Source organism: Rhodocyclus tenuis, from assembly GCF_014197755.1.
Classification (GTDB): Bacteria; Pseudomonadota; Gammaproteobacteria; order Burkholderiales; family Rhodocyclaceae; genus Rhodocyclus; species Rhodocyclus tenuis.
On record NZ_JACIGE010000014.1, the window covers coordinates 57,672 to 112,647 of the forward strand.

At 65.7% G+C, this 54,976-nt stretch carries 60 protein-coding genes and 1 other RNA gene (2 of these 61 only partly in view); 47 read left to right on the forward strand and 14 right to left on the reverse strand.

Annotation, left to right across the window (positions count from 1 at the left end; genetic code table 11):
• Together GGD90_RS15950 and GGD90_RS15955 are read right to left on the reverse strand one after the other, a co-directional pair.
• Positions 1–480, reverse strand: partial view of an adenylyltransferase/cytidyltransferase family protein gene (locus GGD90_RS15950; protein ID WP_153117695.1) — the 5' portion only. Its footprint begins 9 nt before the window's first position; the window shows 480 of its 489 coding nt (coding positions 1–480); its start codon is at positions 478–480; its stop codon lies off the left edge, out of view.
• Between the two features lie 129 nt (positions 481–609).
• Positions 610–1,608, reverse strand: a complete 999-nt coding sequence (locus GGD90_RS15955; RefSeq protein ID WP_153117696.1) for a MerR family transcriptional regulator — start codon at positions 1,606–1,608, stop codon at positions 610–612.
• A gap of 543 nt (positions 1,609–2,151) precedes the next feature.
• Between GGD90_RS15955 and folE2 the strand changes: the two genes are divergently transcribed.
• The 9 genes from folE2 to GGD90_RS16000 all read left to right on the forward strand — a co-directional run bounded on the left by folE2 (position 2,152) and on the right by GGD90_RS16000 (position 10,310).
• On the forward strand, positions 2,152–2,952 hold the full coding sequence (folE2, locus tag GGD90_RS15960) for a GTP cyclohydrolase FolE2 (RefSeq protein ID WP_153117697.1): 801 nt from the start codon (positions 2,152–2,154) through the stop codon (positions 2,950–2,952).
• 66 nt (positions 2,953–3,018) lie between these two features.
• Positions 3,019–4,356, forward strand: a complete 1,338-nt coding sequence (locus GGD90_RS15965) for an NAD(P)/FAD-dependent oxidoreductase (protein ID WP_153117698.1) — start codon at positions 3,019–3,021, stop codon at positions 4,354–4,356.
• Entirely contained in the window at positions 4,353–5,159 is an 807-nt protein-coding gene (locus tag GGD90_RS15970; protein WP_153117699.1) for a DUF1365 domain-containing protein, read from the forward strand. The genes GGD90_RS15965 and GGD90_RS15970 overlap by 4 nt, the downstream gene beginning before the upstream one ends.
• Positions 5,156–6,421, forward strand: a complete 1,266-nt coding sequence (locus GGD90_RS15975; RefSeq protein WP_153117700.1) for an SAM-dependent methyltransferase — start codon at positions 5,156–5,158, stop codon at positions 6,419–6,421. Before GGD90_RS15970 ends, GGD90_RS15975 begins: the two co-directional genes overlap by 4 nt.
• Positions 6,418–6,960 carry a chalcone isomerase family protein gene (locus tag GGD90_RS15980; RefSeq protein ID WP_153117701.1) on the forward strand — a complete coding sequence of 181 codons (543 nt, stop codon included), beginning with the start codon at positions 6,418–6,420 and terminating at the stop codon, positions 6,958–6,960. The genes GGD90_RS15975 and GGD90_RS15980 overlap by 4 nt, the downstream gene beginning before the upstream one ends.
• A 38-nt stretch (positions 6,961–6,998) precedes the next feature.
• Entirely contained in the window at positions 6,999–8,489 is a 1,491-nt protein-coding gene (locus GGD90_RS15985; RefSeq protein WP_228273791.1) for an MFS transporter, read from the forward strand.
• A complete protein-coding gene (locus tag GGD90_RS15990) occupies positions 8,489–9,046 on the forward strand; it encodes a DUF3833 domain-containing protein (RefSeq protein WP_184415257.1) in 558 nt (185 codons plus the stop codon). Before GGD90_RS15985 ends, GGD90_RS15990 begins: the two co-directional genes overlap by 1 nt.
• A 16-nt stretch (positions 9,047–9,062) precedes the next feature.
• Entirely contained in the window at positions 9,063–9,863 is an 801-nt protein-coding gene (locus tag GGD90_RS15995) for an SDR family NAD(P)-dependent oxidoreductase (RefSeq protein WP_153117703.1), read from the forward strand.
• A 9-nt stretch (positions 9,864–9,872) separates the two neighbouring features.
• Entirely contained in the window at positions 9,873–10,310 is a 438-nt protein-coding gene (locus tag GGD90_RS16000) for a nuclear transport factor 2 family protein (RefSeq protein WP_153117704.1), read from the forward strand.
• A gap of 57 nt (positions 10,311–10,367) precedes the next feature.
• Here GGD90_RS16000 and GGD90_RS16005 read toward each other — a convergent pair whose 3' ends face one another.
• Genes GGD90_RS16005 through GGD90_RS16020 form a run of 4 tightly spaced genes read right to left on the reverse strand, consistent with a single transcriptional unit; the run spans position 10,368 to position 12,491 of the window.
• Entirely contained in the window at positions 10,368–11,054 is a 687-nt protein-coding gene (locus GGD90_RS16005; protein ID WP_153117705.1) for a BON domain-containing protein, read from the reverse strand.
• Positions 11,051–11,644 carry a phosphoheptose isomerase gene (locus GGD90_RS16010; protein WP_153117706.1) on the reverse strand — a complete coding sequence of 198 codons (594 nt, stop codon included), beginning with the start codon at positions 11,642–11,644 and terminating at the stop codon, positions 11,051–11,053. The genes GGD90_RS16005 and GGD90_RS16010 overlap by 4 nt, the downstream gene beginning before the upstream one ends.
• Before the next feature lie 42 nt (positions 11,645–11,686).
• Positions 11,687–12,097 (reverse strand): HIRAN domain-containing protein, encoded by a 411-nt coding sequence (locus GGD90_RS16015; protein ID WP_153117707.1) that lies wholly within the window; start codon positions 12,095–12,097, stop codon positions 11,687–11,689.
• The gene (locus GGD90_RS16020; RefSeq protein ID WP_228273792.1) at positions 12,078–12,491 is read right to left on the reverse strand and encodes a YraN family protein; all 414 of its coding nucleotides are present in this window, start codon (positions 12,489–12,491) and stop codon (positions 12,078–12,080) included. Before GGD90_RS16020 ends, GGD90_RS16015 begins: the two co-directional genes overlap by 20 nt.
• 16 nt (positions 12,492–12,507) lie before the next feature.
• Here GGD90_RS16020 and rsmI point away from each other — a divergent pair, with 16 nt between their 5' ends.
• The 21 genes from rsmI to GGD90_RS16125 all read left to right on the forward strand — a co-directional run bounded on the left by rsmI (position 12,508) and on the right by GGD90_RS16125 (position 34,334).
• Positions 12,508–13,365 (forward strand): 16S rRNA (cytidine(1402)-2'-O)-methyltransferase, encoded by an 858-nt coding sequence (gene rsmI, locus GGD90_RS16025; protein WP_153117709.1) that lies wholly within the window; start codon positions 12,508–12,510, stop codon positions 13,363–13,365.
• A gap of 604 nt (positions 13,366–13,969) precedes the next feature.
• Positions 13,970–15,004 carry a dihydroorotase gene (gene pyrC, locus GGD90_RS16030; RefSeq protein WP_153117710.1) on the forward strand — a complete coding sequence of 345 codons (1,035 nt, stop codon included), beginning with the start codon at positions 13,970–13,972 and terminating at the stop codon, positions 15,002–15,004.
• 56 nt (positions 15,005–15,060) lie between these two features.
• Positions 15,061–15,489, forward strand: coding sequence for a hypothetical protein (locus GGD90_RS16035; protein ID WP_153117711.1), 429 nt, complete (start codon positions 15,061–15,063; stop codon positions 15,487–15,489).
• 127 nt (positions 15,490–15,616) lie between these two features.
• Positions 15,617–15,991: RNase P RNA component class A (rnpB, locus tag GGD90_RS16040), an RNA gene on the forward strand.
• A 503-nt stretch (positions 15,992–16,494) separates the two neighbouring features.
• The gene (mraZ, locus tag GGD90_RS16045; protein ID WP_153117712.1) at positions 16,495–16,941 is read left to right on the forward strand and encodes a division/cell wall cluster transcriptional repressor MraZ; all 447 of its coding nucleotides are present in this window, start codon (positions 16,495–16,497) and stop codon (positions 16,939–16,941) included.
• Positions 16,938–17,891 carry a 16S rRNA (cytosine(1402)-N(4))-methyltransferase RsmH gene (gene rsmH / locus GGD90_RS16050; protein WP_153117713.1) on the forward strand — a complete coding sequence of 318 codons (954 nt, stop codon included), beginning with the start codon at positions 16,938–16,940 and terminating at the stop codon, positions 17,889–17,891. The genes mraZ and rsmH overlap by 4 nt, the downstream gene beginning before the upstream one ends.
• 1 nt (position 17,892) lies before the next feature.
• Positions 17,893–18,162 (forward strand): cell division protein FtsL, encoded by a 270-nt coding sequence (ftsL, locus tag GGD90_RS16055; protein ID WP_153117714.1) that lies wholly within the window; start codon positions 17,893–17,895, stop codon positions 18,160–18,162.
• Positions 18,159–19,904 (forward strand): peptidoglycan D,D-transpeptidase FtsI family protein, encoded by a 1,746-nt coding sequence (locus GGD90_RS16060; RefSeq protein WP_153117715.1) that lies wholly within the window; start codon positions 18,159–18,161, stop codon positions 19,902–19,904. The genes ftsL and GGD90_RS16060 overlap by 4 nt, the downstream gene beginning before the upstream one ends.
• Positions 19,901–21,418: a UDP-N-acetylmuramoyl-L-alanyl-D-glutamate--2,6-diaminopimelate ligase gene (locus GGD90_RS16065; RefSeq protein WP_228273793.1), complete on the forward strand. Its 1,518-nt coding sequence runs from the start codon at positions 19,901–19,903 to the stop codon at positions 21,416–21,418. The genes GGD90_RS16060 and GGD90_RS16065 overlap by 4 nt, the downstream gene beginning before the upstream one ends.
• Complete coding sequence (locus GGD90_RS16070) at positions 21,415–22,827, forward strand: UDP-N-acetylmuramoyl-tripeptide--D-alanyl-D-alanine ligase (protein WP_153117716.1); 1,413 nt, start codon at positions 21,415–21,417, stop codon at positions 22,825–22,827. Before GGD90_RS16065 ends, GGD90_RS16070 begins: the two co-directional genes overlap by 4 nt.
• Complete coding sequence (gene mraY / locus GGD90_RS16075; RefSeq protein ID WP_153117717.1) at positions 22,827–23,915, forward strand: phospho-N-acetylmuramoyl-pentapeptide-transferase; 1,089 nt, start codon at positions 22,827–22,829, stop codon at positions 23,913–23,915. The genes GGD90_RS16070 and mraY overlap by 1 nt, the downstream gene beginning before the upstream one ends.
• Before the next feature lies 1 nt (position 23,916).
• A complete protein-coding gene (gene murD / locus GGD90_RS16080; protein WP_153117718.1) occupies positions 23,917–25,320 on the forward strand; it encodes a UDP-N-acetylmuramoyl-L-alanine--D-glutamate ligase in 1,404 nt (467 codons plus the stop codon).
• Entirely contained in the window at positions 25,320–26,480 is a 1,161-nt protein-coding gene (gene ftsW / locus GGD90_RS16085) for a putative lipid II flippase FtsW (protein ID WP_153117719.1), read from the forward strand. Before murD ends, ftsW begins: the two co-directional genes overlap by 1 nt.
• A complete protein-coding gene (gene murG, locus GGD90_RS16090; RefSeq protein WP_153117720.1) occupies positions 26,477–27,535 on the forward strand; it encodes an undecaprenyldiphospho-muramoylpentapeptide beta-N-acetylglucosaminyltransferase in 1,059 nt (352 codons plus the stop codon). The genes ftsW and murG overlap by 4 nt, the downstream gene beginning before the upstream one ends.
• Positions 27,532–28,923, forward strand: a complete 1,392-nt coding sequence (gene murC / locus GGD90_RS16095) for a UDP-N-acetylmuramate--L-alanine ligase (protein ID WP_153117721.1) — start codon at positions 27,532–27,534, stop codon at positions 28,921–28,923. Before murG ends, murC begins: the two co-directional genes overlap by 4 nt.
• Positions 28,924–28,931: 8 nt before the next feature.
• Positions 28,932–29,873, forward strand: coding sequence for a D-alanine--D-alanine ligase (locus GGD90_RS16100; protein ID WP_184415259.1), 942 nt, complete (start codon positions 28,932–28,934; stop codon positions 29,871–29,873).
• A 3-nt stretch (positions 29,874–29,876) separates the two neighbouring features.
• Positions 29,877–30,626: a cell division protein FtsQ/DivIB gene (locus GGD90_RS16105; protein ID WP_153117723.1), complete on the forward strand. Its 750-nt coding sequence runs from the start codon at positions 29,877–29,879 to the stop codon at positions 30,624–30,626.
• Positions 30,623–31,852: a cell division protein FtsA gene (gene ftsA / locus GGD90_RS16110; protein ID WP_153117724.1), complete on the forward strand. Its 1,230-nt coding sequence runs from the start codon at positions 30,623–30,625 to the stop codon at positions 31,850–31,852. The genes GGD90_RS16105 and ftsA overlap by 4 nt, the downstream gene beginning before the upstream one ends.
• Positions 31,853–31,894: 42 nt before the next feature.
• A complete protein-coding gene (ftsZ, locus tag GGD90_RS16115) occupies positions 31,895–33,079 on the forward strand; it encodes a cell division protein FtsZ (RefSeq protein WP_153117725.1) in 1,185 nt (394 codons plus the stop codon).
• Positions 33,080–33,209: 130 nt separating this feature from the next.
• Positions 33,210–34,136 carry a UDP-3-O-acyl-N-acetylglucosamine deacetylase gene (gene lpxC / locus GGD90_RS16120; protein WP_153117726.1) on the forward strand — a complete coding sequence of 309 codons (927 nt, stop codon included), beginning with the start codon at positions 33,210–33,212 and terminating at the stop codon, positions 34,134–34,136.
• Positions 34,137–34,145: 9 nt separating this feature from the next.
• Positions 34,146–34,334, forward strand: coding sequence for a hypothetical protein (locus tag GGD90_RS16125; RefSeq protein WP_153117727.1), 189 nt, complete (start codon positions 34,146–34,148; stop codon positions 34,332–34,334).
• On the opposite strand, the gene GGD90_RS16130 is transcribed toward GGD90_RS16125, so the two are convergent.
• Positions 34,321–34,755: a DciA family protein gene (locus tag GGD90_RS16130; protein ID WP_153117728.1), complete on the reverse strand. Its 435-nt coding sequence runs from the start codon at positions 34,753–34,755 to the stop codon at positions 34,321–34,323. The genes GGD90_RS16125 and GGD90_RS16130 overlap by 14 nt on opposite strands.
• A gap of 23 nt (positions 34,756–34,778) precedes the next feature.
• Here GGD90_RS16130 and GGD90_RS16135 point away from each other — a divergent pair, with 23 nt between their 5' ends.
• The 3 genes from GGD90_RS16135 to argJ all read left to right on the forward strand — a co-directional run bounded on the left by GGD90_RS16135 (position 34,779) and on the right by argJ (position 39,911).
• Entirely contained in the window at positions 34,779–35,774 is a 996-nt protein-coding gene (locus GGD90_RS16135; RefSeq protein WP_153117729.1) for a M23 family metallopeptidase, read from the forward strand.
• 87 nt (positions 35,775–35,861) lie between these two features.
• Positions 35,862–38,597 (forward strand): preprotein translocase subunit SecA, encoded by a 2,736-nt coding sequence (secA, locus tag GGD90_RS16140; protein WP_153117730.1) that lies wholly within the window; start codon positions 35,862–35,864, stop codon positions 38,595–38,597.
• A 75-nt stretch (positions 38,598–38,672) separates the two neighbouring features.
• Entirely contained in the window at positions 38,673–39,911 is a 1,239-nt protein-coding gene (gene argJ, locus GGD90_RS16145) for a bifunctional glutamate N-acetyltransferase/amino-acid acetyltransferase ArgJ (RefSeq protein WP_153117731.1), read from the forward strand.
• Positions 39,912–40,008: 97 nt separating this feature from the next.
• Here the strand turns inward: argJ and GGD90_RS16150 are convergent, their stop codons facing one another.
• Entirely contained in the window at positions 40,009–40,605 is a 597-nt protein-coding gene (locus GGD90_RS16150) for a class I SAM-dependent methyltransferase (protein ID WP_153117732.1), read from the reverse strand.
• The gene (gene apaG, locus GGD90_RS16155; RefSeq protein ID WP_153117733.1) at positions 40,602–40,985 is read right to left on the reverse strand and encodes a Co2+/Mg2+ efflux protein ApaG; all 384 of its coding nucleotides are present in this window, start codon (positions 40,983–40,985) and stop codon (positions 40,602–40,604) included. Before apaG ends, GGD90_RS16150 begins: the two co-directional genes overlap by 4 nt.
• A gap of 188 nt (positions 40,986–41,173) precedes the next feature.
• On the opposite strand from apaG, the gene rpe reads away from it, so the two are divergent.
• The 3 genes from rpe to trpE all read left to right on the forward strand — a co-directional run bounded on the left by rpe (position 41,174) and on the right by trpE (position 44,213).
• Positions 41,174–41,854, forward strand: a complete 681-nt coding sequence (rpe, locus tag GGD90_RS16160; RefSeq protein WP_153117734.1) for a ribulose-phosphate 3-epimerase — start codon at positions 41,174–41,176, stop codon at positions 41,852–41,854.
• Between the two features lie 7 nt (positions 41,855–41,861).
• On the forward strand, positions 41,862–42,569 hold the full coding sequence (locus GGD90_RS16165; RefSeq protein WP_153117735.1) for a phosphoglycolate phosphatase: 708 nt from the start codon (positions 41,862–41,864) through the stop codon (positions 42,567–42,569).
• A gap of 168 nt (positions 42,570–42,737) precedes the next feature.
• Positions 42,738–44,213, forward strand: coding sequence for an anthranilate synthase component I (gene trpE, locus GGD90_RS16170; RefSeq protein ID WP_153117736.1), 1,476 nt, complete (start codon positions 42,738–42,740; stop codon positions 44,211–44,213).
• Positions 44,214–44,272: 59 nt separating this feature from the next.
• Here the strand turns inward: trpE and GGD90_RS16175 are convergent, their stop codons facing one another.
• Complete coding sequence (locus GGD90_RS16175; RefSeq protein ID WP_407690641.1) at positions 44,273–44,896, reverse strand: lytic transglycosylase domain-containing protein; 624 nt, start codon at positions 44,894–44,896, stop codon at positions 44,273–44,275.
• On the reverse strand, positions 44,884–46,611 hold the full coding sequence (locus tag GGD90_RS16180) for a proline--tRNA ligase (protein WP_153117737.1): 1,728 nt from the start codon (positions 46,609–46,611) through the stop codon (positions 44,884–44,886). The genes GGD90_RS16175 and GGD90_RS16180 overlap by 13 nt, the downstream gene beginning before the upstream one ends.
• A 57-nt stretch (positions 46,612–46,668) precedes the next feature.
• On the opposite strand from GGD90_RS16180, the gene GGD90_RS16185 reads away from it, so the two are divergent.
• The 4 genes from GGD90_RS16185 (at position 46,669) to coq7 (ending at position 48,695) form a co-directional block, all read left to right on the forward strand.
• Positions 46,669–46,857: a hypothetical protein gene (locus tag GGD90_RS16185; protein ID WP_153117738.1), complete on the forward strand. Its 189-nt coding sequence runs from the start codon at positions 46,669–46,671 to the stop codon at positions 46,855–46,857.
• 37 nt (positions 46,858–46,894) lie between these two features.
• Positions 46,895–47,440 carry an RNA pyrophosphohydrolase gene (locus tag GGD90_RS16190; protein ID WP_153117739.1) on the forward strand — a complete coding sequence of 182 codons (546 nt, stop codon included), beginning with the start codon at positions 46,895–46,897 and terminating at the stop codon, positions 47,438–47,440.
• Entirely contained in the window at positions 47,433–47,966 is a 534-nt protein-coding gene (locus tag GGD90_RS16195) for a CNP1-like family protein (protein ID WP_153117740.1), read from the forward strand. The genes GGD90_RS16190 and GGD90_RS16195 overlap by 8 nt, the downstream gene beginning before the upstream one ends.
• 105 nt (positions 47,967–48,071) lie before the next feature.
• A complete protein-coding gene (gene coq7, locus GGD90_RS16200) occupies positions 48,072–48,695 on the forward strand; it encodes a 2-polyprenyl-3-methyl-6-methoxy-1,4-benzoquinone monooxygenase (protein WP_153117741.1) in 624 nt (207 codons plus the stop codon).
• A 59-nt stretch (positions 48,696–48,754) separates the two neighbouring features.
• Here the strand turns inward: coq7 and GGD90_RS16205 are convergent, their stop codons facing one another.
• A complete protein-coding gene (locus GGD90_RS16205; protein WP_153117742.1) occupies positions 48,755–49,174 on the reverse strand; it encodes an OsmC family protein in 420 nt (139 codons plus the stop codon).
• A complete protein-coding gene (locus GGD90_RS16210; protein ID WP_153117743.1) occupies positions 49,102–49,533 on the reverse strand; it encodes a hypothetical protein in 432 nt (143 codons plus the stop codon). Before GGD90_RS16210 ends, GGD90_RS16205 begins: the two co-directional genes overlap by 73 nt.
• 198 nt (positions 49,534–49,731) lie before the next feature.
• Here GGD90_RS16210 and rplM point away from each other — a divergent pair, with 198 nt between their 5' ends.
• The 6 genes from rplM (at position 49,732) to erpA (ending at position 53,247) form a co-directional block, all read left to right on the forward strand.
• Positions 49,732–50,160: a 50S ribosomal protein L13 gene (gene rplM, locus GGD90_RS16215; protein ID WP_153117744.1), complete on the forward strand. Its 429-nt coding sequence runs from the start codon at positions 49,732–49,734 to the stop codon at positions 50,158–50,160.
• A gap of 9 nt (positions 50,161–50,169) precedes the next feature.
• On the forward strand, positions 50,170–50,562 hold the full coding sequence (rpsI, locus tag GGD90_RS16220; RefSeq protein ID WP_153117745.1) for a 30S ribosomal protein S9: 393 nt from the start codon (positions 50,170–50,172) through the stop codon (positions 50,560–50,562).
• Between the two features lie 92 nt (positions 50,563–50,654).
• Positions 50,655–51,683: an N-acetyl-gamma-glutamyl-phosphate reductase gene (gene argC, locus GGD90_RS16225; RefSeq protein ID WP_153117746.1), complete on the forward strand. Its 1,029-nt coding sequence runs from the start codon at positions 50,655–50,657 to the stop codon at positions 51,681–51,683.
• The gene (locus tag GGD90_RS16230; protein ID WP_153117747.1) at positions 51,659–52,420 is read left to right on the forward strand and encodes a DUF6776 family protein; all 762 of its coding nucleotides are present in this window, start codon (positions 51,659–51,661) and stop codon (positions 52,418–52,420) included. Before argC ends, GGD90_RS16230 begins: the two co-directional genes overlap by 25 nt.
• A gap of 13 nt (positions 52,421–52,433) precedes the next feature.
• On the forward strand, positions 52,434–52,835 hold the full coding sequence (locus GGD90_RS16235) for a bactofilin family protein (protein WP_153117748.1): 402 nt from the start codon (positions 52,434–52,436) through the stop codon (positions 52,833–52,835).
• Between the two features lie 61 nt (positions 52,836–52,896).
• The gene (erpA, locus tag GGD90_RS16240; protein WP_153117749.1) at positions 52,897–53,247 is read left to right on the forward strand and encodes an iron-sulfur cluster insertion protein ErpA; all 351 of its coding nucleotides are present in this window, start codon (positions 52,897–52,899) and stop codon (positions 53,245–53,247) included.
• A 122-nt stretch (positions 53,248–53,369) separates the two neighbouring features.
• Here erpA and GGD90_RS16245 read toward each other — a convergent pair whose 3' ends face one another.
• Positions 53,370–54,731: a M23 family metallopeptidase gene (locus GGD90_RS16245; RefSeq protein WP_153117750.1), complete on the reverse strand. Its 1,362-nt coding sequence runs from the start codon at positions 54,729–54,731 to the stop codon at positions 53,370–53,372.
• 90 nt (positions 54,732–54,821) lie between these two features.
• Between GGD90_RS16245 and tyrS the strand changes: the two genes are divergently transcribed.
• A protein-coding gene (gene tyrS / locus GGD90_RS16250; RefSeq protein WP_153117751.1) for a tyrosine--tRNA ligase crosses the window boundary here: on the forward strand, positions 54,822–54,976 show its 5' portion. 1,048 nt of this gene lie beyond the right edge of the window; only the first 155 of its 1,203 coding nucleotides appear in the window; its start codon is at positions 54,822–54,824; its stop codon lies beyond the right edge, outside the window.

The window sequence follows — 54,976 nt, forward strand, 5'->3', positions numbered from 1 at the left end:
GCGCACCTTCTCCAGCAGCGCCGTCGTCGAGGTCTGGTGCCGGAAAGGGATCGAGACGACGCGGCCGCCGCCGGCGCTGACTTCGGCAGCACCGACGATCTTGTCCACCGGCCAGTCGCCGCCCTTGACCAGCACGTCCGGCCGGCAGTCGAGGATGCGCGCCAATGGCGTGTCTTCCTCGAACCAGGTCACCAGCGCGACGCTGCCCAGCGCCGCCATCACTGCCAGGCGATCGGCAAGCGCATTGACCGGTCGATCCTCGCCCTTGCCCAGGCGGCGAACCGAGGCGTCACTGTTCAGCGCAACGACCATTGCGGCGCCAAGTGCGGCCGCCTGCGCCAGATAGGTGACGTGGCCGCGGTGCAGGATGTCGAAGCAGCCGTTGGTGAAGACGAGCGGCCGCGGCAGCGTTGCAACGCGTTGCGCGAGTTCAGCGGGGGCAACGATCTTGTTCTCGAAAGCGGGCGGTGGCAGATTCATGGCGGACGGGATCGGCAGGGTTGGCCGAGTCAGGTGAGCGGCTTGGCGTTGCCGCCTTTGCCGCTGCTGCACCTTGCTCGGAAGATTTGGTTCCGGCGGCAGCCCGCAGAGTGGCTGTGCCGACGGCTGCTAGGCCGCGAGTGTCGCCGATTCTAGCACTGCGTTCCTGCGCCAGTCGTCGAGCGCGACCAGCGCGGCGTCGAGCGAGGAGAGGACGCGGACACCGCTGACGGCACGGGCGCGTTCGCTGCCGCCGCCGCCAATCCACAGTTCGGTTTGCGCCGGCAGCATGTCGCGCAGTTGCGCGACCAGCGGCGCCACTTGGCGCGTCGGGAAAGACGCCGAGAAGGAGAGGGCGACGATGTGCGCCTGATGCGCCTTCGCTGCCATGGCAATGTCGAACAGCGGCGTTTGCGTGCCGAGCGGGATACAACTGGCGCCGTCGAGCGCGAGCAGTGCCTGCGCCATCAGCAGGCCAAGCGTATGCAGTTCGTCGGGTACGGTGGTGAGAACGATGCGTGGTGCGCTGGCCGCTGGCGGCAGGCTGGCCATCGCCTGGCGCAGCAGCGTCGTGATCTGTTCGGTGTACAGGTGTTCCTCGAAGACCTCGATCTCGCCGCGCATCCACGCTTCGCCGATGGCGACATTGAGCGGTCCGACCGTTTCGACGACAAAACGGTGCAGCCCCTGGCGCAGCATCGCCTGATTGAGCGTCTGCCGCAGCAGCGGCAGATCGTGCCCGCGCACCTGCGCCAGTACGCGGTCGATCAGCGGCGATACCGCCGCGCTTGCCGTCGATGGTGCTGAAGCCGGAGTGTCGTCCGTCGTCACGGCGATGTCGCCAGGAGGTGTCGGCATTGCCGTCGTTGTTGCGCTTTGCGCGCTCAGCAGCGTCAGTTCCTCGCTGCCGGCACCGATCAGCCGTCCCGGACGGTGTCCCTGATCGATCAGGCGCTTGATCAGGCGCAGTCGTTCGACTTGTTCGGCTGAATAGAGACGCTCGCCGTGAGCGTCGCGCGCAGGCGTCGGGAAGCCGTAGCGGCGCTCCCAGACGCGCAGCGTGTCCTTGCCAAGACCGGTATCGCGCTCGACGGCGCCGATATTCATGGGCGGGCGGGATATGCTCATTTTGTCCTGGACAAAGTGTCGATAAGACGTTGACGAAGGGTTTCTTGGGCGTTATTGTAGCGCCAAGTGCATTTTTGTCCAGGACAAAATACGTTGAAAACCAAGGTTCCTGCTCCTGCTTCTGTCCGTTCAGGCGCTTCCGCCAGCGCCTTTCCGCCAGTGTCGCCGAATTCTGTTCTCTTGTCCTGGACAAAGTGGCCGCTATTTCCCTCGTTGCTGGTCGCCGCCGGCTGTCTGGCGCTGCCGGTCCTCAACGCTGCCCCAGCGCTTGGCACCAAAGCTCCGCTTGTGCAGGCCAAGCCACATGCGGTGACGGCCAATGTGTCACGTGGCGAACTCTCGGCGGCGCGCTCTGTCGAACTTGCGACAGGCGCTTCTGGCGGGATGGGATCGACAAGTCCTCGACAGAATCAGGCGCTCTGACACCCAGACCTGACTCCCGCTCAACCCGTCACGCCCGGATCGACGCGCCAGCACCCCCTCCGGCAGACACTTTCCGACCCAAGGCGCCTATTTGCGGCCGACTCAACAGGAGACTGCTCCATGAATGCTCCCGACAATTTCTTCCTCCCCGATGTGCAGGCCACCATCGACACGCGCCAGCTCGCCATCCACAAGGTCGGCGTCAAGGGCCTGCGCTACCCGCTGGCCTTGGCCGGTGCCGATGGCCGCGTGCAGAACACCATTGCGCAGGTGGCCATGTCGGTCGGCCTGCCGCCCGAGGTCAAGGGCACGCACATGTCGCGCTTTGTCGAGATTCTCGAGCGTCCGCGCGCGCCGCTCGACAGCGCCGGCCTGCTTGCCATGCTCGAAGAGATGTTGCTGCGCCTTGATGCGCAGAGCGGTTGCATCGAACTCGACTTCCCTTACTTCATCACCAAGACCGCACCGGTTTCTGGTGTCGAGAGTCTGCTCGACTACGACGTCCGTCTCGTCGCCGAGCGCCGCGAAGGCCAGCGTGCCGAACTGTCGATCGAGATCGTCGCGCCGGTGACCAGCCTGTGCCCGTGCTCGAAGGAGATCAGCGAATACGGCGCGCACAACCAGCGTTCGCACATCACCATCGCCGCCCGCCTGCGTGCGCCGATGACGCCCGAAGCGCTGGTCCGTCTGGCCGAGGAAGAAGCGTCGTGCGAGGTTTTCGGTCTGTTGAAGCGCCCGGACGAGAAGTGGGTGACCGAGCGCGCCTACGACAATCCGAAGTTCGTCGAAGACCTGGTGCGTGACATCGCGCTGCGCCTGATGCGCGAACCGGCGGTCGCCGAATGGACGGTGAAGTCGGAGAACTTCGAGTCGATCCACAACCACTCGGCCTATGCCGAGATCAGTGGCGTCAATGCCTGAGGCGGCAGCCCAGGCCCGCGCGGCGCGGAACGCCGCCTGAATTGCAAAAAACAAGGGGAGAAGATCATGCAGGGAGCGAATCGCATTGCCGTCATCGGGGCCGGCATCTCGGGACTGTCGGCCGCCTGGCTGCTCGGACAGAAGTATGAGGTGACGCTGTTCGAGGCCGGCGACTACCTCGGCGGCCACACCAATACCGTCGACGTCACGCTCGACGGCGTCAGCCATCCGGTCGACACGGGTTTTCTGGTCTACAACACGACGACCTACCCGAACCTGACGGCGATGTTCGCGCAACTGGGCGTCGCCAGCGTCGAGACCGAGATGTCCTTCGCCGTCAGCCTCGAAGAGCCGAAGCTTGAATGGTCGGGCAGCAGCCTGGCGACGGTGTTCGGGCAGAAGCGCAATCTGCTGCGGCCGGATTTCCTGCGCATGATCTCCGACATCCTGCGCTTCAACCGCGACGCCGTCGCCTGGGTTGAGGCGCATCCCAACGACGAGCGCACGCTGCGCGATTACCTCGCCGACAAGGGCTTCTCGCGCGGCTTCCAGGAGTGGTATCTACTGCCGATGGCGGCGGCGATCTGGTCGTGTCCGGCCGGGCAGATGCTCGATTACCCGCTCGTCACCTTCGTCCGCTTCTGCCGCAACCACGGCCTGCTGCAGATCCTCGACCGGCCGATGTGGCGCACCGTGCGCGGTGGCGCGCGCGAGTACGTGCGCCGTCTGGCAACGCTGATCGACGACGTGCGCGTCAGCTCGCCGGTGAGTTCGCTGCGCCGCGTTCCCGGTGGCGTCGAAGTCGTCTCGCCGCGCGGCGTCGAGCACTTCGACGAGGTCGTTCTCGCCTGTCACAGCGATCAGGCGCTGGCCATCCTCGGCGACAGTGCCAGCGACGCCGAACGCGAACTGCTTGGTGCCATCCGCTACCAACCGAACCGCGCCGTTCTGCACACCGACGATTCGCTGCTGCCGCGCGACCGTTCGCTGTGGTCGGCATGGAATTACCTGTCGGCACGCGGTGCGCTCGACCAGTGTCCGGTTGCCGTCTCCTACCTGATCAACCGCCTGCAGCCGCTGCCGTTCAAGCAGCCGGTGATGGTCACGCTCAACCCGCCGCGCGAACCGGCCGCCGACAAGGTGATCGCCGAGTTCAACTACGCGCACCCGATTTTCGACGCGCCCGCAGTGGCGGCGCAGCAGCGGCTGAAAGCGGTTTCCGGTCGCGAGCGCGTCTGGTTCTGCGGTGCCTGGGCGGGCAACGGTTTCCACGAAGATGGTCTGAAAGCCGGCCTCGCCGTCGCCAACAGCCTCGGCTGTCTGGCGCCCTGGCAGGGCGCCGAACGTCCGCAGGAATTGCCGCCGCTGGTCTATGCCGGCTACACCGCGGGAGCGCCGGCGTGAGCGAAGCGGTCGCCCGTATCGGTTTCGGACAGGTGATGCACCACCGGCTGCGGCCGGCGGAGCACCGCTTCGTCTACCCGGCGTATTTTTTCCTGCTGCCGCTGACGCGACTCGAGCAGGCGGGCGGGCGACTGTTTTCGATCAACCGCTTCAACCTGTTTTCCTTCCGCTTTGCCGATTACGGCGCGCGCGATGGTTCGCATCCGCTGCCCTGGGTGCGCGGGCAGCTGGCCGAAGCCGGCGTCGACGCCGACGGCGAGGTCTGGCTGCACACCTTTCCGCGCGTGCTTGGCATCAACTTCAACCCGGTCAGCCTGTGGTACTGCCACGACCGCGACGGCGTGTTGCGCGCCGTGCTCGCCGAGGTGAGCAACACCTTCGGCGAACGCCACAACTACCTGCTGGCGCATGCCGACGGTCGGCCGGTCGGCAATGGCGAAACGCTTGAGCGGCGCAAGGTCTTCCACGTGTCGCCGTTCAACGAAGTGGTCGGTGGCTACAGTTTCCGCTTTCACCGGCAGCCCGCCGCCGGTGGCGCGCCCGCTGGCGCGACGCCCGATAGCGGCGAACTGCGCTTGGCGCGCATCGACTATTCCGATGCCAGCGGCGACCTGCTCTATACCTCGATTACCGGCCGTGTCGCGCCGCTCGACGCCGCGGCGCTGAAGCGCGCGTTCTTTTCCTATCCGTGGCAGCCGCTTGGCGTGCTCGCGCGCATTCACTGGCAGGCGCTGCAGCTGTGGCGCAAACACGTTCCCTTCTTCAGCAAACCCGCACCCCCGCTCGAGGAGACCACGCGATGAACGCCGCAACCCGCTCACTCGCTTTTCCCCCCGCTGTTGCGCCGGCCGGCGATGGCCTCGGCGTGCCGGCGGAAAACCTGCCGCGCGGCGCGGTTCTGGCGCTGCGCCTGTTTGCCGGGCTCGCCAGCGGCAGGCTTGACGTGCATTTGCCCGATGGTACGCACCATCGTTTCGGTAGTCCTGACGCCGACGGCGAAGGTGTGCAGGCAGCGCTGGCCGTCGCCGACTGGGGCGTCTTCGACGAAGCGCTGGCGCGTGGTGACGTCGGCTTCGCCGAGGCCTACATCGACGGCCGCTGGCAGACGCCCGATCTGGCGGCGCTGCTCACCCTGCTCGCCACCAACCGGCTGGCGATCGAGCGCGCCGTCTATGGCAACTGGCGCAGCCTGATCTGGGAACGCCTGCGCCACCTGTTTCGCGCCAACACCCGGCGCGGTTCGCGCAAGAACATCATGGCGCACTACGACCTTGGCAACGCTTTCTATCGCCAATGGCTCGATCCGACGATGACCTACTCGAGCGCGCTCTATGCCAGCCCCGATCATTCGCTGGCCGACGCGCAACTGGCCAAGTACCGTCGCATCCTTCGCCGCCTGAACGTGCAGCCCGGCCAGCGCGTGCTCGAGATCGGCTGCGGCTGGGGCGGTTTCGCCGAAACCGCGGCGCGCGAAGCGGGCGCCTGCGTGCATGGACTGACGCTGTCGCCGGCGCAACTCGAATTCGCGCGCGAACGCATCGCGCGTGCCGGGCTGTCCGATCAGGTCAGCTTCGAGCTGCGCGATTACCGCGATCTCAAGGGCGAGCGCTTCGACCACATCGTCTCGATCGAGATGTTCGAAGCCGTCGGCGAGCGCTGGTGGCCGGCCTACTTCAAGTCCCTGCGCCGCCTGCTGGCGCCCGGCGGGCGGGCGATGGTACAGACGATCACCATCCGCGACGATCTGTTTGCGCGCTACCGGCGTGGTACCGACTTCATCCAGCAACATGTCTTCCCCGGTGGCATGCTGCCTTCGCCCGCGGTGTTCACGCAGCGCGCTGGCGATGCCGGGCTGGTGGTGCGCGACGCTTTCGCTTTCGGCGCCGACTACGCGCGCACGCTGGCCGAGTGGGCGAGCACCTTCGAACGCGAACAGCCGGCGATCGCCGCGCAGGGCTTCGATGAGCGCTTCTCGCGCCTGTGGCGCTTCTACCTCGCCTACTGCGAGGCCGGTTTCGCCAGTGGCAGCACCGACGTCTATCAGTTCGAGCTGGTGCCGGCATGATCCGGCTGCTGCTCTGCCTGCCGCTGCTCGCCTTCGCCGCACTGGCGACGGCGCTGCCCGAGCTGTCGCGGCAGCCGGAGCAGCCTGCCTGGCAGCAGTGGGGCAGCGCCGAGATGAGCCGTTTCGGTTTCCGTCTCTATCGCGCCACCCTGTGGGTTGCCGGCGAGCGCCTCGAGCGGTCGCCGACCGCGCTGCAGCTCGACTATCGTCGCGACATCGACTCGGCGACGCTGGTCGCCAGCAGCATCGACGAAATGCGGCGGCTGGGCAGTCGCGAAGAGCAGCTGCAGCGCTGGCAGTCCGAGCTGGCGCGCGTGTTGCCGGATGTGAAGAAAGGCGATCGCGTCGTCGCCGTCTTCCGCCCGGGCACGGCAATCAACGCCGTTGCCGGCTCGGTCGTCACCTTCTATCACGCCGGCCGGCAGACCGGCGAGATCGCCGACGGCGAGTTCGGTCCGGCCTTCTTTGCCATCTGGCTCGATCCGGCGACGCGTGCGCCCGAAGTGCGCTCAGCGCTGCTGCGTCGGCCGCAAGGCTGATCATGGCTGCCGCCGGTATTGCCGCGCCGAAGCTCTCCGTGAGACCGCAGACGTCGGCGCCCGTCTCTGCGCCACGTCAAGCGCCGCTGGCCGCGTGGTTGCGGCGGCTGGCCTACGGCGCGCTCGGTCTGCCATTGGCGATGGCGGCGCTGCCGATTTACGTGCATGCGCCGCGCCTGTGGGCGGAAAGCACCGGCATGAGTCTCGGCCTGCTCGGCGGATTGTTGCTCGCCACGCGCCTGCTCGATGCGGTCATTGATCCGCTATTGGGCGCCTGGGCCGATCGTGTCGGCAGCCGGCGGCGGCTGATCGTGCTGGCGCTGCCTTTTCTCGCTGCCGGTTTCGTCGCCTTGCTTCATCCGCCGGCGGACGGCAACGCTGTGCTCTGGCTGCTCGCCGCGCTGCTGACCACGTACTTCGGTTTTTCGCTGGCGAGCATCGCCTACCAAGCCTGGGGCGCCGAGATCGGCGCCGACAGCGCCGAGCGTACGCGTCTGGTCGCCTGCCGCGAGGGTTTCGGTCTCGTCGGCGTGGTACTGGCGGCAGCCTTGCCCGGCATTCTCGCCGGTGGCGACGGGCTGGCGCTGGCCGACGGTCTGGCGCAACTCGCCTGGCTGTTCCCGCCCTTGCTGCTGTTGCTGGCGGCGCTGACCTTGACGGCGGCACCGTCAGCCATCGCCGACGGTAAGTCTGCCGGAACCGCGGTCGACGAAGCCGCGCCTGCCGACACGGCGAGTACGGTAGCTGCTGCTGCGGTGCCGCTCGCCGTGACCGCGCACGAGTCGGTACTCGCCAGCCTGCGCCGGCCGCTGGCTGATGCGCGCTTCCGCCGCTTGCTCGCGGTATTTGTCGTCAATGGCGTCGCCGCCGCGCTGCCGGCGACGCTGGTCCTGTTCTTCGTCGCCGACATCCTGCAGGCGGCGGCGTGGAGCGGCGCTTTCCTCGGATTGTATTTCGTCAGCGGCGTCGTCTTCCTGCCGCTGTGGGTGGCGCTGGCGCGGCGCATCGGCCGGGTGGCGGCGTGGTCGCTGGCGATGGCCACCGCCTGCGCGGCTTTTGTCTGGGCGGCCGGGCTGGGCGCTGGCGACGTCTGGCCTTTCGCTGTCGTCTGCGTGCTCTCCGGTGCGGCTTTCGGCGCCGATCTGGCGCTGCCCGCCGCGCTGCTTGCCGATATCGCGCGCGGCCCCGGCGTCGCTCGCGAAGAAACAGCAGGCGCTGCGGGCGGGCGGGCCCAGGGAGCCGACGGCGAAAACGCGGCAGGCGCCGGCGCCGAAACCCTGCCTGTCGCCAGCGCGACGCCGCAGGCCGGCGGTTACTTCGGCTGGTGGAACCTCGTCGGCAAGCTCAACCTCGCGCTTGCTGCAGGCGTCGCCTTGCCGCTGCTTGAGCTTGCCGGCTACCGGCCGGGCGTCAGCGATGCGGCGGCGTTGTCCGGTCTGGTCGTCGTCTATTGCGGTCTACCCATTCTTTTCAAGACCCTCGCTGCCGCGCTCGCCTGGCGCTGGCGGAATTCGCTGGAGAAAGCGTAATGAAATCACTTCGTTCAATGATTGCTGCCGGTGTGCTGGTTCCGCTGCTCCTTGGCGGGCTGGCCGGTTGTGCCGGTACCACGGTCGATCAGTACCGCGCGCAGCAGCCGACGCTCGACCTGCGCCAGTACTTCAACGGCACCATCGACGGCTGGGGCATGTTCCAGGATCGTGGCGGCGAGGTGAAGAAGCGCTTCCATGTCGTCATCGACGCCAAGTGGGAGAAGAAGGACGGCGTCGATGTCGGTACGCTCGACGAACATTTCACCTGGTCGGACGGAACGACCTCGCAGCGCGTGTGGACGATCACCCGGCAGGCCGACGGACGCTACAGCGGCAGCGCCGGTGACGTCGTCGGCGCTGCCGACGGCGAGGCGGCAGGCAACGCGCTGCGCTGGCGCTACGTGCTGGCGCTACCGGTCGACGGCAAGGTGTGGAACGTCGATTTCGACGACTGGATGTACCAGATGGACGACAAGGTGATGCTCAATCGCTCGGAAATGCGCAAGTTCGGCATCCGTCTTGGTGAAGTGACGCTCAGCTTCAGCAAGCGTTGAGCGGCGAAGGCGTGCGATGAGCGGACTCAATCCGGCGATCAGCGACTGGCGTGGCCAGCGCGTCTGGCTGTTCGGTGCCTCGACCGGCATCGGTGCGGCGCTGGCGCGCGATCTGGCGCGGCGCGGTGCCCGCCTGGCACTGTCGGCACGCAGTGCCGACAAGCTGGCGGTGCTCGCCGGTGAAATCGCTGCGGCGGGCGGCGTCGGTGCGCCGGCGCCCCTGCTCCTGCCTTGCGATGCAGTCAATGGCGACAGCCTGGCGCGGGCGTGGGCGCAGTTGCTCGATGCCTGGGGCGGCGTCGATGTGGCGATCTACCTCGCCGGCGATTACACGCCGATGCACGCCGACGCCATCGACATGGCCGTCGCCCGGCGTCTGATCGACGTGAACCTGATCGGCGCCATCGCCTTCACCGCGCTCGTCGCGCCGCAGCTGAAAAGCCAGCGTTCCGGTCAGATTGCGCTGACGGCGAGCGTTGCCGGCTATTGCGGCCTGCCGAAATCGCTGATTTACGGCGCCAGCAAGGCGGCATTGATCAATTTCACCGAGACGCTCTATCTCGACCTGTCGCCGTCCGGTGTCGGCGTGCGCGTGATCAATCCCGGTTTTGTCGCCACGCCGCTGACCGCGCAGAACGATTTCAGCATGCCGGCGCTGCAGACGCCCGAGCAGGCGGCGGCGGCGATTGTCGCCGGCTTTGCCACGGGTGATTTCGCGATCGATTTTCCCAAGCGTTTCACGCGCGTGATGAAACTGCTCGCGCATCTGCCGTATCGCCTGTTCTTTCCGCTGGTCAGCCGCTTTACCGGTCTTTGAGGGAATTCCATGTCTGCCGTGCCGCCATCGCTCGAACGTCTTGTTGCCTTCTACGAGGACTTCTCGCCGGCGAGCGTCGAGCGTTTCGGCGAGTTCTACAGTGCCGATGCTTACTTCAAGGATCCGTTCAACGAAGTGCGCGGCCTTGCTGCGCTGCAGCGCATCTTCCTGCACATGTTCCAGCAGCTCGATGCGCCGCGCTTCGGCATCGTCGATCGCATCGTCGACGCCGGCGGTGCCGTGCTGGTGTGGGAGTTCACCTTCCGCATGCGCAGTTGGAAGGCGGCCGAGACGCAGCTGATCCGTGGCGTTTCGCACCTGAAGTTCGACGGCGAGGGCAAGGTCTGCTGGCACCGCGACTACTGGGATGCCGCCGAGGAGCTGTACGCCAAGCTGCCGCTGATCGGGTCTCTGGTGCGCGGCCTGCAAAAGAAACTGGCCGCTTGAGCGGCCAGTCATCCTGATCTTCACGGGCGCCGCGCTGCGCGCTTCCCATGATGGGGGTCAGGAGGCCGGGCGCGAGTCCGGCTGCTTGCTCTTGTCCGGCGGCGGCAGGTCGAGTTCCTTGGCCTTCGCGTCGCTGATGATTTCCATCAGGTTGACCACTTTCATCACGCCGGCCGTGGTACGTGTGATTTCCACCGCCGAATCGGCTTCGCGCTGCGTCAGCAAGCCGAGCAGGAATACCGTGCCGGCTTCGCTGACCACCTTGACGTGATTGGCGTTGAATTGGTGGATGTCGACGAAGCGAGCCTTCACCTTCGAGGTGATGAAGGCGTCGTTGCTGCGCGCCGTGAACGCGCTGGCAGCGGCAATCGCCAGTTCGTTATAGACGCCGGCAACATTCGGCACGGCACTGACGATGCGCTCGATTTCGGCGCGGATTTCCGGCGAAGCCGCTTCACCCGAGAGCAGTACCTTGCGGTTGTAGCTGGTGAAGTTGACGTGCGCCTTGTCGCCGATCTTTTCGGAGACGCGCGAACTGGCTTTCCACTCGATCGTCTCGTCCTCGGTCTGCGCGCCGAAAGTGCGCCGGTCGAGCGTGGCGAGAACGCCGGTGCCGACGCCGGCGGCGACGATCGGGAAGCAGCCTTGCAGGTTCGGCAGCAGCGCGCCGCCGAGCAGCAGGCCGATGAGCAGGCGCTTGTTGATACGGGCTTTCAGGTTCGCGGTGTTCTTGTGCGGGATCATTCTTCTACTCCCAGAAGCAGGCAGTCGATTCCGTCGCACAGACAGTGGATCGCGAGCAGGTGGGTTTCCTGGATGCGCGCTGTCCGCTCGGAAGGGACGCAGATATGGATGTCGTCGTCGCGCAGCAACTCGCCGATGCGTCCGCCGTCGCGGCCGGTGAGGGCGACGACGCGCATGTCGTGTTCGTGCGCGGCATGAATGGCAGCGATGACGTTGCCGGAATTGCCGGAAGTTGAAATCGCCAGCAGCACGTCGCCGGGCTGGCCGAGCGCGCGTACCTGGCGGGCGAATACCTGCTCGAAGCTGTAGTCGTTGCCGACGGCGGTGATGATCGAGGTGTCGGTAGTCAGCGCGATCGCCGCCAGCCCCTGCCGTTCGGCTTCGAAGCGGCCGACCAGTTCGGCAGCGAAGTGTTGTGCATCGCCGGCCGACCCGCCGTTGCCGCAGGCCAGTATGCGCCCGTTATTGACCAGGCTGCCGACCATCGTTTCGACGGCACCGGCGATCGGGGCGGCGAGCAGTTCAAGCGCGTCGAGTTTGGTCCGGGCACTATCCTCGAAGTGCTGGCCGATGCGGCTGATCAGGTCCATGAGTGGCTGCGGCGAGAGTGGAAAGTGCCGGCGATTCTACCATCACAGCGTCAGATAGACGGCGAAGGCGATCCGCCGCCACGGGTCGCGCTCGTCGCGCAGCGCCGTAATCCGCGCTTCGAGGCGCTCGCCGCGGTCAAGCGCGGCGGCGACGGCGCGATTCTCGGCGCGCGGAACATAACCAAGGGTGTGACCGTTCCAGTCGACGCGAACGGCCCTGCGGTCGTGCCGGTTGTCGGCCTCGCGCACCAGCGTCAGCCGGTCGCCGACCTTGAGTTGCGGCCAGACTTCGGCGACAGCGTGGTACTGGCTGCCGGCCAGTGGCGAATCCTGCACCAGGATCTGCACGCTCTCGGCGTCGGCATATGTGCTCCAGAGCAGCCAGCAGAACACCAGCAGGCGGGTCAGCCAGCCAGCGCCGGCGCGCCTGGCGTCAATCGCTGCTGAACGCATTGCGTAGCCACTCGATATGCGTCGTATCGAGTCCGTCGAGCAGGATGCAGTCGAAGCGACAGTCGGCATCGAAGGAGCCGTGGCGTGCCAGCCAGTGACGTGCGGCGAGGATGACGCGGCGCTGCTTGCCGTGGCCGATGCTGGCCGCGGCGCCGCCAAAACCCGGATGACGGCGCAGGCGAACTTCGACGAAAACCGTGCACGCGCCGTCGCGGCAGACGAGGTCGATTTCTCCGCCACGGCAGCGGAAGTTGCGCTCAAGCAGCTGCAGGCCTCGCGCCACGAGATAGCGGGCCGCCAGTTCCTCGGCCTGCCGGCCGCTGGCATGGCGCGGGTCGGGTGCGCTGCCTGGCGCGGCGCCCGCTGGCCGCTGCGTGGTATCTTTGCCGCTCACTGGGAACCCCTCCGTCATGACAGAAGAATCTCCGGCATTGTATCTGGCGCCGACGCCGATCGGTAATCTTGGCGACATCACCGTACGTACGCTGGAAGTGCTGCGCGCCGTCCGCTGGGTGGCTGCCGAGGACACGCGGCATAGCGCGCCACTGCTGGCGCGCTTCGGCTGCGCTGCAAAAATGATCGCCTGCCACGAACACAACGAGGAAGCCGCCGCCGCGCAGGTGATCGGCCGATTGGCCGACGGCGAATCGGTGGCGCTAGTGTCCGATGCCGGCACGCCGGCGATTTCCGACCCCGGCGCAAGACTGGTCGCGCGCGTGCGCGACGCCGGCTACCGCGTCGTGCCGCTGCCCGGTCCCTGCGCCGCGGTGACGGCCTTTTCCGCTGCCGGGCTCGCCGACGCGCACTTTCTTTTCTACGGATTCCTGCCGGCGAAAGCCGGCCAACGGCAGGAGGCTTTGCGTGGCTTGGCGGCGCTACCTTACGCGCTGGTTTTCTATGAGGCACCGCACCGCATCGTCGATACCGTCGCCGCGCTGGCCGAGGCCTTCGGCGGCGAGCGCAGGCTGTTGCTGGCGCGCGAACTGACCAAACTGTTCGAGCAGATCCACAGCTGTCCGCTGGCCGAGGCCGTCGCCTGGCTGACCGCCGACAGCGACCGCCAGCGCGGCGAGTTCGTTCTGGTCGTCGCCGGCGCCGCAGCAGTGGCCGACGACGGCGACAGCGAGCGCGTCCTGCGCCTGCTGCTCGCCGAGGGCCTGCCGGTGAAGCAGGCGGCGAAGCTGGCGCACGCCATCACCGGCGCGGCGAAGAATGCGCTGTACGCGCGGGCGCTGGAACTACGCGCGGATTCTTCGGCTGCCGATTAGCCAGCCGGCGAAGGATGCTTCCTGGCTTTCCCCGAGGATGCTTACTGGTGCCGCAGCACCTGCGGGCCTGCGTTCAGAGAAGTCTTCGGCCGCTGCGGGCCAGGTCGTGCGCCCGAACGTGGGCGTGTTTCGATTTGGGCCAAAACACAAGTCTCGTTTCTGTCTGAGCTTCGGTGCGCACGCGGGGGTGGGGCCGGGGCGCCTCATGGCTGCACAAATCGTTGCCCCGGCCCCACCCCCGCGTGGCTGACAGGGCAGGCGTATCTACCCGATTGCAAAAGCGGTTCAATCGCGCATTTTCAGTGTGCCCCAACGCTTGGCGAGGCGGGCCGGGTGCCGGGTGCGACGATTTGTGCAGCCATGAGGAGCGCCCGGCGCCCGGTCTGCCGAACGCACAGCGCGCGAACGCGTCGGCAACCCGGAACGGCTAATACCAGAGCTGGCCAATAGCCGACTTCAGGACAATGTCGAGAGTGAAGCCTTTCCCGGAAGCGCAAGGCTGCCTCCCGGTACTGCATCTTTTCGCCCGCCAAACCGGTCCCCGCCGCCGTCTGGCGCGAAATCCTCTAGAATTCCGGATCGAAACATCATCAGGCTTCATTCCATGCAGATCACTCTCACGCGCCCCGACGACTGGCATTTACACCTGCGCGACGGCGATGCGCTCGCCGCCGTGCTGCCGCACACCGCGCGCCAGTTTGCGCGCGCCATCGTCATGCCCAACCTGAAGCCGCCGGTCGTCAGCGTTGCCGACGCGGCGGCGTATCGCGCGCGCATCCTCGCTGCCTTGCCGGCGGGTCTCGATTTCACGCCGCTGATGACGCTCTACCTGACCGACCGCACTTCAGCCGACGAAATCCGTCGTGCCGCCGACAGCGGTTTCGTGCATGCGGTCAAACTCTATCCCGCCGGCGCGACGACCAACTCCGACGCCGGCGTCAGCGATCTGGCGAACTGCGACGCGGCGCTCGCCGAGATGGAGCGACTGGGCCTGCCGCTGCTGGTGCATGGCGAAGTGACCGATCCGGCGATCGACATCTTCGACCGCGAACAGGTGTTCATCGAACGCGTGCTGCAGCCGCTGCTGGCACGGCATCCAGGCTTGCGCGTCGTCTTCGAGCACATCACGACGCAGGAGGCGGCCGAATTTGTCGCCGGCGCCGGCGCCAACGTCGCCGCGACGATCACCGCGCATCACCTGCTCTACAACCGCAACGCCATCTTCACCGGTGGCGTGCGCCCACACTATTACTGCCTGCCGGTGCTCAAGCGCGAGCGGCATCGTGCGGCGCTGCTGCGCGCGGCGACGTCGGGTGATGCGCGCTTCTTCCTCGGTACCGATTCGGCACCGCACGCGCGCGGCGCCAAGGAAGCGGCTTGCGGCTGTGCCGGCTGTTACACGGCGCACGCCGCGCTCGAGTTGTACGCCGAGGCCTTCGCCGCGGCCGGGGCGCACGACCGGCTGGAAGCTTTCGCCAGCTTCAATGGCCCTGATTTCTATCGTCTGCCGCGCAATTCCGGCCAGGTCACGCTGCTTCAGGAAACGTGGACGCCGCCGGCCAGCTATCCCTACGCTGGCGGTGACAGCATCGTTCCGCTGCGTGCCGGCGAAACGCTGCACTGGCGCCTGCTCGATTGAGCCGCATCGTGCTCGCCTGACCGACCTGCAACAGATCACGTTCGAGGAGAATGATCGTGTCGCCGTTCAAACTGCTTCCGCTGCTGGCACTGCCGCTGCTGGTGGCGTGCTCGGACGAGCGCGCCACTTTCCCGATCGATGGCAACACCCAGCACGCGCTGACGGTGATTCGCCAGCAGCAGACGCCGTGGGCACGCAAGGGCGACTACGTTCTGGTGGCGATGCGCATGCCCGACTGCATGCGCCGGCACAAGATGGAAACCGCTGGACTGGAAACGCCGATCGAGGTTTTTGCGCCGGGCAACAATGCCTGGATATTGCGTCAGGGGCGCCGCATGTACGTGGTCGAGACGCGCAGCTGCGAAGGCTTTGCCCGGCTTGAGGGCGAACCCGAGGGCGGTTTCGGCCGGCTGGTCGGTACTTTCCGCAGTGTCGATGGCGAGTTCAGTTTCGTTCCTGAAGAGGCGCCGCCAGCGGCCAAGTAGCTGCGCGCCCGCTGCGGGCGTTTCTTTCCTTCGCTTCACGGCGTTCCCCCTTTGTGGATGACGACTCGTCAGTGCCCGGCGAGAAAGTGCGGGAGGCGGCTGGCGGCCGCGTATAATCCGCGCCGGGGAAGTCAGTCAGACAGCCGCCGGGCGCTTCATGCGCCGGGAGGAAAGTCCGGGCTCCGCAGAGCAGGATGCCGGCTAACGGCCGGGCGCTATAAGCCGCAAGGCGAAGGCGACGGAAAGTGCAACAGAGAACAGACCGCCGATGGCCCTCCCGGAAACGGGCGGGATCAGGTAAGGGTGAAACGGCGAGGTAAGAGCTCACCGCGGACGCGGCAACGCGGACGGCACGGTAAACCCCATCCGGAGCAAGGCCGAATAGGGAAGCAATGACGTTGCTCGCGTCGCTTCCGGGTAGGCTGCTTGAGCGTGCCGGCAACGGTACGCCTAGAGGAATGGCTGTCCACGACAGAACCCGGCTTATCGACGGGCTTCCCCACCTCATATTCCTGTCTGTCCAGCTTGCCGCCGTGCGCAGCCAACGGCCGGCAGCGTCGAGGCGCGCGTGATTTCCCGGTTCGTGGTGCTGCTGCTACGTCCGGCGTGTCGGCCGTGTGCGCTTGGGCTGCCTGCGCGCAGCCGTCGGTCAGGCAGCCGCGGTCGGGGCGTCTGCGGCGGTCTCTCCAGGCGCGCGTCCGGCGGCGTTCGCTCGCCCTTGCCCGCGCCCCCCCTCGTCCTTCCCATCAGTCCGCGGCCCGCGTCGTCAGGTCGGCGCATCTCGTTATAAAGCACTTTAACAGGCCTGTTTTTTGTCTTGTTTTTTAACGAGAAATTACCTGCTGTCTCGCCTTCAAAATCGCGCATAAGTCCTTGTCGCGATTGAAAAAAACGCAGATTCGTCCTTGCTTTGCCGAATTGTTTGTCTTAAAGTGGGAGGAAGTGGGGAAAAGTGGGGAGGGATGTATCCTCCCCGTCGGCAGAGCAGGGTGAGGAGTGGCTTGAATGTTCCAGGGGGCGGCAGCGCTGAGTATCGACGCCAAAGGTCGGCTCGCCATTCCGGCGCGTCACCGGGGCGCGCTCGCGGCGGCTGCCGATGGTCAGATGGTGCTGACCGCGCACCCGCATCGCTGCCTGCTGCTCTATCCGGAACCCGCCTGGGCGCCGATCCGCGAGAAAGTGCTGGCGGCGCCGAGCCTGCAGCAGCAGTCGGCGCTGATCAAACGCCTGCTCGTCGGTTTTGCGCGCGAGGAAACGCTTGACTCCGCCGGCCGCCTGATGGTCGCGCCCGAGCTGCGCGAGTTTGCCGGCTTCGACAAGCAGGTCTGGCTGGTCGGCCAGGGCGATCACTTCGAAATCTGGTCGGACGCCGGCTGGCGCAAGCAGCAGGAAGCCATCTTCGCGTTGGGCGACCAGCTGCTGCCGCCGGGGCTTGAGGATCTCGCGTTGTGAGTCTGGCCTCAGGGCACCAGACGGTTCTGCTCGCCGAAGCGGTCGCAGCGCTGGCGATCAGGCCGGACGGGTGTTACGTCGATGGCACCTTCGGTCGTGGCGGACACAGCCGGGCGATTCTCGAGCGCCTCGGGCCGCAGGGGCGGCTGCTCGCTTTCGATCGTGACCCGCAGGCAGTGGCGGCAGCGCGGGCCATCGGGGATTCGCGTTTTACGCTGCTGCACCGCCGCTTCGGCGATCTGGCGGCGGCGCTGGCCGAGGCAGGAGTAGGGGCGGTTGATGGCGTTCTCCTTGATATCGGAGTGTCGTCGCCGCAGTTGGACGAGGGGGAGCGGGGCTTCAGCTTTCGCTTTGATGCGCCGCTCGACATGCGCATGGATACAACGCAGGGCGAGACGGCAGCGGAGTGGCTGGCGCGAGCCGATATCAGGGACATCACGGAGGTCATCAGAAACTATGGCGAAGAACGGTTTGCTTTCCAGATTGCAAAGAAGATTGTGGCTGCTCGGAGCGAGCGGCCTGTTGCAACCACAGGCGAACTCGCCGCGCTCGTACGCGAGAGCGTGCGGACCCGCGAACTCGGCCAGGACCCGGCGACGCGCACCTTTCAAGCTCTACGGATTCGTATCAATCAGGAACTCGAGCAGCTTGCGCTAGCCTTGCCGCAGGCGGTCGAGATACTGAAAGCAGAAGGGCGGCTGGTCGTGATCAGCTTTCACTCGCTCGAAGACCGGATCGTCAAGCGCTTCATGCGCGAGCAGTCGGCACCCGATGCATTGCCGAAAGACTTGCCGCTGCGCGCCGATCAGTTGCCACCGGCGCGCCTGCGCCTGCTCGGCAAGCCGGTTCGCGCCGCTGCGGCGGAAGTCGCCGTCAATCCGCGGGCGCGCAGTGCGGTGATGCGCGTCGCCGAAAAACCCGCGCTGGCGCCGGCGCGCGAGGTCGCCTGAAATGGTCCGCCTCAATCTGCTGCTGCTGCTGATTGCCGCCGCCTGCGCGCTGGCAACCGTGACGGCGCAGCACAGTGCGCGCAAGCTCTTTCAGTCGCTCGAAGCCGAGCAGGAGCGTGCACGCCAGCTTGAGGTCGAGTTCGGCCAGTTGCAGCTTGAGCTGTCAACCTGGGCGACGGCACCACGCATCGAGAAGATCGCGCGCGAGAAACTGAAGATGAACGTGCCGGAAGCGCCGCGCACGCTCAGCGCGGCGTTGGGGCAGCGATGATGCGGCTGAAGGGGCGCCTCGCGCACAAGTTCGCCGAAAGCCCGCTGCTGCTGCTGCGCCTGCCGGCCTGGCGTTCGCGCCTGCTGGCCTTGCTCATTCTCGGCGCCTTTGCCCTGCTCATCGGGCGGGCTTTTTACCTGCAGGTGCTGAACAACGACTTCCTGCAGGAGAAGGGCGACTCGCGTTATCGCCGTGACCTCGAGATTTCGGCCTCGCGCGGCCGCATCGCCGACCGCAACGGCGACGTGCTTGCCGTGTCGACGCCGATGAAGTCGGTGTGGGCGATCCCTGCCGACGCCAAACTGACGCCGGAGCAGACGCAGCAGCTGGCGCGCCTGCTCGAAGCCAATCCCAAGGATCTGTCGCGCAAGCTTGCGAGCGAAAAATCCTTCGTCTATCTGCATCGGCAGATCCCGCCCGAGGTGGCCGAGAAGATCGCGGCGCTGAAGCTTCCGGGCGTCGGCCAGAACACGGAATACCGCCGCTACTACCCGACCGGCGAGATGACCGCGCACCTCGTCGGCTTCACCGGCATCGACGACAAGGGCCTCGAAGGCGTCGAACTGGCGTTCCAGAAGCAGTTGCTCGGCCGGCCGGGCAGTCGTAGCGTGATCAAGGACCGGCGCGGCCAGATCGTCGAGGACGTCGGCTCGATCCGGCCGCCGCAGGACGGCCAGGACATCCGCCTCTCGCTCGATTCGAAGATCCAGTATCTCGCTTACAGCCAGCTCAAGCAGGCCGTCGCCGAAAGCCAGGCGAAAGCCGGCGGTGTTGCCGTGGTCGATGCGCGTACCGGCGAAGTGCTGGCGCTGGCCAACTGGCCGACCTACAACCCGAACAATCGCGAATCGCTGTCGGGCGCTCAGCTGCGCAATCGTGCCGTCACCGATGCCTTCGAGCCGGGATCGACCTTGAAACCTTTCACCGTCGCGCTGGCGCTGGAAAAAGGCAAGGTGCGTTTCGACACGGTGATCGATTGCGCACCGGGACGCATGACCATCGGCACGGCGACGATCAACGACGCGCACTCGCACGGTCCGCTGACCGTCGCCGAGGTGATCCAGAAATCGTCGAACGTCGGCGCCGCCAAGATTGCTGCGATGCTGGCGCCGCAGGAGATGTGGGAAATGTTCGATGCGGTCGGTTTCGGCCAGGTGCCCGAACTCGGCTTCCCCGGCGAAGTCAGCGGACGCCTTCGCCCGTGGAAGCACTGGCGTCCGATCGAGCAGGCGACGATGTCCTACGGCCACGGCATTTCCGTGTCGCTGATCCAGCTGATCCATGCCTACACGGTGTTCGCGCGCGAAGGCGAGCTGATCCCGCTGTCCTTGACCCGCCTTGAAGCGCCGCCGCCGAAAGGCGCGATGATCTACAGTCCGCAGACCGTGCGCGAGGTCGTTGCCATGCTCGAGATGGCGGTGCGGCCGGGCGGCACCGCACCGAAAGCACAAATCCCCGGTTATCGCGTCGCCGGCAAGACCGGCACCGCGCACAAGCTCGAAGACGGCGTTTACGCCAAGCGCTACGTCGCTTCCTTTGTCGGATTGGCGCCGGCGTCGGCGCCGCGCCTGATCGTCGCGGTGATGATCGACGAACCCAGCGCCGGCAGACATTTCGGTGGTGATGTCGCCGGTCCGGTGTTCGCCTCGGTGATGGCCGGCGCGCTGCGTACGCTCGGCGTTCCGCCCGACTCGCCCTTGCAGGTCGTCGCCAATGCCCCTGTTGCCAAGGAGTCGCTGTGAGCGAAACTACCCGCTCCCTGTCCCCCGTGTTTTCCGGCGATGCCAACGCAGCGCTGGCCTTCCTCGCCGCGCAGGGCGTCATCGCGCGCGGCGCCGTCGAAGACAGCCGCCGTGTGCGCACCGGCGACATCTTTCTCGCCTATCCCGGTGACTTTGCCGACGGCCGCGCCTACATCGGCGACGCGCTGGCGCGCGGCGCCGTCGCCGTCGTCTGGGAAGCCGGCGACGGTTTCGTCTGGCCGGCCGATGTGCGCGTGCCCAACCTGCCGGTGCACGGACTGCGCGCGCTGGCCGGGCCGCTCGGTCATGCCGCCTGCGGCCGCAGCAGCGAACGCATGTCGCTGATCGCCATCACCGGCACCAACGGCAAGACCAGCATCAGCCAGTGGATCGCGCAGCTGCACCCGCGCAACTGCGGCGTCATCGGCACGCTCGGCATCGGTCGTCCGGGCGCGCTCGTCGATACCGGTTTCACCACGCCGGAAGCGGCAACGCTGGCGCGCACGCTGGCCGATCTGGAAGCTGCCGGCTCGGGGGCCTGCGCGCTTGAGGCCAGCTCGATCGGCATCGAGGAAGGGCGTCTGAACGGCGCGCACATCGATGTCGCTGTGTTCACCAACCTGACGCGCGATCATCTTGATTACCACGGCTCGATGGCAGCCTACGCCGCCGCCAAGGAACGCCTGTTCACCTGGCCGCGCCTGCGTCTGGCGGTGGTCAACATGGACGATCCCTTCGGTCGCGAGCTGGCCGCGCGCACTACCGCCAAGCGGCTGATCGGCTACTCGCAGCTGCCTGCGGCGCAAGCGCCGCTCGGCACGCCGGCGCTGCTGCGCGCCGAGGATGTCGTCACCACGCCGGAAGGCCTGCAGTTCCGCCTGATCGCGCCGAACGGACGCGCCACCGTCGATACGACGCTGATCGGTGGTTTCAACATTTCCAATCTGCTCGCCGTTGCAGCGGTGCTGATCGACGCCGGGCTGACGCCGCGCCAGGTCGCCGAGCGCTTTGCCACGCTGGCGCCGCCGCCGGGACGCCTGGAAACGGTCGGCGGCCGCAACGAACCGCTGATCGTTGTCGACTACGCGCACACGCCTGACGCGCTGGAGAACGCCCTGCGTGCGTTGCGCGCAGTCGCCGGTGCCCGCGGCGCCGCACTGCGCGTGATCTTCGGCTGCGGCGGCGATCGCGACAACGGCAAGCGGCCGCTGATGGGCGAAATCGCCACGCGACTGGCTGACTCGGTGACGCTGACTTCGGACAATCCGCGCAGCGAAGATCCGCAGGCGATCATCGAACAGATCCGCGTCGCCGCGCCGACGGCGGCAGTCATCGCTGATCGCGCCAGCGCCATCCGTCAGGTTGTCCTCGCCGCGCACCCGGCCGATGTCGTGCTGCTTGCCGGCAAGGGACACGAGCCCTACCAGGAAATCTGCGGCGTGCGCCGCCCGTTCTCGGATGTTGCCGAGGCGCGTGGCGCGCTTGCCGCCCGTCAGGAGCTTTTCCCCCAATGATGGATACCTCCGCCGCCGCCCGTGCCGTTGCCGGCCGCCTGCTCGGCGCCAACGTCAGCTTCAGTGCGGTTTCCACCGACAGCCGGCGCATCGCCCCCGGTGCGCTGTTCGTGGCCCTGCGCGGCGATAAGTTCGACGGGCACGACTTCCTTGCCCGCGCCGCCGCGCAGGGCGCCGTCGCAGCGCTGGTCGACGAAGCCGCCGCCGGGCAGTGGGCGGGTCAGGAATCGCCGCTGCCTCTGCCGCTGATCGTCGCCGCCGATACGCGGCTGGCGCTCGGCGCACTCGCCGCCGACTGGCGTCGTCGCTTCACGTTGCCGCTGATCGCCGTCACCGGCAGTAACGGCAAGACGACGACCAAGGAAATGATCGCCGCCATCCTGCGCGCCGCCTTCGGCGACGCCGTGCTGGCAACGGCCGGCAACCTCAACAACGATATCGGTCTGCCGCTGACATTGCTCGGCCTGCGCGCCACGCACCGCGCCGCAGTGGTCGAAATGGGCATGAACCATCCGGGCGAGATTGCCGCGCTGTCGGCGATCGCCCGGCCGACGGTGGCGCTGGTGACCAACGCGCAGCGCGCGCATCTGGCAGGAATGGGCTCGCTGGAAGCAATTGCTGCCGAAAAGGCGAGCATCTACGACGGACTGGCGCCTGAGGGTGTCGCCGTGGTCAATACTGACGAGCCCTGGGCCGGACTGTGGCGGGCGCGCAATGCTGGCCGGCGCATCCTGTCGTTTGCGCTTGAGCGCCCGGCCGACGTCGTCGGCGGCTGCCGCCTGCACGGGCTGGACAATCATCTGACGCTCGATTTTGCCGGCGAACGTATCGAGGTCGAACTTGCCTTGCCCGGTCGCCACAATGCCTGCAATGCACTCGCCGCCGCCGCGGCGACGCTGGCCGCTGGCGTGCCGCTGTCGGCCGTGCGCGACGGCCTTGCCGCTTTCCGCGGCGCACCCGGGCGGCTGCAGCGCCGCGCCGGCATCGACGGTACAACGCTGCTCGACGACACCTACAACGCCAATCCGGACTCGGTCTGCGCGGCAATCGAGGTGCTTGCCGCCACCGTCGGGCGCAAGATCCTGGTGCTCGGCGACATGGGCGAAATCGGCGAGATGAGCGGCCAGTTCCACGACGAGATTGGCGGTTACGCCAAGAGTCAGGGCGTCGACCGCCTGTTCGCGCTTGGCGAAGCAAGCGCCATCGCCGCCCATAATTTCGGCGCTGGCGGCCAGCATTTCCGCACCCCTGAAGCCTTGCTCGCTGCCTTGCGCCCGGAACTGGGCGCCGGCACGACGGTGCTGGTCAAGGGCTCACGCTTCATGCGCATGGAACGCGTTGCCGACGCGATTGCCGCCGACAAGTCTGCAGACGCGCCTTCAGTCGCGCCGGCCGGGGAGAGCCACTGATGTTGCTGCTTCTCTTCCAGTGGCTCGGTCAGGATGTCCGCGCCTTCAACGTCTTCAACTACATCACGCTGCGCGCGGTGCTGGCGGCGATGACGGCGCTGATCATCTCCTTCGCCGCCGGTCCGCGCGTCATCCGCTGGCTGGCGGCGAAGAAGATCGGCCAGGCGGTGCGTACCGACGGCCCGCAGACGCACCTGAAAAAATCGGGAACGCCGACCATGGGCGGCGTGCTGATCCTCATCGCCATCGCCGTCACCACGCTGCTTTGGGCCGATCTCTCCAACCGCTACGTTTGGGTGCTGCTGATTGTCACCGTCGGTTTCGGCGCGATTGGCTGGGTCGACGACTGGAAGAAGGTCGTCTACCGCGACCCGAAAGGACTCGCCAGCCGCTGGAAGTACTTCTGGCAGTCGGTGATCGGCCTGATCGTCGCCGTCTATCTCGGCCTGACGGCAACGGTGCCGGCGCAGATGGAAGTGATCGTTCCCTTCTTCAAGAGCGTCGCCTACCCGCTCGGCGTCATCGGCTTCATCACGCTGACCTACTTCGTCATCGTCGGCACCAGCAACGCGGTGAACCTCACCGATGGCCTCGACGGGCTGGCGATCATGCCGACGGTGATGATCGCCGCCGCGCTGGCGATCTTTGCTTATGTCGCCGGCAACAGCGTCTACGCCAAGTACCTGCTGCTGCCCTACATTCCGGGCGCTGGCGAACTGGCGGTCTTCCTCGGCGCGATGGTCGGCGCCGGACTCGGCTTCCTCTGGTTCAACGCCTACCCGGCTGAGGTGTTCATGGGCGACGTCGGCGCGCTGGCGCTCGGCGCGGCGCTCGGCACCGTCGCCGTCGTCGTGCGTCAGGAAATCGTGCTCGCCATCATGGGCGGTGTCTTCGTTGCCGAAACCTTGTCGGTGGCGGCGCAGGTGCTCTACTTCCGCTATTCGGGGGGCAAACGCATCTTCCGCATGGCGCCATTGCACCACCACTTCGAGCTTGGCGGCTGGAAGGAGACGCAGGTTGTCGTGCGTTTCTGGATCATCACGCTGATGCTCGTCCTCTTCGGTCTGTCGACCCTCAAGCTGCGCTGACATGAACACCGCGCGCGACCTGACTCTCATCCTCGGCCTCGGCGAAAGCGGGCTGGCGGCAGCCAAATGGCTGATGCGTGAGGGCGCGCGCCTGCGTATCGCGGACAGCCGGTCGCAGCCGCCGAATATGGACGGGATCATCGCCGCGGCGCCGGCCGCTGAAATCGTCTGCGGCCCCTTCAACGAATCCCAGCTGCAGGGTGTCGGCCGCATCGTGCTCTCGCCCGGCGTGCCGCTGGCGACGCCGCTGGTGCAGACGGCGCTGGCGGCGGGAATTCCGGTCGTCTCCGAAATCCAGTTGTTCGTCGACGCACTGCGTCGCCTCGATCCGCAGGCCAAAGTGCTGGCGATCACCGGCAGCAACGGCAAGACGACAACGACGGCGCTGACTGCCGCGCTGGCGAGCGCTGCCGGCTACCCGGCGGTGGCCTGCGGCAACATCAGCCCGTCGGCGCTCGACGCGCTGATGACCGCGCTCGATACCGGCACGCTGCCGGCCGTCTGGGTGCTCGAACTCTCCAGCTTCCAGCTGGAAACGACGCATACGCTCGGCGCCGACGCGGCGACGCTGCTCAACGTCAGCGAGGACCACCTCGACCGTCACGATGGCATGGACGGCTATACCGCAGCGAAGACACGCATCTTCCAGGAAGGCGGCGGCCGCCGGCCGCTGCCGGTGTTGAACCGCGACGACGCACGCAGCCTGTCGGCGGCGCGCTGCGGCGAGGGCTTCGTCAGCTTCGGTCTCGATGCGCCGGCGCGCGCGGGCGACTACGGCCTGATCGGCAACGCCATCGCCCGCGGCAACGAGGTCTTGATCGGACTTGATCACCTGCGCCTCGCCGGCCGGCATAATGCCGCCAACGCGATGGCAGCGCTCGCCCTGTGCGAGGCGATCGGCATCGCGCCGCAGGCGGCGCTGGCCGGCCTCGCCGCCTTCGACGGCCTGCCGCACCGCGTGCAGCCGGTCGCCGAAATCGGCGGCGTCATCTACTACGACGACTCCAAAGGCACCAACGTCGGCGCGACGCTGGCGGCGATCACCGGTCTCGACCGGCCGCTGGCGATCATCCTCGGCGGCGACGGGAAGGGTCAGGATTTCGCGCCGCTCGCTGCGGCGCTGCGCGACGACGCACGTGCGCCGTCGACGACGCGCGCCATCGCGCTGATCGGCCGCGACGCCAAACTGATCGCCGCCGAACTCGACGCCGCCGGTGTCAATGCGCCGCGCCAGTCGTGCGTCGACATGGCCGAAGCGGTGCGCTTCTGCGCCGCGCACAGTCGCGCCGGCGACGCCGTGCTGCTCTCGCCGGCCTGCGCCAGCCTCGACATGTACCGCAATTACGCACACCGCGCCGAGGCCTTCATCCTCGCCGCGCATGCGCTGGCGGCGGGAGCGCTGTGATGCTGCGCACCTGGGATTCCCCGTCGCGCGCGCCGGCCGAGGTCGATCCGGCGCTGTTGTGGAGCGCGCTGATCCTGCTCCTCGCCGGTCTGGTGATGGTCTATTCGTCGTCGATCGCCATCGCCGAGGGCAACCGCTTCACCGCGCACCAGCAGAGCTACTTCCTTGTGCGTCACGCGGTCTTCCTGGTCATCGGCCTCACCGCCGGCATCGCCGCCTTTCAGGTGCCGCTGAAGTCGTGGCAGGAAGTCGCGCCTTGGCTGTTCGTCGCCGGTTTCTTGCTGCTCGCGCTGGTGCTGATTCCCGGCGTCGGCCGCGACGTCAACGGCGCGCGCCGCTGGCTGCCGCTCGGCGTCGCCAATCTGCAGCCGTCGGAGCTGATGAAGCTCTTCGCCGTGCTCTACGCCGCCGACTACACGGTGCGCAAGATGCCGCACATGGCCGACCTGAAAAAGGCCTTCCTGCCGATGGCCGCGGCGATGGTCGCGGTCGGCACGCTGCTGCTCAAGGAGCCCGACTTCGGCGCCTTCGTCGTCATCATCGCCATCGCCATCGGCATCCTCTTCCTCGGCGGCATGCGCGCGCGCCTGTTCGCCGTGCTGATCGTGCTGCTGCTGGTCGCCTTCGCGATCATGATCGTCGTCTCGCCGTACCGGCGCGACCGCATCTTCGGCTTCATGGATCCGTGGTCCGACGCCTTCGGCCGTGGTTATCAGCTGTCTCACGCGCTGATCGCCTTTGGTCGCGGCGAACTGTTCGGCGTCGGCCTCGGTGCCAGCGTCGAGAAACTCTTCTACCTGCCGGAAGCGCACACCGACTTCCTGCTCGCGGTGATCGCCGAGGAACTCGGCTTCTTCGGCGTGGTGGCGGTGATCGCGCTGTTCGCGCTGATCGTGCAGCGCGCCTTCGTCATCGGCCGGCAGGCGGTGATGCTCGACCGTCTCTACCCGGCGCTGGTGGCGCAGGGCATCGGTCTGTGGATCGGCGTGCAGGGTTTCATCAACATGGGCGTGAACATGGGCCTGCTGCCGACCAAGGGCCTGACGCTGCCGTTGATGAGCTTCGGCGGTTCTGGCATTGTCGCCAACTGCGCCGCGCTCGCCATCCTCTTGCGTGTGGACTGGGAAAACAGACAACTAATGAGAGGGGCCAAGCCATGAGCCGGACCCTGCTCGTCATGGCCGGCGGCACCGGCGGCCACGTCTTCCCCGGTCTGGCGGTCGCCGAGGTACTGCGCGAACGCGGCTGGAAGATCGTCTGGATGGGCAATCCCGACGGCATCGAGGCGCGTCTGGTCGCCCCGCGCGGCATCGAATTCGCGCCGGTGCGCTTTGCCGCGCTGCGCGGCAAGGGCCTGCTGCGCAAGCTGGCGCTGCCGTTCGCGCTGTATTCGGCGGTCACTCAGGCGAAGCGCGAAATTGAGCGCATCAAGCCGACGGTCGTTCTCGGCATGGGCGGCTACGTCAGCTTCCCGGGTGGTGTCGCGGCACGGCTCGCCGGCATTCCGCTGGTGGTACATGAGCAGAATTCGATCGCCGGCATGGCCAACCGCTGGCTGGCGAAGATATCTCGCCGTGTCGTCACCGGTTTCCCCGACGCGCTGCCACGCGGCGAATGGGTCGGCAACCCGGTGCGCCCGCAGATTGCCGCGCTACCCGAACCCGCCGAACGGCTTGCCGGCCGCGAAGGCCCGCTGCGGCTGCTGGTCCTCGGCGGCAGCCTTGGTGCTGCGGCGCTGAATACGGCAACGCCGGCCGGGCTGGCGCTGTTGCCGCCGACCGAACGCCCACAAGTGCTGCATCAGGCTGGCGAAAAGCATCTGGAAGAATTGCGTCGCGCCTATGCCGAGGCAGGCGTCGAGGCGCAGTGCGTCGCTTTCATTGACGACATGGCGCAGGCCTACGCCTGGGCCGACCTCGCGCTCTGTCGTGCTGGCGCGCTGACCATCGCCGAACTCGCCGCAGCGGGAACGCCGAGCGTTCTCGTTCCTTTCCCTTTCGCTGTCGACGATCACCAGACGAGCAACGCGCTCTTTCTGGCGCACGTCGGCGGCGCCGTTCTCTTGCCGCAGACAGAGCTGACGCCGCAGGCGATCAGCCTGATGCGCAATTACCGTCGTGGCCAGCTCCTGCAGATGGCCGAAAAAGCGCGCGAACTGGCGCGGCCCGACGCCGCAGCAGCCGTCGCACGCGTTTGTGAGGAAGTCGCAGCATGAAGCACAAGGTCAAGAACATCCATTTCGTTGGCGTCGGCGGCTCGGGAATGAGCGGCATCGCCGAAGTGCTCGCCAATCTCGGCTACAGCGTCAGCGGTTCCGATCTGGCCGACAACGCGGCGACGCGGCGCCTGGCGGCGCTCGGCGTGCGCGTGCTGCGCGGACACGCCGCCGAGAACGTCGTCGGTGCCGACGCGCTGGTGGTGTCGACGGCGGTTGCTGCCGAGAATCCCGAAGTCGTCGCCGCGCGCGCTGCGCGCATTCCGGTGGTGCCGCGCGCGCAGATGCTCGCCGAACTGATGCGCCTGAAGCAGGGGATCGCCGTCGCCGGCACGCACGGCAAGACGACGACGACCAGTCTGGTCGCGTCGATCCTCGCGCAGGGCGGGCTCGACCCGACCTTCGTCATCGGCGGCCGCCTGAACGCGGCCGGCGCCAACGCGCGCCTCGGTTCGGGCGATTTTCTCGTCGCCGAAGCCGACGAGTCCGACGCGTCCTTCCTCTACCTGTCGCCGGTGATTTCGATCGTCACCAACATCGACGCCGACCACATGGAGACCTACGGCCACGACTTCGGTCGCTTGAAGCAGGCTTTCGTCGATTTCCTGCAGCGTCTGCCTTTCTACGGTGTCGCCGTCGTCTGCGCCGACGACGCCAACGTGCGCTCGATCCTGCCGCACATCGGCAAGCAGGTCGTCACCTACGGTTTCGACGCCGGTGCCAACATCCGCGCCGAGAACGTCGTCGCCGACGGCGGCCAGATGCGCTTCACCTGCGTGCGCGTCAATGGCAGCGAAAGCCGGCTCGAGGTGACGCTCAACCTGCCCGGCCGGCACAACGTGCTCAACGCGCTGGCGGCGATTGCGGTGGCCAGCGAAGTCGGCATCGACGATGCGGCGATCGTGCGCGCGCTGGCCGAGTTCAAGGGCGTCGGCCGCCGCTTCCAGCGTTACGGCGAAGTCGCCCTGCCGGGTGGCGGACACTTCACGCTGATCGATGACTATGGTCATCATCCGGTCGAGATGCGCGCAACGCTTGCCGCCGCACGCGGCGCCTTCCCCGGTCGACGGCTGACGCTGGCCTTCCAGCCGCATCGCTACACGCGTACGCGCGACTGCTTCGAGGATTTTGTCGGCGTGCTTTCCTCGGTTGACGCCTTGCTGCTGACCGAAGTCTACGCCGCCGGCGAAGCGCCGGTCGTTGCTGCCGATGGTCGCGCGCTGGCGCGCGCCGTCCGCGTCGCCGGCAAGGTCGAACCCTTCTTCGTCGAGGACGTCGCGGCGCTGCCGCGCGCCATCCTCGATACGGCGCGACCCGGCGATGTCGTCATGACCATGGGCGCAGGATCGATCGGCCTGACCGCCGGTCGCGTGCTGGAGGCCGCATGAGCGCTGTAATGACTTCCCCCCAAGATTTCGGCCGCGTCGCTGTCTTGCTCGGCGGCCGTTCGGCCGAGCGCGCCGTCTCGCTGGCTAGCGGCGGCGGCGTGCTGGCGGCACTGCTGCGCCAGGGGGTCAGGGCGGAAGCCTTCGATCCGGCCGAACACCGCATTGAAGACCTCGAAGCTTTTGACCGCGTGTTCGTCGCGTTACACGGTCGCTATGGCGAGGACGGCGCGATCCAGGGCGCGCTCGAACTGATGGGTAAGCCCTATACCGGCAGCGGCGTGCTCGCCTCGGCGCTGGGCATGGACAAGTGGCGCAGCAAGCTGGTCTGGCAGGCCGCCGGACTGCCGGTACCCGAGTGCGTGCTGCTCGATGCAGACAGCGATTTTGCTGCCGTCGAGAAGAAGCTCGGTCTGCCGCTATTCGTCAAACCCGCCTGCGAGGGCTCGTCGATCGGCGTCGTCAAGGTGTCCGAGCCCGGCGCACTACCAGCGGCGTATGCCGAAGCGGCGCGTGCTGCCGTCGCCAGCGGCGGTCTGGTGATCGCCGAGCGCGGCATTTTCGGCGGCGAATACACCGTCGCCATCCTCGGCGACGAGGCGCTGCCAATCATCAAGATCGAGCCGGCGACCGACTTTTACGATTACGAGGCCAAGTATCGCCGCGACGATACACGTTACCTGTGCCCCTGCGGCCTGCCGCCGGAACGCGAGGCAGAGTTGCGCGCGCAGGCGCTCGTCGCGTTCCGCACGCTCGGCGGTCGAGGCTGGGGGCGCGTCGATTTTCTCCTCGACCAGGCGGCCGATCCGGCCGCGGCCGCGGTCTTCTTCCTCGAAGCCAACACCTCGCCGGGAATGACCGACCATTCGCTGGTGCCGATGGCGGCGCGCGCTGCCGGCATCTCCTACGACGAACTGGTGCTGCGCGTGCTCGCGCTCGCCACCACGGGATGATCGATGTGGCACCGTCCCCAGCTGATGACCGTCGTCGCCGATCTGCTGCTCGTTGCAGCAGGCGCGGCGCTGCTCGTCGCTGCCGCACTGTGGGCGACACGGCTACCGCTCTTTCCGTTGCGCGAGGCGGTGGTGGTCAGCGAACTGCACGAAGTGCAGCGCAAGGACGTCGAGCGCGCCATGTCCGGGCTGCTGCGCGGCAACTTCTTCAGCATCAATCTCGACGCGCTGCGCCAGTCGTTGGAGAAGCTGCCCTGGGTGCGACACGCGGAACTGCGTCGGCAGTGGCCGTCGCGGCTGGAAATCGTGATCGAGGAACATCGCCCGGCAGCGTACTGGGGCGAGGGCGGCGGACAGCTGGTCAACGATTTCGGCGAAGTGTTCACCGCGTCGTATGGCGACGAGCAGGACTTGCCCGAACTCTCCGGCCCGCCGGGGGCGGCGGCCGAGGCGCTGCGCCGCTATGCCGAGTTTGCCGAGGGGCTGGCGCCGACCGGGCGCCGGCCGGTGGCGGTGGCGCTGTCGGCGCGTCTCGCCTGGCAGATCAAGCTGGACGACGGCATGCTGATCGAGCTCGGTCGCGAACAGGCAAAGGCGCCGATCGCCATGCGCCTGGCGCGTTTTGTGGAGAATTACTCGGTGCTGGCGGATGGGCGCCGGTCACGGCCGGTCGCGGTGGATATGCGCTATCCGAACGGCTTTGCGCTGCGTTACGCGAGCAGTGCGGGGAATGAAGGCAGGGGACGGGAATGAGCAGGGATAGCAAGGATCTGATCGTAGGACTCGATATCGGCACGTCGAAAATCGTCGCGCTGGTTGCCGAGGTCACGCCGGAGGGCAGACTCAACGTCATCGGCATGGGTTCGCAGGAGTCACGCGGGCTGCGCAAGGGCGTCGTCGTCAATATCGAGGAGACGGTGGCGACGATCTCGCGCGTCATCCAGGAAGTCGAGCTGATGGCCGACTGCAAGGTGAAGGACGTCTACACCGGAATCGCAGGCAGCCACATCAAGAGCTTCAACTCGAACGGCATGGTCGCGATCAAGGACAAGGAAGTGTCGCCGATGGACGTCGAGCGCGTCATCGAGACGGCGAAGGCGATGCCGATTCCGGCCGATCAGGAGATCCTGCACATCCTGACGCAGGAATTCATCATCGACGACCAGGACGGCATCCGCGAGCCGATCGGCATGAGCGGCTTCCGCCTCGAAGTGAAGGTGCACATCGTCACCGGCGCCGTTTCGGCGGCGCAGAACATCGTCAAGTGCGTGCGCCGCTGCGGACTGGAGGTGAATGATCTGGTGCTGCAGCCGCTGGCGTCCTCGTACGCCGTGCTTTCCGAGGACGAAAAGGATCTCGGCATCTGCCTCGTCGATATCGGCGGCGGTACCACCGATCTGGCGGTGTGGACGCAGGGCGCGATCCGCCACACCTCGGTGATCCCGATCGCCGGCGACCAGATCACCAACGACATCGCCATGGCGCTGCGCACGCCGACGCGCGAAGCCGAGGACATCAAGATCAAGTACGGCTGCGCGCTGTCGCAGCTGGCCGATGCCGAGGAGACGCTAGACGTCGCCGGCGTCGACGACCGCCCGTCGCGCAAGCTGTCGCGGCGCGCGCTGGCCGACGTCATCCAGCCGCGCGTCGAGGAGTTGTTCGAGCTGGTGCAGGCCGAACTGCGCCGCTCGGGTTTCGAGGAAGTGCTGTCTTCCGGCGTCGTGCTGACCGGCGGTTCGGCGGTGATGCCGGGAATGATCGAACTTGGCGAAGAGGTGTTCCACATGCCGGTGCGCCTCGGCGTGCCGCGCTACAAGGGGGCGCTTGCCGATGTGGTGCAGAACCCCCGTTTCGCGACGGCCTGTGGCTTGCTGCTCGAAGCTCAGACACAGCGCAAGCGCGGACTGAAGGTGCGGGAAACAGGCGATTTCAAGCAGGTACTCGGCCGGATGCGGTCGTGGTTCGAGAAAAATTTCTGATTCATTTTTTGTAATTTTCCGATTTTTGCAGAGGAGGCGACAATGTTCGAAATCATCGACAAGGAAGACGCGGCGGCCGACGGCGACGTTGGCACCATCATCAAAGTGGTCGGCGTCGGCGGTGCCGGCGGCAATGCCGTCGATCACATGATTCGCGAAGGGGTCAACGGCGTCGATTTCGTCGCCGCCAACACCGACGCGCAGGCTTTGAAGCGCAGCAACGCCATGCAGCGCGTGCAACTCGGGCGCACCGGCCTCGGTGCCGGCGCCAAGCCGGAAGCCGGCCGCACCGCAGCGCTTGAGGAGCGCGAGCGCATCGCCGAATCGATCAAGGGTGCGCACATGGTGTTCATCACCGCCGGCATGGGCGGCGGTACCGGCACCGGCGCCGCTCCCGTCGTCGCCGAAGTGGCGCGCGAAATGGGTATCCTCACCGTTGCTGTGGTGACCAAGCCTTTCGGCTTCGAAGGCAAGCGCCTGCGTGTTGCTGAAGCCGGCATCGCCGAGCTGCAGAAGCACGTCGATTCGCTGATCGTCATCCTCAACGACAAGCTGATGGAAGTGCTTGGCGACGATGTCAGCATGGAAGAAGCCTTCCGTGCCGCCGACAACGTGCTGCGCAATGCCGTCGGCGGCATCGCCGAGATCATCAACTTCCCGGGTCTGGTCAACGTCGACTTCGAGGACGTGCGCACGGTGATGAGCGAGATGGGCATGGCGATGATGGGCTCGGCCGTCGCTTCCGGCGTTGATCGTGCGCGCATCGCCGCCGAACAGGCGGTTGCTTCGCCGTTGCTCGAAGGCATCAACCTCTCGGGCGCGCGCGGCGTGCTGGTCAACATCACTGCCACGCGCGGCCTGAAGATGAAGGAAGTGAACGAGGTCATGAAGACCGTTCGCGAATTCGCCGCGGAAGACGCTTGCGTCATCTTCGGCGCGGTGTACGACGAATCGATGGGCGAGAACATCCGCGTCACCGTCGTCGCCACCGGTCTCGGTCAGGCGCAGGCCAAGCGGCAGACTTTCGAGGTGATCAATACGCCGATCCTCAATGCCACGGGTACCGACGGCGCCTTCCTGCAGTCGGCGGCGACGGCGATCGATTACAACCAGCTCGACACGCCGGCGATCATCCGCAAAGGACGCAGCGCCACCGTCGAGGCGCTGGCCAACAGCGGTGTCGATCGTTACGACATCCCGGCCTTCCTGCGCAAGCAGGCGGACTGAACGACACGGCTGCCCACACGCCGTCGCCTCCGGCGGGTGGGCGTTGCCCGTGCACGATTGGCAGGGTCCATAACGGGGCTGTCGCGGTTCGTGCTAGAATCCGTCGGTTTTCCCGCATTCTTTCAGGCACATGCTCAAGCAACGAACGCTCAAATCGCTGATCCGCGCCTGCGGCGTTGGCCTGCATTCCGGCGTCAAGGTCACCATGACCCTGCGCCCGGCGGCACCGAATACCGGTATCGTCTTCCGTCGCATCGACCTTGAGCAGCCGGTCGACCTGCCGGCGTCGGCGCTGCTCGTCGGCGATACGCGCATGTGCTCGTGTCTTGAAGTCGACAGCGCGCAAGGCAAGGTGCGCGTCGGCACCATCGAACACCTGATGTCGGCCTTTGCCGGCCTTGGCATCGACAACGCCTGGGTCGATCTCGACGCGCCCGAGGTGCCGATTCTCGACGGCTCGGCGTCGCCCTTCGTCTTCCTCGTCCAGTCGGCGGGAATCGAAGAGCAGCCGGTGGCGAAGAAGTTCATCCGCGTGCGCGAGCCGATCGAAGTTCGCGACGGTGACAAGTGGGCGCGCTTCGATCCGTACGACGGCTACCGCCTCGCGTTCTCGATCGTCTTCAACCACCCGGCCATCGACCGCAGCGGCCAGAACGTGACCATCGACTTCGCCGAGAACTCCTACGTCCGCGAAGTGGCGCGTGCGCGCACCTTCGGCTTCATGCAGGAAGTCGAGTGGCTGCGCGAGAACGGACTGGCTCAGGGCGGTGGTCTGGAAAACGCCGTCGTGCTCGACGAATACCGCGTTCTCAACGCCGACGGACTGCGTTACGGCGACGAGTTCGTCAAGCACAAGGTGCTTGACGCGATCGGCGACCTCTATCTGCTCGGTCATCCGCTGCTGGCGTCGTTCACCGCGCACAAATCGGGACACGCGCTGAACAACATGCTGGCGCGCGCGCTGCTTGCCAATCGTCCGGCGTGGGAGTTTGTCAGCTTCGATGATGCCGCCGCCGCACCGGCTGGCGTTACCCGCTGGCTGGCCCAGCCGGCCTGACGCGCCGACATGTGGCTGCTGCGTCTGCTGGCAGTCATCACGGCGATCCTCATTGCCGGCTCGGCGCTGGCCTGGCTGCTGACGCGTGAGCCGCGCTATCTGTGGCTGACCAAGCGTCTGTTCATCTTTGCATTGCTCGCCGCGCTGATCTTTCTCGCGCTGCTGGCGCTTGAGCGCATCGCTGTCATTCCGCTGTAGCAGCGCGCTCGAGCAGCGTTCCCAGCGCCTCGCGCAGCGGCGATTGCGGCAGTCGCTCACGCAGTCCGCTGACCGCCTGACGGGCTTCGTCACTCAAGGGTTTTTTCGCGGAAGTCATTGATTGGCGTGGGATTTCAGTGGCTTGCACTTTGACATGAACGCCGCTACACTCGAAGCCCCTTAGAGAAAACTCGTTCGCCAGACGCGGCGCCAGCTGGCGCAGTTTGGCGGCGACCGCGCCGTTTGCGGCGTGGATAAAGATAATTCCCGTGCGGTAATTGGCCAGGCAACTTGCCTGCGCCAGATGTGTCGGTGACACCTCGGCGAAGATGCGCGCCAGCTTCTGCAGCAGCCTGGCGTGGGCCAGCAGCTTGCCGGCACCGTCGTCAGCAGCGAGGTAGTTTTCGATCGAGTTGTGCATCGGGAACGTCAAGGAGAGTCAACTTGCATATTATTCTCGTCTCGGACCGCCTGGCAACCGCCAAGAGCATGGTCCTTACCTCGCGCATGATGGCGCTTGCCGCCGCTTTTTTTGCCGCGCTGCTGTTTTCCGCAGCGCTGCTGCTGTCCTGGGTCGGCGTGCAGTTCCGCTTGCCGTTTGCCGAGAGTCTGGCGCTGTCGGTGCAGCAGCAGCAGGCGCAGAAGTCGCAGGAGTTTGTCCGCGACAACGTCAACGTGATGGCGGTCAAGCTCGGTCAGCTGCAGGCACAGCTGCTGCGTCTCGACTCGCTGGGCGAGCGTATTTCGGCGCTCTCAGGTGTCGATGCGCCGGCGCGCCTGGAGCCCGGCAAGATGCCGCCGCCAGCCGCCGGAAAAGCGCCGCCCGGGCAGGGCGGGCCGCTGATCCTGCCGGCATCGCCGGCGCCGCTGTCGGCGGAGCAGCTGCAGCAGGAGGTTGACCGTCTGGCGCAACTCGTTGATCAGCGCAGCGACAGTCTGGCGGCGCTTGAGTCGCAACTGATGGACAAGCGCGTCAAGTCGATCATGCTGCCGACCATCCTGCCGATTCAGAGCAACACGATCGGTTCCGGCTTCGGCTGGCGAACCGACCCGATCGCCGGTGTGCAGGCGATGCACGAAGGGATCGACTTCATCGCCGAGACGGGTACGCGGGTCATCGCCGCCGCCGGTGGTGTCGTTCTTTCCGCCGAGTTCCATCCGCAATACGGCAATCTGATCGAGATCGATCACGGCAACGGCTTTTCCAGCCGGTACGCGCATCTGTCGCGTGCGCTGGTGCGCTCGGGGCAGGTGATCAAGCGAGGCCAGGAGATTGCCGCCAGTGGCAATACCGGCCGCTCGACCGGGCCGCATCTGCATTTCGAGGTTCGCTACAAGGGAGTGCCGCAGAATCCGGTGCGTTTCCTGCGTCAGGATCTGCTGATGGCGCAGACGCAAACCGCCGCGGGCAATTCCGCCAAGGCCGGCGCTCCGCGCTAGTCGCGTGGCGCCGCCTCGCGTCGTGCCGATTTGGCATGGCGCCTGCGTGATAGAATCCTTCCCTTTCGGCGACCCTCAGTCCACACAATGATTTCCGGCCTACTCAAGAAGTTTTTCGGCAGCCGCAACGACCGGCTGGTGAAGCAGTACGCGCAGACAGTGCGCAAGATCAACGCGCTGGAATCAGGAATCGCCGCGCTCTCCGACGAAGCCCTGCGCGCCCGCACCGATGAATTCAAGGCGCGCGTCGCCGCCGGCGAGTCACTCGACGCGATCCTGCCCGAAGCCTTTGCCGTGGTGCGCGAGGCCGGCAAGCGTGTGCTCGGCATGCGCCACTTCGACGTGCAGATGATCGGCGGCATTGCCCTGCACGAAGGCAAGATCGCTGAAATGCGCACCGGCGAAGGCAAGACGCTGGTCGCCACCTTGCCCGCTTACCTGAATGCGCTGGCCGGCGAAGGCGTCCATGTCATTACCGTCAATGACTACCTCGCCAGCCGCGATGCCGAGTGGATGGGGCGCCTGCACCGCTTTCTCGGGCTGACAGTCGGCGTCAATCTCTCGCAGATGGCGCACGACGAGAAGCAGGTCGCTTACGCCGCCGATATCACCTATGGCACCAACAACGAGTTCGGCTTCGACTACCTGCGCGACAACATGGTCTATTCGGCCGGGGAGCGCGTGCAGCGGCAACTGGCCTATGGCATCGTCGACGAAGTCGATTCGATCCTCATCGACGAGGCGCGCACGCCGCTGATCATTTCCGGTCAGGCCGAAGATCACACCGAACTTTACGTGCGCATGAACAAGGTCGCGCCGATGCTGACGCGCTGCCTTGAAGAAAACGGGCCCGGCGACTACTGGGTTGACGAGAAGGCGCATCAGGTTCTGCTCTCCGAGAGCGGCCACGAGCGCGCCGAAGAAATTCTTGCGCAGCTCGGTCTGCTCGCCGAAGGCAGCAGTCTCTACGACGCCGCCAACATCCTGCTCATCCATCACCTGTACGCGTCCTTGCGCGCGCACACGCTGTATCTGCGTGACCAGCACTATGTCGTGCAGAACGATGAAGTGATCATCGTCGATGAATTCACCGGCCGCATGATGCCGGGACGTCGCTGGTCCGACGGCCTGCATCAGGCGGTCGAGGCCAAGGAAGGCGTGCGCATCCAGAACGAGAACCAGACACTGGCCTCGATCACCTTCCAGAACTACTTCCGCATGTACGGCAAGCTCGGCGGGATGACCGGCACGGCCGATACCGAAGCCTACGAATTCCAGCAGATTTATGGTCTGGAAACGGTCATTGTGCCGACCAACCGGCCGATGCAGCGCATCGACCACAACGACCAGATCTTCCGCACGGCCGACGAGAAGTACGCGGCGATCATCGCCGATATTCGCGCCTGCCGCGAGCGCGGGCAGCCAGTGCTGGTCGGTACGACCTCGATCGAAAACTCCGAACTGCTCTCGTCGCTGCTCGACACGCAGAAGATTCCGCACCAGGTGCTCAACGCCAAACAGCACGCGCGTGAAGCCGAGATCGTCGTGCAGGCCGGGCGCCCCGGCGTCGTCACCATCGCCACCAACATGGCCGGCCGCGGTACCGACATCGTTCTCGGCGGCAGCGTCGAAAAAGCCCTCGGCGCGGTGCGCGACGACGAGCAGCTGCCGGCCGAAGAAAAGGCGCAAAAGCTCGCTGCCATGCGTGCCGAGTGGGATGTCCTGCACCAGCAGGTGGTCGCCGCAGGCGGTCTGCACATCATCGGTTCCGAACGCCACGAGTCGCGCCGCATCGACAATCAGCTGCGCGGTCGTTCCGGTCGTCAGGGCGACCCCGGCTCCTCGCGCTTCTATCTCTCGCTCGATGACCAGCTGCTGCGCATCTTCGCCGGCGAACGACTGAAATCGGTGATGGATCGGCTGAAGATGCCCGAAGGCGAGCCGATCGAGCATCCCCTCGTTTCGCGTTCGCTCGAATCGGCGCAGCGCAAGGTTGAAGGGCGCAACTTCGATATCCGCAAGCAACTGCTCGAGTACGACGACGTCGCCAACGACCAGCGCAAGGTCATCTACCAGCAGCGCAACGAACTGCTAGAAACCGACGACATCAGCGCAACGATCACCGCGATGCGTCACGGTGTGCTCACCGACAGCTTCCGCGTTTACGTTCCGGAAGACAGCGTCGAAGAGCAGTGGGACCTGCCGGGGCTGGAGAAGGCGCTCGCCGGCGAACTGCAGCTCGAACTGCCGATCGTCGACTGGGCGACGGCCGAGCCGAATCTCGGCGACGAAGCGATCCTTGAGCGCATCATCGAGCTCGCCGATGCGAGCTACGCGGCCAAGGTGGGCCAGGTCGGCGAGGCGAGCTTCCACCAGTTCGAACGCAACATCATGCTGCAGAGCCTCGACACTCACTGGCGCGAGCACCTGTCGGCGCTTGACCATCTGCGCCAAGGTATCCACCTGCGTGGCTACGCGCAGAAGAACCCGAAGCAGGAGTACAAGCGCGAGGCCTTCGAACTGTTCGAGGCATTGCTCGACCGTGTTCGCGCCGAAACGACGCGTCTGCTGGTGACCGTGCAGGTACGTGCCGAAACCGTCGAAGAGACGGCACCGCAGGCTGACGTGCGCAATGTCGAGTACCGCCATGCCGAGCTGGACGAAGCCGCGCTCGCCGAGGTCGATGGCGAGGCGGCAGCTGCCGCGGCTGCGCCAGCAGCGGCGGCAGCGCCGGCCCATGCCGCGCCGAAAGCCGGCCGCAACGATCCCTGCCCCTGCGGCTCCGGCAAGAAGTACAAGCACTGCCACGGAAAACTGAACTGAGATCGAACGTCGCCCGGATGCGCTGACGCGGGTGTTCGTGCCCGCGGCTGCGTGCCGCGGGCGCAAGGAACGACTATGCCCGTCAACTACGCAACGCCCGCTCCCGAACAACTGCACGCCGTCGCCGGGGTGCGTCTCGGCATCGCCGAGGCCGGCATCCGCAAGCCCGGTCGCCGCGACCTGACCGTGATCGCGCTCGATCCCGGTTGCCGTGTCGCCGGTGTGTTCACGCAGAACCGATTCTGTGCTGCGCCGGTGCAACTGTGCCGCCGCCATCTTGAAATCGGTGGCGAAATGCGTGCGCTGGTGATCAATACCGGCGTCGCCAACGCCGGTACCGGCGAGCCCGGCATCCAGGCGGCGTGGCAGACCTGTACGGCGGTCGCGCGTCTGCTCGGTATCGAGGAACGTCAGGTGCTACCGTTCTCGACCGGCGTCATTCTCGAGCCGCTGCCGGTCGAGCGCCTCGTTGCCGGTCTGCCGGCCTGTGTCGCCGATCTGTCCGCCGACCGCTGGCACGCTGCCGCGCACGCGATCATGACCACCGACACGGTGGCGAAGGCCGCTTCCCGGCGAGTCGAGATTGCCGGCAAGACGGTGACGATCACCGGCATCAGCAAGGGCGCCGGCATGATCAAGCCGAACATGGCGACCATGCTCGGCTTTATTGCCACCGACGCCGGCATCGCGCAGCCGCTGCTGCGCCGGCTGGTGCGCGAGGCCGCCGACGAATCGTTCAACTGCATCACCGTCGACGGCGACACCTCGACCAACGACTCCTTCGTGCTGATTGCCAGCGGCCAGTCCGGTGCCGAATTCGACTCGGCCGACACGCCCGGCTACGCGCAACTGCGCGCGGCGGTGATCGGCGTCGCCGTCGAACTGGCGCAGGCGATCATTCGCGACGGCGAGGGTGCCACCAAGTTCATCAGCGTCGTCGTCGAAAACGGTCGCGAGCGCGAGGAATGTCGGCGCGTCGGCTACGCTATCGGCCACTCGCCGCTGGTGAAGACCGCTTTCTTCGCCTCCGACCCCAACCTCGGCCGCATTCTCGCGGCGATCGGCTACGCCGGTATCGACGATCTCGACGTTGCCGGCATTCGTGTCTGGCTCGAAGCCGGCGCCGACAAGGTGCTCGTCGCCGAGAATGGCGGCCGTGCCTCGAGTTACGTCGAGGAGGACGGCGCGCGCGTCATGCAGCAGGCGGAAATCATCGTGCGCGTCGATCTTGGCCGCGGTGCCGCGCAGGCGCGCGTTTACACCTGCGATTTTTCCTACGATTACGTGAAGATCAACGCCGACTACCGCTCCTAGCCGGTCGCCGAATCAGCGCGCCACGGCGCTGCCTGTACGAAGAAAAAGCCCCGCCAAGCAGGACCTTGCGGGGCTTTTTGTCGCGGCGGGGATGCGGTCAGTGCGTGCGGCGCAGGCGGATCAGGCGGAACCAGCCGCCGGCCAGCGCCGGCTCGTCGGCCTCGAGTACGAGTCGCGGCGCCTGCACCAGCGTCTCTTCGAAAACCACGTCAAGGCGCGTCGCCACGCGGCGCAACAGTGGATTGATCAGGCGGCGCAGCGGCGCGCGCTGTCCCGGACGCAGGAACTTGTCGAAAATCAGTACGCTGCCGCCGGGAGCGACGACGCGTGCGGCCTCGCGCAGGCAGGCGGCCGGGTCGGGAACGACGGCGAGGATCAGGTGCAGTACCGCATGATCGAAGCTCGCGTCGGCGAAAGGCAGCCGCTGCACGTCGCCCTGAACGGCGCGGAACTCCAGTCCGCCGGCGCGCCGGCAGGCGCGCGCGAGCATGGCGGAGGTCAGGTCAACGCCAACGTAATGATGCTGCCGTGGCAAATGTGGCAGGTCGAGTCCGGTACCGACACCGTTGATCAGCACGCGCGCCGGAGCTTCCGGTAGCGCCGACAGGCTGCGCTGCCGCGTCGCGTTCATGCCGTCGCCGAGCGCTGCGTCGTAGAACGGCGCGATCAGCGCGTAGCTGTGCTTGAGGCTCAATGCAGAACCCTTGGTGCGGCGAGTGTGAATTCGTTGATGCTGGCGGCGAAGCTGGTGCCGTCTTCGGCGACCATCTGGTAAGTGCCGCGCATGGTGCCGACGGCCGTCGCCAGCTGGCAGCCGCTGGTGTACTCGAACTTCTCGCCCGGCCGCAGCAGCGGTTGTACGCCGACGACGCCCAAGCCGCGCACTTCCTGCGTGTCACCGGCGGCGTCGCAGATGATCCAGTGCCGCGAAATCAGTTGCGCGGTGACCGTACCGACATTCTCGATGGTGATGGTGTAGGCGAAGACGTAACGGTCCTGCTCGGGAGCTGACTGGGCGCCGACGTACTGGGGATTTGCACTGACGGCCATCTCGTACTTTTTGCTTTCGGCCATGAATTCTTCCGTGATGATGATCGGGTGGGGCGACTGGCGAGCGGCATTGCACACCAAAGCCATTCTTCTGACAAGGGAAGGCGCCCGCGGTTCTGCCGGCGCGTCAGGCCTGTCGGCAGGGCGTCCGCCAATCGCCGCAGGCCGCTCCTTCGCGTAAGATGCGTTTTTTTCCGTTTTCGGGGGCCGTCATGTACGTCATTGCGCCGAGCATCCTTTCCGCCAACTTCGCCCGCCTCGGCGAAGAGGTCGTCAATGTTGTCGCCGCCGGTGCCGACTGGATCCACTTCGACGTCATGGACAACCATTACGTCCCCAATCTGACCATCGGCCCGCTGGTGTGCGAGGCAATCCGTCCGCTCACCAAGGCGCCGATCGACGTGCATCTGATGGTCAAGCCGGTCGACCGCATCATTCCCGATTTCGCGCGCGCTGGTGCCAACATCATCACCTTCCACCCGGAAGGTTCGGAGCATGTCGATCGCACGCTGTCGCTGATCCGCGAGCAGGGCTGTCAGGCCGGGCTCGTCTTCAACCCGGCGACACCGCTCAACTACCTCGACCATGTCATGGACAAGCTCGATGTCGTCCTGCTGATGAGCGTGAACCCCGGTTTCGGCGGGCAGAAGTTCATTCCTGCGACGCTGCCGAAGCTCGCCGCGGCGCGCGCGCGTCTCGACGCTTACGAGCGTGAAAGCGGTCGCCACATCCGTCTCGAGATCGACGGCGGCGTCAAGATCGACAACATCGCCGAGATCGCCCGCGCCGGCGCCGATTCCTTCGTTGCCGGTTCGGCGATTTACGGAACGGCCGATTACAAGGCGACCATCGATGCCATGCGCGCCGAGCTTGCCGGCGTTGCCGCCGCCTGAGCTGCCGATGGAAATCCGCTCGGTCACCATCGACCTCGACGGTACGCTGCTCGATACCGTCGGCGACCTCGCCGTCGCCTGCAACGCCATGCTCGCCGACCTGTCGCGTCCGCCGCGCAGCGAGGCTGAGATCAATGCCTTTGTCGGCAAGGGGATGGCGGTGCTGGTCGAGCGCTGTCTTGGCGCCGATGCTGCCGATGGCGACTTGCTCCGGCACGCCATCGAACGCTTCCGCGTGCATTACGCAGAAAACAACGGCCGCTCGACGCGCATCTATCCCGGCGTGCTCGACGGCATCGCCGCCTTGCGCAAGCTCGGTCTGCCACTGGGTTGTGTGACCAACAAGCCGGCGATGTTCACCGAACCGCTGCTTGAACGCATGGGGCTGGCCGGTTTCTTTTCGGTGGTGGTCAGCGGCGATACGCTGCCGTTCAAGAAGCCGCGTCCCGAGCCGTTGCTGCACGCCTGTGCGGTGATGGGGACCGTGCCGGCGAGCAATCTGCATGTCGGCGATTCGGCGCACGACATCGCCGCGGCACGCGCGGCGGGTTGCCCGGTGGTCTGTGTTCCCTACGGTTACAACGAGGGGCGGCCGGTGGACAGCGCAGAATGCGATGCGCTAGTATCAAGTCTTGTTGAAGCCGCTGCCTATGCGGCTTCGTTTGTTTCGCCGCCGGCGTCTGCACAGCAGGCGTCGCCGGCTCTCCCGGCCTGAATGTCATCATGTCGAACGAATGGGTTGCGCAATTGAAGGAGAACGTTGCAGCGTGCGTTGGGGATTCCTGGCGGCGCTGGCGTTCGTGGCGGGATTAGACCTTGCCCCGGGCATTGCCTGAACGGCGGCCCCACTTCCTTTCCGCAGCAACCGACTCGTGAGACAAGCATGAACGAAATCGAATTCAACGCGCTGGCCGCGCAGGGCTACAACCGCATTCCGGTCACGCTCGAGACCTTCGCCGACCTCGACACGCCGCTGTCGATCTACCTCAAGCTCGCCAACGGCCCCTACACCTACCTGCTCGAATCGGTGCAGGGTGGCGAGCGCTTCGGCCGCTACTCGATCATCGGCCTCTCCAGCCCGACGCGCATCGTCGTGCACGGCCATCAGGTACTGGTGCTCACCGGCAACCGCATCGCCGAGCGCGAGGACGACACCAATCCGCTCGACTTCATCGGCGGCTTCCTCAAGCGCTTCCGCGCCGCGCCGTCGACCGGCCTGCCGCGCTTTTGCGGCGGTCTGGTCGGCTGCTTCGGCTACGACACGGTGCGCTACGTCGAAACGCGGCTGACGCGAACGCAGAAGCCCGGCGACCTCGGCACGCCCGACATCACCTTGCTGCTCTCCGAAGAGATCGCCGTCGTCGACAATCTCTCGGGCAAGCTGACTCTGGTCGTCTATGCCGAACCGGGAGTTCCCGGCGCGCTGCAGAAGGCACAGGCACGCTTGAAGGCGCTGCTTGCGCGGTTGCGCGAGCCGGTGCCGATTCCCGCCGAAAGCCCGAAGTCCTCGCTGCCGGCCGTTTCAGTGTTCGGCGAGGCGCAGTTCCGGCAGGCGGTAAAGAAGGCCAAGCGCTACATCACCGAAGGCGACATCATGCAGGTGGTGCTGTCGCAGCGCATGAGCAAACCCTACAGCGCGAGTCCGCTGGCGCTGTACCGTTCCTTGCGCTCGTTGAATCCTTCGCCGTACATGTTCTACTTCGACTTCGAGGACTTCCACGTCGTCGGTGCGTCGCCGGAAATCCTCGTTCGTCTGGAAGGCGATGCCGTTACCTTGCGGCCGATCGCCGGCACGCGTCGGCGCGGCAGTTCCTTCGAAGAGGATCAGGCGCTCGCTGCCGAATTGCTGGCCGACGAGAAGGAGCGCGCCGAGCATGTGCAACTGCTTGATCTCGGGCGTAACGACGCCGGTCGGGTGTCGGCGGTCGGCTCGGTCCGCCTTACCGAAACGATGACTATCGAGCGCTACTCACACGTGATGCACATCGTTTCCAACGTCGAGGGCAAGTTGAAGCCCGGTCTCGACGCGCTCGACGTGCTCAAGGCCTCGTTCCCTGCCGGCACCGTCTCCGGTGCGCCGAAGGTGCGCGCAATGGAGATCATCGACGAGCTTGAGCCGGTCAAGCGCGGCATCTACGCCGGCGCTGTCGGCTATCTCGGTTTCCACGGCGAGATGGATCTGGCGATCGCCATCCGTACGGCGCTGGTCAAGGACGGCGAGATGCACGTGCAGGCCGGCGCTGGCATCGTCGCCGATTCCGATCCGGCGGCCGAATGGCAGGAAACGCAGAACAAGGCGCGCGCCGTGCTGCGTGCCGCCGAACTCGCCGAGCAGGGGCTCGATACGCGTTTCGACTGAGGCCGGCGACCGATTGGGCGAGGTTCTGGCTGTTGCCTAAGGTTTTTGAGCGGCCGGGCTTAGCGTGTTGCGATCGTGGGCCGCGAATAGGCCCACTGGTTCTGCCAGGCCGCGCGCACCATGTTCGGGTACTCGGGCTGGCCGAGACTGCCGTTGTAACGTCCCAGCGCGCGGTAGAGGTCGCCCTGCTCGATGTCGAGGTAGTGGCGCAGGATCGTGCAGCCGTAGCGCAGGTTGGTGCGCAGGTGGAAGAGGTTGTCGTCGGGGCGGCCGATCAGCTTCACCCAGAACGGCATCACCTGCATGAAGCTGCGCGCGCCGGCGGAAGATACCGCGTACTTCTTGAAGCCGCTCTCGACCTGGATCAGCCCGAGAACGAGTTGCGGGTCGAGACCGGCGCGCGTGGCTTCGTAGTGTACGGCGCGCAGGAATTCGAGCCGGCTTTCACGGTCGGGAATGCGCCGTTCGAGCCGGCGCGACATTTCAAGCTGCCAGTCGACCGCGTCGAGCGAATTGCGGAAGGCGGTGCGCGGCGGCGCGTTATCGGCAACCGAGCGCGACAGCGCGGCCTGCACACTGGCGGAGAGCGGCTCGTACAGTTGTGCGCCGGCGATTGCCGCCGCCGGCGCGAGCAGGGCGAGCGCCAGCAGCGGCGCCGCCAGTGCCTGCGTCAGGCGGCGCACAGCCTCGCCTTGAGGAAGTCGAGCATGGCGTCGGCGGCGATCATTTGCGCCTCGGCATCGCGCCGCCCCTTGTACTCAAGCCTGCCTTCGGCCAGCCCGCGCTCTCCGACGACGATGCGGTGCGGCACGCCGATCAGTTCCATGTCGGCGAACATGACGCCGGGACGCTCGTTGCGGTCGTCGAGCAGCACGTCGATGCCGGCGGCGGCGAGTTCGTCGTGCAGTTTCTCGGCGGCTTCGCGCACCGCCGGGCTTTTCGCCATGCCCATCGGCACGATGCTGACTGCGAAAGGTGCGATCGCCGCCGGGAAGATGATGCCGCGCGCGTCGTGGTTCTGCTCGATGGCGGCGGCGACGATGCGCGAGACGCCGATGCCGTAGCAGCCCATCTCCATCACCTGCGTCTTGCCGTTTTCGTCGAGGAAGCAGCACTTGAGCGCCTCGGCGTAGCGCGTGCGCAGCTGGAAGATGTGGCCGACTTCGATGCCGCGGCACAATTCGAGCGGGCCGGCGCCGTCGGGGGAAATATCGCCAGCGACGACGTTGCGCAGGTCGACGCCGGTGCCGGGGTCGGGCAGGTCGCGGCCCCAGTTGACGCCGGTGAGGTGGTAGCCGGCATCATTGGCGCCACAGACGAAGTCGCCGAGCGCGGCGGCGGCGCGGTCGACAACGACCGACACTGCGTCGCTGGCGTCGACCGGGCCGAGATAGCCGGGCTGGCTGCCGAGCGCGGCGACGATCTCGTCCTCGCGCGCGAAGCGGAATTCGCCGATCTGCTTCTGGGCCTTGATTTCATTGAGTTCGTGATCGCCGCGCAGGAGCAGTAGGGTGAATGCCGGCGTGCCTTGCGGCGGCTCGGCGCGGACGACGGCGATGGCCTTGACCGTCTGCGTCAGCGGCAGACCGAGGAAGGCGGCGACGTCTTCGCACTTCTCCTTGCCGGGCGTTGCCACTTTGGTCAGCGCGGCAATGGGCGCCGGGCGCGGCGTCGCCGGCACGACGGCCTCGGCGAGTTCGACGTTGGCGGCGTAGCCCGAAGCCGGACAGTAGGCGAGGGCGTCTTCGCCCGAATCGGCGAGCACATGGAATTCGTGCGAGCCGGTGCCGCCGATCGAGCCGGTGTCGGCGGCGACGGCGCGGAAGGCCAGCCCCAGGCGTGTGAAGATGCGCGTGTAGGTGGCGTACATGTTGTCGTACTCGCGCTGCAGGTCGGCGAAGCTGGTGTGGAACGAGTAGCCGTCCTTCATCAGGAATTCGCGGCCGCGCATGACGCCGAAGCGCGGGCGGATCTCGTCGCGGAACTTCATCTGCACTTGATAGAAGTGCAGCGGCAGCTGGCGGTAACTCTTCACCTCGCGGCGGACGACGTCGGTGATCACTTCCTCGTGCGTCGGGCCGATGACGAAGTCGCGCTGATGGCGGTCCTTGAAGCGCAGCAGTTCGGGACCGTACTTTTCCCAGCGGCCCGATTCCTGCCACAGCTCGGCCGGCTGCACCGCCGGCATCGACAGCTCGATGGCGCCGGCGCGGTTCATTTCCTCGCGCACGATGCCTTCGACCTTGCGCAGCACGCGCAGCCCGAGCGGCATCCAGGTGTAAATGCCACCGGCCAACCGGCGGATCAGCCCGGCGCGCAGCATCAGCTGGTGGCTGACGACTTCAGCGTCGGAGGGCGCTTCCTTGAGCGTGGAAATGAAGAATTGCGAGGTGCGCATGGTGTTCCGTTCGGTGAGCAGGAGCGCATATTTTACGCGACGGCGTGCGTCGGTGCGATGACGCCGCTTGTCTTCGACAGGCGGGCGAGTCCTGCCGCCGGTGGCGACGGGGGCTCGTCTTTCGGTCCGCAGGCGCGCAAAGTGCTGGCGCTGCTGCGTGGTGCCGCCATCCCGGCGTGGGTGGCGGCGACTTACGCCGCCCGGAAACGCCCGCCCGGTGCGCTTTCCAAGCCCGGTGAATTGTGAAAGAATGCTTTCAATCCAATAAATTGCAGGTTACGAAATGCTCGACCGTGAAGGCTACCGCCCGAACGTCGGCATCATTCTGTGCAATGCCAGAAACGAGGTTTTCTGGGGCAAACGAATCCGCGAACATTCTTGGCAGTTTCCACAAGGCGGCATCAAGCGCGGGGAATCCCCCGAGCAGGCGATGCTTCGGGAGCTCCATGAGGAAGTCGGTTTGCTCCCCGAGCATGTACGCATTCTCGGCCGAACCAGGGACTGGCTTCGCTACAATGTGCCGACCCAGTGGGTGCGTCGGGAGTGGCGCGGCAGTTACAAGGGGCAGAAGCAGATCTGGTTTCTCCTGCGCCTGCTCGGCCGCGACAGCGACGTCTCCCTGCGTGCCTGTGATCACCCGGAATTCGACGCTTGGCGCTGGAACCACTACTGGGGTCCGCTCGACGCCGTGATCGAGTTCAAGCGTGGTGTCTATGAGCAGGCGCTCAATGAACTGGCGCGCTATCTGGATGCCGACCAGCGCGGTGTGCGGCGTCCGGCCGCAGTGCCGATGCTGGCCGAAAAACTGGAAGGTGGCGGCAATGGCTGAATTTCGCGTTTTCGCTGCTGTCATGGCGCTCTTCGGCTGTTGTCTGTCGGCCAGCCTAGCGCAGGCGGAAGGCTTCGACAGTGATTACGAGGAGCTGGTCTGGGAAGAAATCCAGCCGCAGTTGCCGGCGGCGCCGAAGGCGTCTGCTCTGCTGCCGTTCTTCGTCAGTGCGAGCACTGACAACCGCTTTTTCGTCGACGGCGACTCGATCAGTGTCGGTAGCGACGGGGTCGTTCGCTATACCCTGGTGGTGATCAGCGCAGCGGGTGTGCGCAACGTCAGTTACGAGGGTGTCCGCTGCGAGTCCGGCGAGCGACGGCTCTATGCCTTCGGCCGTAATGATGGCAGCTGGTCGAAAGCGCGCGGCAATGCTTGGGCGAGAATCAAGGACAGCTCGCTCAATCGCCAGCACGCGGCGCTGTACAACGAATATTTCTGTCCGATCGGCATCGTCGTCAATGATGCCGAAGAGGCGCGCATGGCCTTGCGCGCCGGTGGGCACCCGTCCTTGCCACGTCGCAACTAGGCTCTGCGGGCGACCGTCGCGCAGTTCGGTGCCGGTACTCATCTTCAGTGCGCCGCCGCGTCCGCCGGTGGTGACGTTTCCCGCCAATGTTCTCCTGGAGTCAGCATGAGCGCCGATCAATTGATCATCGGGTTTGACCGTGCCCTGCGCACCGTTTTTGCGACAGCGCCCTTGTCGCGTCCTTTGCCCGGTGCTGCTCTTCCCGAGGCAGAGTTGTCAGATGCCGAGCGCCAGGCAGCGGCGGCCTTGATGCGCGTCAACCATTGCGGCGAAGTCAGTGCGCAGGCGCTGTATCAGGGACAAGCGCTTACCTGTCGCCAGCCGGTGCTGCGCCAGGCGCTGGCGCAGGCGGCGCATGAGGAGCTTGAGCATCTGGCGTGGACCGAGCGCCGACTCGCCGAACTCGGTGGGCACAAGAGCCTGCTAAATCCCGTTTGCTATCTCGGTGCGCTTTCACTTGGCGCCTTGTCTGGGGCGGCGGGCGACGACTGGAATCTGGGCTTTCTCGCCGAAACCGAACGCCAGGTCGAGGCGCATCTAGACGGCCATCTCGCAGCTTGGCCGGTCGCTGACCAGCGCTCGCGGGCGATTCTCGAGCAGATGAAGCAGGACGAGATAGGTCACGCACGCATGGCGGTGCGCCTGGGGGCCAGGGAGTTGCCGGCGCCCGTCAAGGGCGCGATGCGCCTGTTTGCGCGCCTGGTGACGGGTGGAGCGCGCTACGTCTGACTCGAGTGGCGGCGCGGGCAGTGGCGGTTGCTGCCTCGGCCCGCGCCGTGCCGGGCGCCTCAGTCCTCGATGATTTCGAAGTCGTGCGTAATCACAACCGTCGCGCCGAGCATGATTGATGCCGAGCAGTACTTGCTGTGCGACAGGTCGATGGCGCGCGCCACCACTTCCTTGCGCAAGTCTTTGCCGGTCACGCGGAAATGGAAGTGGATGCGCGTGAACACTTTCGGATCGGTGTCGGCGCGTTCTGCGGTCAGCGAGACTTCGCAGCCACTGACCGCGTGGCGCCCTTTCTGCAGGATCAGGACAACGTCGAATGCCGTGCAGCCGCCGGTGCCGGCAAGCAACATTTCCATCGGCCGCGGCGCGAGGTTGCGGCCACCCGCTTCCGCTGCGCCGTCCATCATCACGGCGTGATTACTGCCGGTTTCGGCGATGAAGGACATGCCTTCTCCGCTCCAGCGAACCCTGCATTCCATGGTGTTTTCCTGTCGAATTGGGTCGGAGATTGTAGCGTCTGCCCCGGTTCTTTTTCGCTTGTGCCGGTGGATTTCGCCGTGCTTGCCGTCGCCTGCTTCTGCTGCGTTGCAGCATTGGCGTCGTTGCGATTGTTTTTTCGCTCTGCCCGTCGATGTTTATTATTGGTAAATTGATATCTGAGAATGTCTTCAACTATTTGATATTTAATCGATTGCATTGTGCCGTCACGGTGTCGCTCGGCTTGCTTGAGCGATTGTCGCGATGCACAAATTGGCGCTTGATTTTTGTTTCTCTTCGCGCCATAATGCGTCCAACTTGAGCGTTTTGCTGTTTGGCGCTCGCTGGTTGTCTCCTCCACCCTCCTCCTTTGGTGTGGATTTAGCGCGACTCTTCGGAGTCGCGTTTTTTTTGTTCCGGCTGATGTCCGCGCCCGCGCATTTGCCGGATCTCATTGTGCCGATTGCACGAGTTGTTGCTTCCTGATTGACACGCGTCCGTGTCTTGAAATAGACTACGCGGCTTTCCGTTATCAGGCATAAAAGGACGGCGTTTCCAAATGAAGACTTTCTCCGCCAAACCGCATGAGGTGAAGCGCGAGTGGCTGGTAGTTGATGCTACCGACAAGGTGCTCGGCCGCCTCGCCACCGAAATCGCTCGTCGCCTGCGCGGCAAGCACAAGCCCGAATTCACCCCGCACGTTGATACCGGCGATTTCATCGTCGTCACCAACGTCGAAAAGCTGCGCGTTACCGGCAACAAGGCGCTGGACAAGAAGTACTACCGCCACACCGGCTACCCCGGCGGCATCTACGAGACGAGTTTCGAGAAGATGCAGCAGCGCTTCCCGGCGCGCGTGCTTGAGAAGGCTGTCAAGGGCATGCTGCCCAAGGGCCCGCTTGGCTACGCCATGCTCAAGAAAATGAAATGCTATGTCGGCGATTCGCACCCGCACGCCGCCCAGCAGCCCAAAGTTCTGGAAATCTAAGGATCGACCATGGCTGACAATTTCTATTACGGCACCGGTCGTCGCAAGAGTGCGGTCGCCCGTGTCTTCCTGCGTCGCGGCACTGGCGCCATCGTCGTGAACGGCAAGCCGGTTGATGAGTTCTTCTCGCGCGTCACCGGTCGCATGATCGTTCGCCAGCCGCTGGAGCTGGTCGAGCACACCGGCACCTTCGACATTCAAGTCAATGTCGCCGGTGGCGGTGAGTCCGGTCAGGCCGGCGCGGTTCGCCACGGTATCACGCGCGCGCTGATCGAATACGACGCAGCGCTGAAGCCCGCGCTGTCGAAGGCTGGTTTCGTGACGCGTGATGCGCGCGAAGTCGAGCGTAAGAAGGTCGGCTTGCACAAGGCCCGCCGGCGCAAGCAGTTCTCCAAGCGCTAAGCTCGCACTGGTCAAAGCAAAGCCGCCTTCGGGCGGCTTTTGTGTTTTCGGGGGGCGCGCATTAAGATGTCCCGCCTATGCAGGAGGATGCGATGATCAAGGCTGGTGTAGTTGGCGGTACCGGATATACGGGAGTCGAGTTGTTGCGCCTGCTGGCGCAGCATCCACAGGTTGAATTGGCGGCAATTACGTCACGTGCCGAGGCCGGTACGCGCGTCGCCGACATGTTTCCCAGTTTGCGTCGGCGCGTTGATCTGTGTTTTTCTGATCCGGCGTCGGCGCGGCTTGATGAGTGTGATGTCGTTTTCTTCGCCACGCCGAACGGCATCGCGATGCAGCAGGCGCCGGCCCTGCTCGATGCTGGCGTACGTGTCATCGATCTCGCCGCCGACTATCGCATTACCGACATCGCCGAGTGGGAGAAGTGGTACGGCATGCGGCACGCGTCGCCGGAATGCGTCGAACGCGCAGTCTATGGTTTGCCGGAAATCAATCGCGCGGCGATTGCCGGCGCGCGTCTGGTTGCCAATCCGGGCTGTTATCCTACCGCCGTGCAACTCGGTCTGGCGCCGCTGGTCGAGGCGGGCGTCGTCGAACTAGGCAGTCTCATTGCCGACGCGAAGTCGGGCGTTTCGGGCGCCGGGCGGAAGGCGGAGGTGTCGAGCCTGTTTGCCGAGGCGTCCGACAATTTCAAGGCCTATGGCGTCGCCGGTCACCGGCATCTGCCCGAGATTCGCCAGGGCTTGAGCCGCCTGGCGCAAAAACCGGTCGGCCTGACCTTTGTTCCGCATTTGACGCCCTTGATTCGCGGAATCCACGCGACGCTTTATGCGCGCGTTGCCCGGGAGGCCGATTTCCAGGCGCTGTTCGAGCAACGCTACGCCGGCGAAGCCTTTGTCGACGTGCTGCCGCCCGGTTCGCACCCGGAGACCCGCTCGGTGCGGGCTGCCAATCTCTGTCGTATTGCCGTGCATCGGCCACAGGGGGGCGACACGCTGGTTGTGCTTTCCGTCATTGACAATCTCGTCAAGGGTGCAGCCGGTCAGGCCGTGCAGAACATGAACATCATGTTCGGTCTGCCGGAGACCGATAGTTTATGGCAACTGCCCGTACTTCCCTGAAGTTGCGCCGGTTTCGGCGCCGCTTCGGCATCAGTGCGCCGAAGCTGGCGATCGGCACCCACGTCGAGTGGCGCTGGCGCTTTCTTGCGGCCGTTACGGCCGTGCTGGGGGCGCTGGGTCTTTCCGCCGCGGCTTACGAATTTGGACAGCGAGCATCGGGTGCGCCCGGCGACAATGTCGGCCAAGTCCGTGCCTTGCAGCAGCGAGTCAGCGAACTCGAGGACGAGGCGTCACGTCTGCGCAGTGCGGCGGGGGCCGGCGAAAGCAGTCTGCAGATCGAACGTGTGGCACAGCAGCAGTTGACCAAACAGGTGCGCGCGCTTGAGGCGGAAAACAGCGCGCTCAGGGACGACCTGGCTTTCTTCGAGGGGTTGATTCCTGCGTCGGAGTCCGCTGCCGATGTGAGCGTCCGCATCCATCGTTTGCGCGTCGAGCCGGATGCGAGCACCGGGCAGTATCGCTATCGCATGCTGCTGGTGAACAATGGTGGCAAGCCGCAGAAGGAGTTTCGTGGAACATTGCAGCTATTGGTGAAGGTGCAGCGTCCCGCCGGAGATGCTATGATCACCATCCCTTCGGGCGGTGAGCCTGATGTTGCGAAATTTAGAATTGAAATCAAGCACTTCCAGCGCATTGAAGGGGGTTTTTCGGTGCCGGCTGGAAATGCCGTCAAATCAGTCGAGGCGCGCCTGATGCAGGATGGCGAAGTGCGTGCCCGCCAGTCCGTTACGCTCTAGCTGGAGGCTCATCATGTTCGGTGTCAAGAACGGCAGCAAGCCACAAAACAAGATCGATAGCCTGATCGGCGCCGGAACACGTATCGAGGGGCATGTCACCTTTTCGGGCGGCTTGCGTGTCGATGGCGAGATCCACGGCAACGTGCGCGCCGAGAAAGAGCAGACCGGGACGCTGGTCATCAGCGAGCAGGCCCGCGTCGAAGGTGAAATCACGGTCGGCCACGTCATCATCAACGGCACGGTCATTGGTCCGGTCTGTGCTGCTGAGTCGCTGGAACTTCACCCCAACGCCAGGGTCACAGGTGACGTCGAGTATCACCAACTGGAGATGCAGCAAGGGGCGGTGGTGCAGGGCAGGTTGGTGCATCAGACGAGCGGGAAGACCGTCGAGCTCAAGCTGGCCAGCAGCAACTGAATTGCCCCGGGCAGTCCAATTCACAATTGCCTGAATAGGCAGGCTAACCAGGAGTCATGCGATGAACGCAGCAACCGATATCCCTTCCCCCTTCATCTTCACCGACAGCGCCGCCAACAAGGTGCGTGAGTTGATCGAAGAGGAAGGCAACGCCGACCTCAAGCTTCGCGTGTTCGTATCCGGCGGCGGTTGCTCCGGCTTCCAGTATGGATTTACCTTCGAGGAAGTCGCCAACGACGACGACACTGCGATGGAGAAGAACGGTGTCACCCTGTTGGTCGACCCGATGAGCTATCAGTATCTCGTCGGCGCCGAGATCGACTACTCCGAAGGTTTGGAAGGTTCGCAGTTCGTCATTCGCAATCCGAACGCCACCTCGACCTGCGGCTGCGGCTCGTCGTTTTCGGCCTGATCTCCCGTTCGCGCTGCGCAGGAAATGAAAAAGGCGGCTTCGGCCGCCTTTTTCATGCGCTGTACGCGCCGCATCCGAAACGCCTTGAAGGCTCTTTCGTGCGTCGTCCGCTCGAAACGACGCTATTCGCTGGTGGTCACGGAAACCTGACGCGCAAGCTGCATCAGTTCGTCCTGTGCGGGCAGCGAGTTGCGGAAACTGGCCAGTTGTTTCGGATCCAGCGGCGTCGCCGGCGGCAGATTCACCGCGAGCGGATTCACCTGCTGTCCGTTGATCCGGAATTCGTAGTGCAGATGCGGGCCGGTTGCCAGTCCGGTTTGCCCGACATAAGCGACGGTTTCACCCTGTTGCACCGACGTGCCCTTGCGGATGCCGGCGGCGAAGCCCTTGAGGTGGCCGTAGGCCGACGAATAGGCGCCGCTGTGGCGGATGACCAGCAGATTTCCGTAGCCGCTCTGCTGCCCCGCGAATTCGACGACGCCGTCGGCGACGGTGCGCACGCTGGTGCCGATCGGCGCGCCATAGTCGACGCCCTTGTGTGCGCGCCAAGTTTGCAGCACGGGGTGAAAGCGCGCGCTGGTGAAACCTGAGGTGACGCGCGAGAACTCCAGCGGCGAGCGCAGGAAAGCCTTGCGCAGGCTCTCCCCGTTGCGGCTGTAATAGCCGCCGTGGCCGTCGCTCGTAGTGTGCCAGTAGGCCGTGAAGGTCTTCTGGTTATTGACGAATTCGGCGGCGAGTATGCGGCCGCTGCGCACGAACTGGCCGCGATGTTGCAACATCTCGTAGACCACCGAGAAACGGTCGCCCTTGCGCAGGTCGCGCAGGAAGTCAATGTCGGCGCCGAAGACCTCGGCCAGTTGTGTGGCGACCGCATCGGGAATGCCGGCGGTGTCGGTCGCGCCGAACAGCGAGTAGCGAATTTCCCCGGACTTGAAAACAGTACGCGCCTCCAGCGTCATCGCCTGTTCGCTTGCCTCGAGGCGGCCGTTGCGCCGTTCGACGACCAGCGACGCGTCCTTGCCGTTGAGCGGGAAATAAAGCGTGTGCAGATCGCCGCCTTCACCGGTGCGTACCGAAACGGCCTTGCCCGGGCGCAGTTGCCGCGCGATCTGTTGCGTGCGCGGATCGTTGCGGATGAAGTTGAACGCCTCGGCGTCGTTGACGCCAAGCCGGATGAGCAGTGAAGAGAGTGTGTCGCCGCGCTGGACGCGCTCCTCGCGCAGGTACTCGTTGTCGGCAGAAACGCCGACCAGCTGTGGTGCCAGGGCATCGAGCGTTTCCACGATGGTCTGCTGCGCGACATTGTTTGCGTTGTCGGCCGGGGCGGTGGCGAAGGCGGCCATCATGCCCAGCAGAGAGAAGGCGCCGATTCCCGCGAGCGGCCAGCGCAGGCGGCCGACGCGTTCGATGCCCGGATGGGAATGCGCTAGAATCCACAATCTTTCGCGGCGACTCGGTTCGCGGCTATTTTCTGGATTGTTCATGGTCTGCCGTGACGGGTGCAAAAACGCTCGCGGGAGTCTAGCAAAAAAACGTCCCTGTCAGTCACGGCCGGGCCATTGAAAGGGTTTTTCATGATCGATGTCGAGAGCAGTCTGGCTCTGATCAAGCGCGGCGCTGAAGAGTTGCTGGTCGAGGCCGAGTTGGTGGAGAAGCTGAAGAGCGGCCGGCCGCTGCGCATCAAGGCAGGTTTCGACCCGACGGCGCCGGATCTGCACCTCGGGCACAC

Coding starts and splice junctions, on each gene's coding strand:
- GGD90_RS16060 (WP_153117715.1), top strand. CDS start 18,159: ATGATGCGGCTGAAGGGGCGCCTCGCGCACAAGTTCGCCGAAAGCCCG.
- GGD90_RS16165 (WP_153117735.1), top strand. CDS start 41,862: ATGGAAATCCGCTCGGTCACCATCGACCTCGACGGTACGCTGCTCGAT.
- GGD90_RS16180 (WP_153117737.1), bottom strand. CDS start 46,611: ATGCGCACCTCGCAATTCTTCATTTCCACGCTCAAGGAAGCGCCCTCC.
- pyrC (WP_153117710.1), top strand. CDS start 13,970: ATGCAGATCACTCTCACGCGCCCCGACGACTGGCATTTACACCTGCGC.
- ftsZ (WP_153117725.1), top strand. CDS start 31,895: ATGTTCGAAATCATCGACAAGGAAGACGCGGCGGCCGACGGCGACGTT.
- erpA (WP_153117749.1), top strand. CDS start 52,897: ATGAACGCAGCAACCGATATCCCTTCCCCCTTCATCTTCACCGACAGC.
- GGD90_RS16185 (WP_153117738.1), top strand. CDS start 46,669: ATGACGCCGCTTGTCTTCGACAGGCGGGCGAGTCCTGCCGCCGGTGGC.
- GGD90_RS16100 (WP_184415259.1), top strand. CDS start 28,932: ATGACTTCCCCCCAAGATTTCGGCCGCGTCGCTGTCTTGCTCGGCGGC.
- rsmI (WP_153117709.1), top strand. CDS start 12,508: ATGACAGAAGAATCTCCGGCATTGTATCTGGCGCCGACGCCGATCGGT.
- GGD90_RS16125 (WP_153117727.1), top strand. CDS start 34,146: ATGTGGCTGCTGCGTCTGCTGGCAGTCATCACGGCGATCCTCATTGCC.
- GGD90_RS15975 (WP_153117700.1), top strand. CDS start 5,156: ATGAACGCCGCAACCCGCTCACTCGCTTTTCCCCCCGCTGTTGCGCCG.
- GGD90_RS15990 (WP_184415257.1), top strand. CDS start 8,489: ATGAAATCACTTCGTTCAATGATTGCTGCCGGTGTGCTGGTTCCGCTG.
- GGD90_RS15980 (WP_153117701.1), top strand. CDS start 6,418: ATGATCCGGCTGCTGCTCTGCCTGCCGCTGCTCGCCTTCGCCGCACTG.
- trpE (WP_153117736.1), top strand. CDS start 42,738: ATGAACGAAATCGAATTCAACGCGCTGGCCGCGCAGGGCTACAACCGC.
- apaG (WP_153117733.1), bottom strand. CDS start 40,985: ATGGCCGAAAGCAAAAAGTACGAGATGGCCGTCAGTGCAAATCCCCAG.
- murC (WP_153117721.1), top strand. CDS start 27,532: ATGAAGCACAAGGTCAAGAACATCCATTTCGTTGGCGTCGGCGGCTCG.
- ftsW (WP_153117719.1), top strand. CDS start 25,320: ATGCTGCGCACCTGGGATTCCCCGTCGCGCGCGCCGGCCGAGGTCGAT.
- GGD90_RS16070 (WP_153117716.1), top strand. CDS start 21,415: ATGATGGATACCTCCGCCGCCGCCCGTGCCGTTGCCGGCCGCCTGCTC.
- GGD90_RS16230 (WP_153117747.1), top strand. CDS start 51,659: ATGGCAACTGCCCGTACTTCCCTGAAGTTGCGCCGGTTTCGGCGCCGC.
- ftsL (WP_153117714.1), top strand. CDS start 17,893: ATGGTCCGCCTCAATCTGCTGCTGCTGCTGATTGCCGCCGCCTGCGCG.
- ftsA (WP_153117724.1), top strand. CDS start 30,623: ATGAGCAGGGATAGCAAGGATCTGATCGTAGGACTCGATATCGGCACG.
- murG (WP_153117720.1), top strand. CDS start 26,477: ATGAGCCGGACCCTGCTCGTCATGGCCGGCGGCACCGGCGGCCACGTC.
- argJ (WP_153117731.1), top strand. CDS start 38,673: ATGCCCGTCAACTACGCAACGCCCGCTCCCGAACAACTGCACGCCGTC.
- GGD90_RS16195 (WP_153117740.1), top strand. CDS start 47,433: ATGGCTGAATTTCGCGTTTTCGCTGCTGTCATGGCGCTCTTCGGCTGT.
- GGD90_RS16005 (WP_153117705.1), bottom strand. CDS start 11,054: ATGATCCCGCACAAGAACACCGCGAACCTGAAAGCCCGTATCAACAAG.
- mraY (WP_153117717.1), top strand. CDS start 22,827: ATGTTGCTGCTTCTCTTCCAGTGGCTCGGTCAGGATGTCCGCGCCTTC.
- folE2 (WP_153117697.1), top strand. CDS start 2,152: ATGAATGCTCCCGACAATTTCTTCCTCCCCGATGTGCAGGCCACCATC.
- secA (WP_153117730.1), top strand. CDS start 35,862: ATGATTTCCGGCCTACTCAAGAAGTTTTTCGGCAGCCGCAACGACCGG.
- GGD90_RS16015 (WP_153117707.1), bottom strand. CDS start 12,097: ATGCGTTCAGCAGCGATTGACGCCAGGCGCGCCGGCGCTGGCTGGCTG.
- GGD90_RS16130 (WP_153117728.1), bottom strand. CDS start 34,755: ATGCACAACTCGATCGAAAACTACCTCGCTGCTGACGACGGTGCCGGC.
- GGD90_RS16235 (WP_153117748.1), top strand. CDS start 52,434: ATGTTCGGTGTCAAGAACGGCAGCAAGCCACAAAACAAGATCGATAGC.
- GGD90_RS16190 (WP_153117739.1), top strand. CDS start 46,895: ATGCTCGACCGTGAAGGCTACCGCCCGAACGTCGGCATCATTCTGTGC.
- murD (WP_153117718.1), top strand. CDS start 23,917: ATGAACACCGCGCGCGACCTGACTCTCATCCTCGGCCTCGGCGAAAGC.
- GGD90_RS15965 (WP_153117698.1), top strand. CDS start 3,019: ATGCAGGGAGCGAATCGCATTGCCGTCATCGGGGCCGGCATCTCGGGA.
- argC (WP_153117746.1), top strand. CDS start 50,655: ATGATCAAGGCTGGTGTAGTTGGCGGTACCGGATATACGGGAGTCGAG.
- GGD90_RS15955 (WP_153117696.1), bottom strand. CDS start 1,608: ATGAGCATATCCCGCCCGCCCATGAATATCGGCGCCGTCGAGCGCGAT.
- GGD90_RS15995 (WP_153117703.1), top strand. CDS start 9,063: ATGAGCGGACTCAATCCGGCGATCAGCGACTGGCGTGGCCAGCGCGTC.
- GGD90_RS16105 (WP_153117723.1), top strand. CDS start 29,877: ATGTGGCACCGTCCCCAGCTGATGACCGTCGTCGCCGATCTGCTGCTC.
- GGD90_RS16000 (WP_153117704.1), top strand. CDS start 9,873: ATGTCTGCCGTGCCGCCATCGCTCGAACGTCTTGTTGCCTTCTACGAG.
- mraZ (WP_153117712.1), top strand. CDS start 16,495: ATGTTCCAGGGGGCGGCAGCGCTGAGTATCGACGCCAAAGGTCGGCTC.
- GGD90_RS16010 (WP_153117706.1), bottom strand. CDS start 11,644: ATGGACCTGATCAGCCGCATCGGCCAGCACTTCGAGGATAGTGCCCGG.
- coq7 (WP_153117741.1), top strand. CDS start 48,072: ATGAGCGCCGATCAATTGATCATCGGGTTTGACCGTGCCCTGCGCACC.
- rpsI (WP_153117745.1), top strand. CDS start 50,170: ATGGCTGACAATTTCTATTACGGCACCGGTCGTCGCAAGAGTGCGGTC.
- GGD90_RS16245 (WP_153117750.1), bottom strand. CDS start 54,731: ATGAACAATCCAGAAAATAGCCGCGAACCGAGTCGCCGCGAAAGATTG.
- rplM (WP_153117744.1), top strand. CDS start 49,732: ATGAAGACTTTCTCCGCCAAACCGCATGAGGTGAAGCGCGAGTGGCTG.
- rpe (WP_153117734.1), top strand. CDS start 41,174: ATGTACGTCATTGCGCCGAGCATCCTTTCCGCCAACTTCGCCCGCCTC.
- GGD90_RS16205 (WP_153117742.1), bottom strand. CDS start 49,174: ATGGAATGCAGGGTTCGCTGGAGCGGAGAAGGCATGTCCTTCATCGCC.
- lpxC (WP_153117726.1), top strand. CDS start 33,210: ATGCTCAAGCAACGAACGCTCAAATCGCTGATCCGCGCCTGCGGCGTT.